Raw genomic sequence first — 43,435 nt, 5'->3', positions numbered from 1 at the left:
TTCATCGCTGGTAATTCTGTCTTATCTGTTGGCTCATTCGTTGTTGGATCCACAAACTTCACTGGGTTTGAAGCATTCACAACCATTGGAATTTTTTCTTCAGCTCCATCTTGTTGTTTAAACGTAATCGTTTCAGATTGAACTTGACCTTGTTTTCCTGTTGTCGTTTTATCTTCAGCGACTGGTTGAACAGGTAATACGGTTGGAATGTACTTCACTCCAGCAAGGACTCTACCTGTATTTGCTTCAACTACTTGGACTACAATTGGTTCTGGTGTCCCTCTAAAATCTTTATTTGGCGTAAACTTCACTTTTCCAGTTGTAGGTTCAATTTCGTATGTTCCAACTACTTGTCCATCTTTCATCGCAGGTGCACTATTTCCAATAGGGTTTCCTGTCTTAGGATCTACAATTTGCATTGGTTTTTCACTAGAAGGAGTAACTGGACCAGCTGCATTCGTAAATTTCAAGGTTTTATCATGTTCTAACCCTTGCAACTCTTCTGAAGTGGCAGCGTCTGAAAGTGGAATCACCTTAGGAATGTAGCGACCATCCATTGTATTCGCTTGGTCACTAATCGTTGCAGCGGAATTATCTTTCGTATTCCAGCCTGAATCAACTCCATTATTGTCATGACGACGAATCGTAATTCCTTTACCAACTCCAACAAATCCAGCTTCAGGCACAAATTCAACTACAACATCTTTCCCTGTACCTGTAACTTTATATTTACCTTCACCAGAAACTGCATAATAACCTTCTGAATCAAGCGTCACTTTATTTCCATTTTCATCTACGATATATGGAGCAACGGTTTCATCGATAACAGCATCTTCTGTTTTTGAATATCTTTGTTTTCCTTGGGCAGTGAATTCAACGGTTCCTTTTTGAGTAACCCCTTGAACTCCTTCTGTCTCTGTCTTACTACCTTTTGGTGGGAAAATAACTTGTGTTTCAAAATCTTCAACTTCTCCGGACATAGACATTCCAGTTGGACTTTCAATATCTGGCGCATGTGTTGAAATACGAACACGTACCCCAAGTTTATGCAATTCTAAATCATTTAAAACGGGTCCGTTATTAAACGTTAAAACTGCATTTCCATCTGAAGTAATCGTTGTTTTTTCAGAGCGTTCATTTTCATCAAATTTACCATTGCGGTTGAAATCAATCCATCCATAAAGATAGGCTTCTGGACTTCCACCCGTATGTGCTTGAACAGTTAACGTATAGTTTCCAGGACGAGTACGTTCAATCGAAATCATTTCATTCGTTTTGCCTTTTAATTCTGCTGGCAAGATTTGATTAATGCCTTCGTCTCCAGAACCGTCTTTATCGTCCCCTTTCCAATCAGAACGATCTAGATTTTCATCCATATCCGGACGAGTATCCCCTAAGTATGGTTGATTTACTTTTGCTCCAGTAACTCCATTCACTTGGTTAACTGCGTGTGTCGCAAGACCATATGATTCCGGAGCATCACTTTCATCAAACGGTAAGAATCCAATCATCGCTGCTTGTTTCCCTGCAGCCATGACATAAATTCCAACTTCTGAAGCTCCTCGAGTCATTACAAGCGGTACTGAAAACGGACCTGCAGAATAGTTTGAACCAAACACTCCTGTTCCTAAACCACCTGTCTTCAAATCAGGACTTCCAAAGTACTTCCAGGCAACTGTTTTACCTTTTGACCCTACGCCCTCAGCATTTAAGATTTGACTTGCATTTTGACCAGGTAAATTTACCCCATCCACATTTACAGGCTTTCTGCCATTATAATTTTTAGCTGGATCAAAAGTATCCTTTGTATTTTGTGGGACGTAAGTACGAGTATTTGGAACTCCTTTTTTAGTCCATTCACCAATATGTTGCCACCCTGTTCCGTTTGTAGTAAACATTACTAATTCACCAGGGTTTGCTGATTCTGCATCGGCCATAACGATAGATGGTTTTACTGGTTTACCATTGTATGTCCCAGTAACTTCAAATTGAATACCGAAATTCCCACCATCAAATTCGGAAGTGATAACTGTTTTCTTTTTCCCAGTATCAATCCCTTCTTTACGAATCTCTGTCCACTCATTTTGTGCTTCAGCGATAACTTTTGCTTCTTCACCTGCTTGATAAGCTGCTCTTCCTTTTGGATTTCCAGAAGAACTAATATACCCATTTTTGGCATTTGGATCATAAGTAGCTTTTTCTTCAGGAGTAGCTCCTTGACTCTCCATACGTTTTCTATAGATTTCTGTTGCTTGGAAAGGTCTTAAAGACTTAATTGTTAATTTAACCTTATAACCCGGCATTACCTCTTTCGTATAGCTTGCTCCGACTTGAAGTGCTAATTTACCATCAGCTGTTCTGGTTGTGCCAGTCCAGTTTGCAGTATCCCCAAAATCCAACCAAGAAACTTGTTTTAAAACTTGATCCGCTAAGATTTGTGGAGTTAAACCTGGTTTTTCTACTTTGGGTTCAGATGTAGCATCGACAACGTCATCACCGATTTTATCGCTTGAAGTCGCTGGAGTTTCACGTTTTGAACGCGTACGAGGTTTATTTTCTGGTGCTACTGTTGTTTCTTCTTTTACTTCAGCAGCAGCCGTTGTTTCTTCAGCTTTGTCAGGTAATGCTGCTTCTTTTTCAGAAGTTTCTTTCGTTGTTTTCTCATTTTCCTCTTTTGGTTGAGAAGTTGTTGTTGTCGTCTCAGCAGTCGGTTCTACTTTTTGTGTAGCTTCTTTTACAGCCTTTTCTGCTTCAGTAGAGTCTTTTTTCGGACTTTCTTTAGTAGCTTCTTGTGTCGAAACCGCTGTACTTTCTACAGTATCAGCATGTACTGTTGTTTGACCTTGTACGAACATAAATCCTAAGGCAACAACAACAGAAGCCGTCCCTACGGATAATTTTTTAATAGCATATCGTGTTACTTTTGAACGTTTCTTGCGTTCATTCATTTGAACATTCTTTGAACTAAACATATCCTCCCTCTTTCTTTTCTCTATCTTTTTTATATTGTGAAATTTATTGATAACATCCCTTTTTTCACCACTACCTAACCACAGATTTTATCATACATTACATCATTTTCCAACTATGAAAACTCATAATTTGTTTGTGAATTATGATCTTTTCTCATTCATTTTTCCTATCTAAAAATTTATGATTGAAAATATGAATAAAATAAAACAGCATTATATAAAACAGCATTATTTATTTTCAGAAAATAAATAATGCTGTTTTATGCTTGATTTTATTTGATTTTTCTATCTACGACGGTCTCTTTTGGAACTTGTTTTCAAAAATTTTCTAAGGACGTAAAACACAAGTACAATCCCAAAAAAGAATACCCAAAACAGAAGTGGAAGTTTCTTTATAAAATGAACAGTCTTATTCCAAATAATTTTAGGAATCCATTGACTAGCCTCAGTTGTTGTTTCTTCATAAGTAGATTCAACAGCTTCATCTGGCTCTTTCTCAACAGAAAAAGTTAATTCCTGTTCATAAATTGTTCCTTGAGGTGTTGCAACTTTTAACTGATTCCCCTCAATTTGATAGGTTGCAGTCTTTCCTTTTTCAGTAAAAACCTTCACTGCATGATCTAATTTCACTTTTTGGCCTTGAATGGTTTGAATCCCAGGATTGAATAAAGTTTGTGCCTCATATTGCTTTAAGACATAACTCAACAAAGCATTTCCGATTTTATGACGATTATACTCTCCAGCAGCACTAGTCCACTCACTCACCCCTAAAACGATATCTAATAGTTCCACCCCGTCTTTTTGATAAATCCCAATATAGTTAAATCCATCTCTTTCACTAGTTCCCGTTTTTAAACCAATAATACCAGGATACGCTAATAAATCCCCTTGGACCGAATGATTGGTGTTTTTAATCGTTTGTGCATACGGTGTTCCACTCATAACCGTAAGTGTGCTATTTCTCGTATACTGAGTGATTTCTGGGTGTGATTTATATAATGCTATCACCATTTTGGCTAGGTCTCTAGCAGTCGTTTGGTTGGGTTGATTCATTGAATGTCTTTTAACTGTATAATGACCTTGGAAATCTTCCGCCACCGCACCAGTAGCACCTTCGAATTTAGTATTCGTCATTCCTAATTCTTTGGCCTTTTGATTCATTAAGTCTACAAATTCATCCGAATTATCATTCACCAGATGTGACAAAAGAATCGTAGCCGCGTTAGAAGAAGGAAGGAGTGCCATTTTTACAAGTTCCTCCACTGGATACTCGACTCCAGCAGTTAGCGGAACATTACTTAAGGCTGTAATTTTAGAAATAGCTTCATCTGTTGCGGTTGGGACTACTTTATCACTTAAGCTTATTTTCCCTTCTTTAATCGCATCATAAACGATAAAAATCGTCATTAATTTACTTAAGCTAGCAGGATCTACCGCCCTATCAGGATTTTCTTGCCATAGTATTTCACCATTCGCTATACTCACAACTAGTGAAGCTTTCGGTGTATCTGAAGAGCTAATCTCATACCCTTCATCTTTAACTACTTTTAAAATAGATTCTTGTGCGTTCACTGTGGATATTGTACCGATAACTCCCATCATCAATAAAAACAAGACGCAAACTAATTTGATTATTTTTTTCATTATTTTTCCCCTTAAAACATCTCCTCTCATTTTATTGAATTCTCCCTCTTTTTGCAATAAAACTTAATACAAATCTAAATCATTTTTCTAAACTTAAGAACTCCTCTTAAAATGATACAGTTATTCTTATAATTATTGAACGTAGCCGAGGACTCAATGTATTTTAACAATTCAGTAAGGAGCAGATACTTTCTCACAGCACTTCTCCCTTTACGAGGTGTTGAAGTTTGAATATGAACACACTAATCATTTTATTTCACCAAACAGATTCCTAAAATTCCTTAATTTGATGTCCAAAAACACGAAGCTCAGTAGGCTTGAGACCCGAGACTCAATCCTGTGAGTAGCACACTCTCTGTCATAGCACCTCTCCATTGACGAGGGTGTTGAAACGATGGATGTATCCAATCAAATAAGCTAACTTCACTAAACCAGTTTCCAAAGCACGCTGCTTTTAAGGTAAAACATAAAGAGCCTCGGATACCAATAATCATAAGAATAACGTGCGTAACCAATTTGAATTACACTCTCTTGAAAATTTATTTTCTAGAGAGTGTTTGAATCTTGGTAGCCTCAAGACCTTGGCTTGAGGCGATACAGTTATTCTTATAATTATTAAGTGTAGCCGAAAGCTCAATATGTTTTAAAAACTCTATAAGAAGCAGATAATTTATCCCTGCACTTCTCCATTTACAAGAGTGTTGAAGTTTGGATATGAATACACCAATAAACTTATTTCACAAAACTGATTCCTAAATTACCATATTTGGTAATCAAAAATACGCAGTGATTTCGGAGTCTATAGTGGTAACAATAGCGACCACAACTGATGTGAATTAGGGAATCTTCGAAATTGATTTCGTAGAGTCCCTTTGAAGCTCAGTAGGATTGAGACCTTAGACTCAATACGGTGTAGCTATTGTCACCACTATGAAGATCTCCGAAATAACACGTAGTGTTTTTGAATGGTACCTCACCATATACACAAAAAAACAGGCTCCTTTTCAGGAACCTGTTTGGATAGAAATTACATCCATTTTGAATAGTCTTCATCATCCATCGCTTCAACACTACCGAGTAAGTACCCATTCCCAACTTGCGAGAAGAAGTCATGGTTACTTGTACCTGTTGAAATTCCGTTCATCACGATTGGATCCACATCTTCAGCAGTATCCGGGAATAATGGATCGAACCCTAAGTTTTGAAGTGCTTTATTCGCGTTATAACGAATAAACACTTTAACCTTTTCAGTCCAACCAACTTGGTCATAGATTGATTGTGTATACTTCACTTCGTTTTGGTAAAGTTCCAAGCATAAGTTGTATACCCACATCTTCATTTCTTCTTGTTCTTGTTCTGACAATTCGTTGTAGCCTTGTTGGAACTTGTAACCAGTGTAAGTTCCGTGAACCGACTCGTCACGAATGATTAACTTGATGATTTCAGCCACGTTAGCAAGTTTGTTGTTTCCTAAGTAGTAAAGTGGTGTAAAGAATCCACTGTAGAATAGGAAAGTTTCAAGCATAGTAGAAGCCACTTTCATCTTCAAAGCATCTTTACTTTGATAGATTTCATTAATCTTTTTCGCTTTGAATTGTAAGTATTCATTATTATTTGTCCATTCGAAAATATCTTCGATTTCTGCTTTTGTATGCAAAGTACTGAAGATAGTTGAGTAACTTTTCGCGTGAACAGATTCCATAAATTGAATGTTATTCCATACGGCTTCTTCGTGTTGCGTGCGCACGTAATCTTTCATTAAGCTTGCACCTTCTTCTGATTGAAGCGTATCTAATAATGTTAATCCACCGAACACTTTACCCACAACATCTTTTTCTGCAGGTGATAAAGTTCTCCAGTCGTCTAAGTCGTTTGATACTGGAATACGTGTATCTAACCAGAATTGCTCTGTTAGTTTTTCCCAAGTTAATTTATCGATCATGTCTTCCACTTGGTTCCAGTCAATCGCTTTATAGTACTCTACTGGTTGTGTAGATTTTTGAGAAAGAATCTCATTAAAATATCGTTTTGTACTCATGAGCTTTTGTCCTTTCTTTCGTATTCCCATTAAATGCTGCAGCTTTCGCAAGCATTGCTTCCGATTTCATCGTTGTTTTCTGTAAATGTACGTACATAGTAGATTGACTTGATGCCTTTATTCCACGCATAGTTACGTAAAATGTTTAAGTCACGGGTTGTCATCTTGTTTGTACGTCCTTCTTTCCATTCATATAATCCTTCAGGAAGTTCTGAACGCATGAATAATGTCAAACTCATCCCTTGGTCGATATGTTTTTGAGCTGCTGCGTATACGTCGATTACTTTACGCATATCGATATCGTATGCTGATTTGTAGAATGGTAAAGTATCGTTTGATAAGAATGGAGCTGGATAATAAGTCTTACCAGTCTTCTTCTCTTGACGTTCTTCAATTAAACGAGTGATTGGGTGTAATGAAGCACTTGTTTCGTTTACGTAGCTGATTGAACCAGTTGGTGCAATTGCTAAACGGTTTTGGTGATATAATCCACCGCTCATTACTTCTTCTTTTAATTGTTTCCAATCTTCTACAGTTGGAATTGGAAGTTTCGCAAAGATTTTCTTCACTTTGTCAGATTGAATTTGTACCTCTTCAGCAATGTAGCTGTCGAAGTATTCACCTGTTGCGTATTTAGAACGTTCGAAACCTTCGAACGATTTACCGCGTTCTTTGGCAATCTTGTTACTTGCTTTCAATGTGTAGAAGTTCAACATTCTGAAGTATAAATCAGTTGCTTCAATAGACTCAGGTGAGCCGTATTCCATTTGGTTTAGTGCAAAGAATGTGTGTAATCCCATCGCTCCAAGACCGATAGTATGTGCTTTGCTGTTTCCGTTTTTAACAGTCGGTACAGCATCAATACTTGAGTGGTCTGTTACGAATGTTAACGCACGAACGGCTACATCTACAGAGCGTTCGAAGTCAGGTGATTTCATTAAGTTCACGATGTTTGTTGAACCTAAATTACAGCTGATATCTGTTCCTAAGTGTTCATACTCTTGAGCATTATTGATTACTGAAGGTTCTTGAACTTGTAGGATTTCAGAACACAGATTACTCATGATAATCTTTCCATCGATTGGGTTTACACGATTTGCTGTATCGATGTTCACTACATATGGATATCCAGATTCTTGTTGTAATTTACTAATTTCGTTTTCTAAGTCACGCGCACGTAATTTAGATTTACGGATTTCAGGGTTGTTCACCATGTTGTCATATTCTTTAGTAATGTCCACATATGAGAATGGTACGCCATAAATACGTTCCACATCGTATGGGCTGAATAAGTACATAATGTCGTCGTTTTTGATTAATTCGTAGAATTTATCTGGAACAACTAATCCAAGTGATAATGTCTTCACGCGCACTTTTTCGTCCGCGTTTTCTTTTTTCGTAGATAAGAACGATACGATATCTGGATGGAATACGTTTAAGTAAACCGCACCGGCACCGTTACGTTGACCTAATTGGTTTGAGTAGCTGAAACTATCTTCTAATAATTTCATAATTGGAACAACACCGCTTGATGCATTCTCAATTTTCTTGATTGGGTCACCCGCTGCACGAACGTTAGACAAGCTTACCCCTACTCCTCCCCCAATTCTTGATAATTGAAGTGCTGAGTTAATTGTACGACCGATACTGTTCATATCGTCTGTTGTTTGAATTAAGAAGCATGAAACGAGTTCTCCACGACGTTTTCTTCCGGCATTCAAGAATGTTGGTGTTGCTGGTTGGTAACGTTGTGTAATCATTTCTTCTGCTAAATCATGCGCTAATTGCTCATCGCCATCCGCTAAGAAAAGAGCGTTAAATACAATACGATCTTCAAAACGTTCTAAGTAACGTTGACCGTCATTTGTCTTCATTGCATATTGTTTGTAGAACTTAAATGCGGACATAAATGAACGGAAACGGAATTTTTTCTTGTACGTTTCTTTCATTAATTTCTTAACGAATTTACGGTTGTATTTTCCTAAAAATTCTGCTTCTAAATAATCGTGTTCGATTAAGTAATCTAGTTTTTCATCTAATGTATAGAAGAAAACTGTATTTGGGTTTACGTGTTCTAAGAAGAACGCACGAACCGCTTCACGATCTTTATGCAATGGAATTTTCCCATCAACTGGACGGTTTAACTCATTGTTTAATGCGAAGTATGTAACTTCTTGAGTCTTGTTCATTAATTTTGGACTATCCAATCTCTCTCACCTTTTCTATTAGTATTTGTACATCTTTATCTGTACCTTGGTTTTCAAAACAATGAAGTAAAGGAACATCATATCTTCTCGCTAACTCTTTAGAATTCGAACAAAAACTCGTGTTAAAATTGCGATTCCCTGAACCAGCAACTCCCATTAACAGCTCTCTGTTTTCTTCAAAATCAATAAATTCGTAAAAAAAATTCGCCACTTGCTCTCCATAAGTTGGTGTAATGACGATATAAGGCTCTTTCATTTGTACTGTAGGATTTTTCTTAGAAATTTCAACAAAATCCCAACCCAATTTTTTTACAAATTGTCTTGTTTTTCCAGTTAGTGATAAATAAACGACTTTCACAATATCTCCATTCCGAAATAGAAATACAAGAAAATGCATTCCAATCTCACTTGAAACTCACGAAGTTAATTATATCTAGTCTAGTTCCTTTTTGCAATTTTTTTACAACATTTTGTATCATTCTTTGTAGACAACACAAAATATAGTTAGTGAAATCAGTGTTTTTCGATATTTAGTATTATTCTTATTCGAAATATTGACAGAATCAGTCGACGATTGTAGACTAAAAATGAAAGGAGTTCTACACTATGACTGAATTTCAACCAATGAGCCCTTCGGAACGCCAAGTCATGCGCGTATTATGGGCAAACCCAAGTAGTACAAGTGGATTTATCATCGAACAACTGCAGAAATCATTCCCTTGGAGTGAATCAACTGTAAAAACACTGATTATTCGCCTCACAAAGAAAGGCTATATTCAAATCGATAATCGAAAGAAACCCTTCCACTATTCTGCTACGATTTTGGAAAAAGAGCAACTCGACCAAGAGACGGATGCCCTTCTTGAACAAGTGTGCCACAAACAAAATGGGAATTTACTACACACTCTAATCAATAAAGCAACCTTAAGCCAAGAGGACATTAAAGTATTAGTGAATGCCTTAAAAGAAAAAGCGGCCACCGCCCCTACTTCTGTTTCGTGCAACTGCCTGCCTGGGCAATGTAATTGCCATCACCATCACTAACATAAAAACCTATTGCTTAAAGCCATAATGACTTTAAACAATAGGTTATTTTTATTTTCAATTTATTCCAATTTGCACTATTTAAAATTCTCGCTAAATGACTATGAATCTTACGGATTTAATAGTAACAGTAATGGGAAGGATATTAAAACGAATAAGAGGGAGTTAGGAATTTATTCCTTACTCCCTCTTTGAGGCTTTAAAGGTGCAAGACCAAGGCTTGCACCGGTATCCCATTACAGCTACTATTCCTATATCCGTCATAGATTCATAGTCATTGCCAACTACGATTTCAAATAGTCCTTCGCATCTTTAAAGAAGCTTGCAATAATCATAATGATAATAATCCCAATTGGGAAGGCTGCAATAATGGCTACCGACTGAAGATTATACATTGAATTTTCAGAGAAAATCAATGCGATTGGGAATAAAATCAGTACTAATGACCAAAACATACGAACACGCTTATCACTATCATGCGTATGCGTTAATTCTTTATAAGAATAAGCAGAAACTACGAGTGTTAATGCATCGAACGTCGTCGCGTAGAAAGCAATCATTGTAACAGCCAGAAGTAGCAATCCAATATTCGCTAATGGCATTGTCTCAAAAATTTTAAGAATTGCTGCAGCATAATCCGCATTTGTATTTAAAATTCCTGTAATATCTAAGCCATGCTTTAATTGTTGCGCAAGTCCGTAGTTCCCAAGAATAATAAATGCTGTAAATGTTCCTGCGATTCCCCATGCATATCCACCAAGAACCGTATTTTTAACAGTACGGCCTTTTGAAATACTACCGATAAAGAATGGCGTCGCTACACACCATACCATCCAATAAGACCAGTAGTAAATCGTCCATTTTTGAGGGAAACTTGTCTCGCGAAGTGGATCTAACCATGTGGACATTCCGATAAAGTTTTGAACAAGATTTCCAATTGCGCTAAATCCTGTTTCTAAAATATAAACGGTCTCTCCTCCTAGGAATAGGAAATAAGCGAGAAGTGCAAAGAATAAGTACGTACAAATGGCTGCTAATTTTGAGACAGCCTCCATTCCTAACATAACAGTGCTAGTATAAACTACTGCAATTAACAATAATACAACAATCGTAATTAGTTTCGAATTTTGAATTCCAAACACTTGGCTCATAGCCGCTGAAAGAAGTGGGGTCGCTAGTGAGAACGTTGTTGCTGTTCCTGCAATTAATGCAAAGATAGCGATTAAGTCAATGACTTTTCCCATCCATCCGTCTACTTTATCTCCCAAAAGAGGACGACAAGCTTCAGAGAATTTTTGTTTTTCTACTTTTCGATTATGTAACATAAATCCAAAAGCGACGGCTAACATAATGTAGAATCCCCAGGCAATAGGTCCCCAGTGGAATAATGGGAATGTCGAAGCCCATTTTTGAATGCTACCAAGCTCTCCAAGATAAGACTCTTGCGCATAGAGTGCCCATTCAATCATGGCATAGAACACAATATCTGCTGCCATCGTAGAAGTAAAAATCATCACTCCCCATTGGAAATTTGAGTATTCTACTTTAGATTTATTCCCACCTAATACAATACGTCCATATTTAGAGAAAGCTACATACATACTACACAGGAATACACCAACTCCTAACATGGCATAATAAATACTGAATTGGTCTCCTAGAAAACCTCGAACTCCTTCAAGTACTGCAGAACTAGAATCCGGGAATATCAAAAATAATAGTCCTAGAAATAATACTCCAAATAATGGTACTAGTGTAGCAATCCAGTCAATTTCATCTCTTAACGATTTTTTCTCCAATTCATTATTCATAATGAGCCTCCTCTAATAAAGTTTGATACGATGCATCCATTGTTACCAATTCTTCCAAGCTATCGATTTCTACGATATCTCCCTGTTGCATTGGGTAGATGCCCATTTCATATTCTGTGGGGTAACAAAACATCGCTACATCATCCCAATAAATGTCATGATGTTTCTTTTCTTCAAACTCGATTTCCAAATGATGTTTTAACTTTTGTCCGTCTTCTTTCGTCCAACGAGAAATGCTATATAATTGCCATCCCTTTTCTCCACCAGTACGACTACAGCTGGTAACTACTCCATCTGTATTCACTTGCATGAGCCACTCTTGCGTCCCGTTTTCTACTGGAATACATGCGTAACCTGAGCGAGTGAACTCTGGATGTAAAATCTCACTGTTAAAAATTAACTGATCTCCATCTAAAATAATGGCTTCTTCTAGATGACCTCTGACAACATAAAGAGAAGAAATATTGTTGGCAATATCAAAATAAGGATTTTCTACAATGGTAATATTTGGATAATCTGCTTTTAACTCAGAAAATTTTTCCTTTAAATAACCGACAACCACGTAAATCTCTTGAATTCCTTGTTCATATAAGGCATCGATTACCGTATCAATCATTCTTTTCCCATTTACTTTTACTAATGGTTTTGGGATTTCATTAGTTATTGGACGCATTCGTGTCCCTTTTCCCGCAGCCATTATAATTGCTCGTTTAATCGTATGTGTCATTATTTTTCCTCTTTTGCTAATTCTTCTTGCACAATGCGATAGAAGTCTTTGGCATAACGATATTGCATGAGTGAATATTCACCAAAATCAACACCTAGTGTGCGTTTATATTCGCACCAGTTGCTCCAAAGCATTCCGCTAACGGCCATATACGCATAAATTTTAATACGCGTCATCTTTTCGCATTTTCCTTCAAAATAAAGGTCCATTAATTCGTCTGCTTGTTTACGGTCATATCCCGCATAAATACAAAACATTGCAATATCGATATGTGGATCTTGCATTCCTGCATATTCCCAGTCAATCAGTCGAATATCTCCTTCTTTCGTGAAAAGAAAATTATCGTAGACTGAATCTATATGGCTTAGAACTGGCTCCTTTTTATATTTTTCTACAAAACTCTTTAAGCTTAATATTTCATTTTGCGTTTTTTCATGATCTTTATAGTAAGACGCTTGACCGTTCCATAAACTTTGATAAAACACGATTTGTTTAAATGGATCAAATGTATGAGCGACTTTCAGTTTAGACGCATGGAACTCACGAAGTTTTGCCATACAACGTTTCAAATCTTCTTTATTTTCACTATCACAAGAGCGTGCTCCATCTAGATAGGCTGTAATCTTATATCCATTCTCAGGATTCATATATACAACATCGTCACAGATTTTTTTGCCTTCTAACACGCGGTATACATCAGCTTCTTCCTTACGATTGATGAGATGATCCGTTCCTTCTCCTGGAATACGCATAATGTATTTTTGTTCTTTACAAGTAAATAAGAAACTACGATTCGTCATTCCTTTTTTTAATACTTCAATATTTACAATTTCCTCTAAAGGTACTCCTAATGCTTTTGAAATGTTGATTAAAGCATCTGTTTCTAAATGACTGGAGGAATGGTCGATTTCACGTAACTGCTCGTAAGTATTAATTTCAGCAATCTTTTTATCATCAATCATTTTTGGATATACAATGTACTTTTTATCTTTATCCTCTAAAGTAACTTCCCAGAAAGATTTTTCATGCCTTTTTTCTTCAGCAGCTATATTTAATTGTTTGGTCACCACTTTAGCTTCTTTTTCAGCAAGATAGCAAATTCCGTAAGGACGATTTCCTTTTCTTCTTTTCTCGCTCGTGATAATTTCTTGCTTTTTATTCACTCTAAAATAGCTTTGTTCCACTTCCTCATGTCCCATTAAATACCAAGAGTATAATTCATCCTCTTCAAAGGGATTCTCCTCAGACCACAAGTCACAAGGGACAATATACGTGTTTCCTAAAATTCCAGCAACTCGTTGTAATGAATAAAAATTATTTTTCGTAGCATAATCTGGATTCACTGCTAATTTTACTTGAAAATCATCGATTAAATACTCGTACTGTTCTTTCATAAAGCCTACGACCACAGTGATATCTGATACTCCCACTTCTTGTAATTGTTTAATCAATCGCTCAATAAGTGGTTCATTTTTGACTTCTAGAAGTCCTTTTGGCGTTTCTGTATTGATGGGAACCATTCGCATCCCAAAGCCAGCTGCCAAGATTACTGCATTTTTAGGTTTATTTTTTTTGAATAACGTTTTTGCCTTACTAGAAATTCGAAATTCTTCATCGACTAGCTTTAATTCTCTTAATTTTTTAATTTCACGATTCACCAGTCCCAGAGAATAACCTGATAAATCTGCCAATTCTCGTTGATTATGAATAGCGTTCTTTTTGATTAATTTCAACAAATCTAAATTAACTTTGTTCATAAAATTCACCTCTTTTGTTTTCGTGAACAAAAATAGTATACTATGTATTCAATGAAGGTACAAGCTTTTTAAAGTAAAGAAATCCTTAAATACAAAAAAAGATGAGCACATGCTCATCTTTTTACGCTATAAAATCAATATTGAGTCTCATGGATAAGATTCCTGCCTCACTCTTTAAGTAAAACCCATATTTATCCACACTATAATCGACTACATTTTTCTGGTCAAACATCATTTCATAGCGACTAGAGACATAAACTTTTCCCAAATTAGTCTCTAATAACTTGTCGAACTTTCGATGTAAAGTAGACTCCTCTTCTTTCTTTAAAATGACTAAATGATACTTCTCATTAACTTGGCAATGACATCCTCCGCCTTCGTCGTAGAAAGGACTATCTCCATCAGCATAATCCATAACGAAAAAAACATCTGTTAATCCTTTTTCATTCATTAATTTTAATAGTTTATCTTTAGCTGTTTCACTAAACCAAATTTCCATCGTTTTCTCTCTTTCTATCGAAAAAGGAGACCTCCTTTTGGTCCCCTTCTAAATTGATTATTGTTGTTCTTCTTCAGTAAGGTGCTCAGTTCTTTTAGCACGTTTTTCGATAATTGAATCAATTGTCGGTGGTGTCACTTCAATTTGTGAAGGTGTATTTAACACCATATCCCACTCTTCATTTTTAATCATTTCTAATTGTGTTTGACTTAAGATTTGAAGACGTTGACGGAAAATACGCGTTTCCTTCTTAATTGCGTCTGTTTCACGATTAATTTGAGTCGCTTTTTCAGCTGCCTCTTTTAATAATTCCTCAGCTGTTTTTTCTGCTTCAAAAATAATGATTTCCGCATCTTTACGCGCATTTTCACGTAATCTGTCTGCTGCTTCTTGAGCTACAATAATAGATTTATTCAAAGTTTCTTGAATAGAAGTAAAGTATTCTACTTTTTCTTCATTAAATTTCACGCGTTTTTCTAAATCTTTATTTTCACGAATTAAATGTTCTAATTCTTTTTTTACTTCATCCAAAAACTCATTAACTTCTTCTGGATCGAAGCCTTTGAATTTTGTTGAAAAATCTTTATTATGAATATCGTTTGGTGTAATTGACATAAATAACTCCCCTTTATTTTTTATTTTTTTCTAAAAGACCAAGTTCGATTTTAATTTTATCTTTTTTGGTTCGCCCTTCGATTTTTTGAATTTGAAGGCGTCCATATCCGCGAATGGATACAATATCTAAAATTTCCAGCATAAAGTCCGGGCGATTCTCTTCGGTCCAATTCACCTTTACTTTACCACTTTCTATCATTTCTTTTGAACGCTGTCTTGACACATTAAATACGGAAGCAATCACTGTATCTAAACGAAGAGAACTTACAACTGTTTGAATATTTGTCCAATGATCCACTGGTACAATTAATTTCGTATAGTCGACTTCTTCAAGCCTTACAGCAACTTTCCCAATTTTTTCTAGCTGTTGTTTGATATATTCTTTCATATTTTGAGCACAGAATAATTGCCAGTCTTCTCCGTTAGAAATAATATCGCCAATCAGACTACGGTCAAACCCAAGGCTCATCAGTGACCCAAGAATCTTACCATGCCCCAGTGTTGCGAATTTCTTCGGATATTGAATATGAAAAAGAGCATTTTCGAAATCCTCTAAAGTTGGCTCATAATAATCCGGGCTAATCATACAACGTTTTCGTTCAGCATCAATATACCCGCCATCAAAGTAGTAACGAACATCATCATACTGACCCACGATTGCCTCCACAATAAACTGTTGGCGTGGATCAAGATAATTTGTCAATACGGGCGCATACTGTAAACGTACTTCTTCTACCCATTCTTCAACTTGCTTTAGAAAAGGGATTTCCTCTTTTCTAAAATGTTGTTCAATTCCAGTCTCCATAGTCCTTCACCTTGTTAAAAAATCAAACGTATTAAACTAACAATTAATAAATTACCGAAAAATACAACAACGATTGAAGTCAATAATGCTAAACTATAATTTCCAATTCTTACATTCTTAAATAGACTTACAAAAGGTCTACACACTTTATCAAGAAAATCCTCAACAAACGTTGGAAGATAGAGATTCCAATAAATATTCAATCCATATAATATTAAAAATAATGTATAATAAGTTGCTATAAGTGTAATCCCTGAAATAAATTCATTTGCCATAATATTCCTCCTTTAAAACTCAGGACGTCGAAAAACATCTCCTGCTTCCTCGTCAAAGTTTCCTTGTACTTGAAAATTCGCTGGTGAGCAGATAAAAATTTCATCTCTTACCTTTTGAACATCGCCGTTAATAGCATACGCCACTCCAACTACAAAATCAATGACACGTTTTGCATCTTTTGGCTCCATCCGTTTAAAGTTGATTAGTACTGCTTCCCCTTTTAAGAGAGCATCTGCTATACGTTCCGCTTCAGAATAAACGCTAGGTTCCACCACATAAATTTTAGATGTTTTCTTTACTCCTGGGCTTTGGAAAGGCACGACATTCGAAGGATTCGATCTAGAACGAAGTGGAGTCTGAGTATTATCCTCAGTCTCTTCAACATATTCAAACTGATCATCCTCTTCATAATAATCATCTTCAGGACTTAAAAAGTTTTTGACACGATTCATGAATCCCATTATTCTTCCTCCGTTTCAAACCAGCTTGTGCCAATTCGAATATATGTTGCGCCACACTGGATAGCGATTGGAAAATCACTACTCATTCCCATACTTAACAGGAGTGGTTGTGATAGGTTTTCCTTTTCTTCAATCTTTTTAGCTAATTGTGCTAAACGCGAAAAAAAGAAGCGAATTTCTTCATCGCTTGCTTTATAAGGCGCCATCGTCATTAGCCCAACAATATGAATTTTTTCATACTGCTTACTCTCCTTATAAGCGCCAAAAGCCTCTTCAGGTGAAAAACCATGTTTCGTTTCCTCACCAGAGACATTTATTTCTAACAGACAGTCCAAAGGTTGCTCGAGTCGTTTATCAATCTCACTCATAATGGAGAGTCTATCAAGAGCATGAAATAAATCAATTCGATTAATAACTTGTTTTACTTTACGCTTTTGCAAAGGACCGATTAAATGCCAGAAAATATCCTCTTCGGGAAATTGTTCCTGCCGTTCAAGTAGTTTTTCAACACGATTCTCCGCAAAATGTCGAAAACCCAAGTCATACATCTCTTGAACTTCTTCCTGAGAGCGATTTTTCGTCACAACAATAGGACAAACTTCCTCAGATAGTCTATGAACTTGGTTACAAGAAGATGCAACCAAGTTCATAATACGACTTACATTCTGTTTAATGATACTCATTAATTTCTGTTTCTTTTTCTGAAGAACGGCGGAGTATCTAATCCATCATTTTCAGCTTGTTTTGGCTCAGAAGGAGCTTCTACAAAATTGCTTTGCGCAAATGGTGAATCTGCATCAGTTGATGAAGAAGTATCACGCACTGTAGTTTCACGACGAATATCCCAGTCACCAAACAAGTCTTTTTCTGCTTTCTTTTCTTCAACAACTTGTGGTTTTGAAGGTACTTGTTTCTCTTGGAAAGTTTGAGGGTTATTCCCTAAATCTTTACGAGTTGAAGTACTGCTTGTAAATGGAGAACGGTTAGCGCGAGTTACTGACTTTTTTTCGTGTTTACGCTCCTCGTCAATTCCTGTTGCGATAACAGTAACAATGACTTCATCTCCTAGGTTTTCATTGATTGAAGTACCGAAGATAATGTTTACTTCACTTGTTGAAGCTGCTGCAACGATATCAGAAGCGTCTTGTGCTTCAAATAATGTTAAGTCTGCGCCACCAGTGATATTTAATAAGATTTGTTCTGCTCCATCGATCGATACTTCTAATAATGGCGAAGAAATAGCTTTCTTCGTAGCTTCTGCTGTACGGTTTTCACCACTAGCAACACCAATCCCCATTAATGCTGATCCTTGATCTTTCATCACTGTCTTCACGTCTGCAAAGTCCAAGTTAACATAACCTGGTGCAGTAATTAAATCAGAGATTCCTTGTACCCCTTGACGTAATACATTATCAGCTTCACGGAAAGCTTCTAACATAGGAGTCTTTTTATCAACGATTTCTAATAAGCGGTTATTTGAAATCGTTACTAATGTATCTACGTTTGCTTTTAATTGTGCAACACCTTCTGCAGCGAAACGACCACGTTTTGGTCCTTCGAAGCTAAATGGACGTGTAACAACCCCCACTGTTAATGCGCCTAACTCTTTTGCAATACGAGCAACAACTGGTGCAGCACCTGTACCAGTACCTCCACCCATACCAGCAGTAACGAAGATTAAGTCCGCGCCAACTAAAGCTTCGCGAATTTGTTCTTCACTTTCTTCTGCAGCTTTTAGACCAATATCAGGTAATGATCCAGCCCCTAAACCTTTTGTTAATTTTGGTCCTAATTGAATTTTAGTTTCAGCTTCTGAGTTTCTTAAAGCTTGAGTATCAGTGTTTGCTACGATGAACTCTACACCTTGTACTCCTTCTGCAATCATACGGTTAACAGCGTTGTTACCAGCACCACCAACACCAATGACTTTAATAACTGCGCCATCTAAATTTGTATCGAATTCGAAATCCATTATATTTCCTCCTTGGTTCTCTTCTTAATTTTCGTCAATAAACATTTTAAAGAAGTTCTTCACTTTTGCTCCAAACCCTTGTTCTTCACCACTTGCTTCTTGTTCAACATCTTGTGGTTGCTGAACTGGAGCTGTTGGTTGAACTTGTACAGGTGCACTTTTTGGAGTGCTTTGTACTGGACGTTGTTCTACACCAGGTTTCCCTTTTTGTGCGATACGGTGAACATCGTCTAAGCTTGCAGCATATTGAATTAACCCCATACTTGTTGCATAAATAGGATTTCTCATTCCCATTTGCTCAGGAATATAAGTTTTCACTTGTACTCCAAAAATTTCTTGTGCTAACTCTTGAACTCCTGCAAGTGAAGAAGCTCCACCCGTTAACACGATTCCTCCTGGAAGTTTTAATGCTTCCACTTGGTCTAGAGCACGTTTTACCGTTTCAAAAGTTTGAACGACACGAGCTTCAATAATTTCTGATAAGTAATGTTCATCTACTTTTATTGGATCTTTCTTTCCAATTGTTTCAACTGGGAAGAATTCATCTGCACTCGTTTCTGATGAGATTGCATATCCATATTCACGTTTAATGCGTTCAGCATTTTCAAAGCTTGCATTCAAGATGATTGAGATATCTTTTGATACAAAATCTCCACCCTCTTGATCCACAAATGAGAATTTCAACTGATTGTCATGCATAACGGAAGCACTTGTTTGGCCACCACCCATATCAATTAAAATTGTTCCAAATTCTCTTTCACCTGGAGTTAATGCTACTTGACTAATCGCTAATGGTTGAATCACCATTTCTTCAATATTTAATCCAGCTTTGTCAATACAACGTTTAATATTATGAACAATCGTCTTAGGCCCTGTAATCATGCTCGCAAATAATTCTAAACGAACACCAATCATTCCACGAGGATCTTTAATTCCGTCAAATCCATCCACGATGAACTCTTCTGGAATAACAGAAATAATTTCGCGTTCAGGTGCAACTGAACGAACTTTTGCAGCAGAAATCACATTGTATACATCCACATCTGTAATTTCTCTATTTTCACTTGATACGGCAATCATTCCATGACAAGGTTCGATTGAAATTTGATTACTTGGAATTCCAACGATAACGTCCTTGATTTGAATATTTGATTTTTGTTCTGCTTGTCGTACTGCTTTTCGAATAGATTCAACTGTTTCATCAATATCTACGATGACTCCACGGCTCAATCCTTCTGATTTTTCATTGCCGACTCCAATAATATTTAATTGTCCTCTGACATACTCAGCTACTACAACTTTTATTGAAGTGGTTCCAATATCTAAACTCACATAAATTCCCTGATTTTTCACGTTTATTGAAACCTCCTATACGATTATTCATAATTCATTTTTAATGTTAATTTTGTTAGTGATACTCCTTATATTTTAACACAATTACGTTCACTACAAAAAACATATGAGCGAGTTTTAAGACTTTTTTATCGAATCGTTGTATCCGGTGTAAAGTATATTCCCACTTCCATATCAACGGTTCCCTTTTTACCATTCAACTGTTTTGCAATTGATGGATAATACACTAATTTATCCCCAATATCCTTCAAATTTCCGATGACTCGATTTCCATCTTTCATCTTCAAATAAATTTTTTGGTGATTTTTAATATCGTTTGGATATTGAATTTCTTTTATCTCTCGAATAATACTACTAGAAACTTTTTCTAATTGTTTCGCTAGAGTTTTATATTGAGTTTCTTCAGTAAAATCTACTAATTCTGGATATTCTTCAGTAGAAAGATTTGCTTCCACTTCGATTGTTTGACCATCAGCAAGAAGTTCAAATGTTTTCTCTTCCGTTTTAAAATAACCAATAGCAGGATTTTCTTCAATATTCAAACGTATTTTATTCCATGCTACTAATTCAATAGAAGCATCTTTAATTTTTGGACTGGCAGCTTTTAAAAGTGTTGCGGTACGTGTACGATTGGCTAAAATCGTCCAAATACTTTGCCCTTTGACAATTCCATCTTTCTCTTGAACTAGTTCAGCAGGAACTTGGCTTAATCCTACTACCTCAATCTCAGAAACTTTTGATAGTGGAGAAATAAAATAAATACTCCAAGCTAAACACACAATAAAAATTCCTTTTAACAGTGTTGCATTCGTAATTCCTTTTGATTCAGGCTTTTTCTTTTTAGGTTTGGGTTCTTTTTTGGGAGGATGAACCTCCTCTTTTGGAACGTCCTCTTCTCCTCTAGAAAAAGACGAATTTTGCTGCGCTAACTCCCAAGGTGTTAATTCACGCGGAGGAGCTTTTTTTGGTGCCTTTCGATTAAACATATTCTCCTCCTTCTATCTTTATTTCACTAGAGAATGAATAATTGTTTCAAGTCTCGTTGAAGCATCGGTAATTCCCAAAGCTTTGGAATTGCTGGCCATTTGTAGACGTTTTGGTTCATCTTCCATTATACGATCAATTTCTGCAACTAAACTTTGTCCATTTAAATCTTTCTCTAAAATCATAGTCGCTGCATCTTTTTCAACTAATGACATTGCATTGGCTTCTTGGTGATTTTCAGTCACATACGGACTTGGAATTAAAACACTTGGTAATCCTAAAGCTGTTAATTCAATCAATGTTGTTGCTCCACTACGACAAACTACTAAATCTGTGTTTTGGAACATTTGCACCATATTATTAATATATGGTAAAACTGTGACATTTTGCAATGGTTTTTTCAAACTTGTAATATGATTGTTGATTTTGTCATAATGCACTTGCCCGGTCACCATAACCACTTGATAATCTTTTGCTTCTAATTCCTCTAAAGCTTCTAAGAATGATTCGTTCATTCGTAATGAGCCTCGGCTTCCCCCAAAGATTAATACAATCGGTTTTTCTTTTTTGATTCCAAGTGAATCTAGATAAGCATCATCACGAACAGCATTTGCTAGCTCTTGTCCACGAGGATTTCCTGTCATGACCACTTTATCTTCGTATTTTGCAAAATCTTTACGAACCGCATCGAAGCAAATTGCAATCTTAGACACTTTTCTTGCTAAGAATTTATTGGTGATTCCTGCTAAACTGTTTTGCTCATGAATAATCGTTGGAATTCCCATGTTTGCTGCTGCGTATAATACCGGCGCGCATACATATCCTCCAGTACCGATTACAATATCTGGTTTGAACTCTTTTACGATTTCTTTTGCTTTAAAATAGCTTGTACAGAAATACCATAATGTCTTAAAGTTTTCTAACGATAATGAACGAACGATTCCTTGAATCTTAATCGTTTTAAAATCATATCCCGCTTTTGGAACGATGGTACTTTCTAATCCGCGTTCAGTTCCTACATAGAGAAACTCTGTTGAAGGGTCTTTTTCTTTCAAATAATTCATTAAGGAAAGAGCTGGGTAAATATGTCCACCCGTTCCTCCTCCTGAAACTAATACTCTCATCTTTTTTCTCCTATAAATTACAGTTTCTCTACTGCTTCAATGAAACAATCGCCACGTACTTCAAAGTTAGCGAATTGATCCCAACTTGCACACGCTGGTGAAAGCAATACAATTTCTCCCTCACGACTAGCTGCATACGCTTTTGGCACTGCTTCTTCTAATGTTTCTACTACAGTTACTGGAATCGATAGTTTTTCAGCAGTCGCTTTCAACTTCTCTTTTGTTTCTCCGTAAACGACCATTTCACGGACATTTCCAAGAGAGGGTTCTAATTCCTCAAAACTATTTCCTCGATCTAATCCACCCGCAATCAATACAACAGATTGATTTGTAAAACTACGTAACGCTGTTTGTGTTGCAATGATATTTGTTGCTTTTGAGTCGTTGTAGAATTTACGACCTTCAATTGTCTTCACATATTGTGTACGGTGTTTTACTCCATGGAATGAACGAACTGCTTTTTCAATTCCTTCATTGGTTGCTCCTTGTAATTTACTAATCGCGACTGCGGCTAACACGTTTTCCACATTTTGAACGCCAGGTACTTGAATGGCTTCGATTGGCATTACGGCTTCCCTATTAAAGTAAATCGTAGTTTCATCCACATAAGCACCGTGTTCTAAGACCGATTTGCGGCTGAAAGGTACTAAGGTTGCTTTTGTATGGCCTTTAATAAACTCATATAATTCTGGGAAATCCGCATTGTAAACAAGGAAATCCTCTTCTGTTTGATTTTTAGTGATTTGTAATTTCGCTTTTACATACTCTTCGCGAGATCCATGATAGTCCAAATGCGCACTAAAGATATTCACGATACACGCTACTTTAGGACGAAAATCTTTAATTCCCATTAATTGAAAACTTGATAATTCAGTGACATAAATATCTGTTTCTTTTGAATCTTCTGCTAGTTGCGATAAAGGTACTCCGATATTTCCGCAAGCAAAAGTTCTTCTTTCAGGAAATGATTCTTGTAGCATTAAGTTTGTTAGTGTAGTTGTCGTGGTTTTTCCATTAGAACCTGTAATACCAAGAACCGTTCCTTCCATGACACGTTGTGCAATTTCAATTTCAGTATAAACTGGTAACCCTTTATCAACAGCTTTGGCTACTAAAGGATTTGAATAAGGAATCCCTGGGTTTTTAACAACGAAATCCACGTCTCCATCAAGTAACTCTAGTGGATGCCCCCCAGAAACCACTTTAACCCCTTCAGCAACTAACCCTTGTGCGTCAACACTTTCTTCAAGTGGTGTTCGGTCGTTCACCGTCACATCTGCTCCTAAATGGTATAGCAATTTCGCTACATTCACTCCACTTTTAGCAAGTCCAATGACTAGTACTTTTTTATTTTCAAATGCATGTGTATTCCGCACAATGATTCCTCCAATTTTCTCTTTTTAATATGTATATGGAGAAAGGCTGGACAAAAATGGCCAGCTCTCCGTTAAAATATGTTAATTCTCTTAGAAAATAATTGCAACAATTAGCCCCGCAACGAAACCGACAGCACTAAAGACTGAAACGATTTTCACTTCTTTCCATCCACTCATTTCAAAATGATGATGAATAGGACTCATTTTAAAAATTCGTTTTCCTGTTAATTTAAACGACCCTACTTGCAGGATAACGCTAAGAGTTTCAAAAACGAAAATAATCCCAACAAGAAGTAAGGTCCATTCTTTATGAAGCATAATAGAAATAATTGCAAGTCCTGCTCCAAGAGCTAATGAACCAACATCACCCATGAAGACTTTCGCCGGTTTCCAGTTGAATAATAAGAAGCCTGCTAATCCCCCTACTACACAGAAACAAAATACAGCAATTGAATTTTGACCTGCATGAGTTGCGATAATTCCGTAAGTTGCATATGCAATAATATTTGTTGAAGTGGCTAATCCATCTAAACCATCTGTTAAATTCACTGCATTTGAAAAACCTGCAATCCAAATAATTGTGAATAACGCAAAAACAATAATACTATTTACTTCTCCAAACAACGGAAGGTAAATAAGAGGTTGGTTTCCACTTAAAAGATACAGTGCCACAAAAATTGCAGCTCCGAATAATTGAAGAGCAAATTTTTCGTGACTCTTTAATCCTTCATTTTGTTTCTTAAACACTTTAATATAATCGTCAAGAAATCCGATAGAACCAAAGAAAGCAAAGCCGATAACTCCACTTAATAAAACAAAATTGAAATGACCAAAAACTGCCCCCATAATTAAACTAGATAAACTAATCATACAAAGAAAAACTAGTCCACCCATCGTTGGTGTTCCGCTTTTAGCTTTATGCCAAGATGGCCCTTCATCTAAAGTCGTTTGTCCTAACTGTTTCATTTTCATAAATTGAATAAAATGTGGTTCGGCAATTACCGTTGCTAGAAACGATAACCCGACTGCTAAAATGATTTCAATCATAATACTCTCCTTTTTCTACCCTAGTTCTTGTACCCTAATTTTTCAAGCGCTTGAACCACCATCTCAACTTCATTGTAAGGAATATATTCTTCGCCAATCACTTGGTAAGGTTCAACACCTTTACCCGCAAATAACAAGATATCTCCTTCTTGTGCGAGTTCTAGGGCTCGTTCTATTGCTTGTTTTCTATCATCTACACATTCATATGGAGTATTTTCGTTTTTTCTACCTGATACGATTTCAGAGTAAATTTTTTCTAAAGACTCTTGTCTAGGATTGTCTGCCGTTAAAATCACATAATCCGATTTTTCAAAAGCAATCTCTCCAAGTTCTGGCCTCATACTTGAATCCCGATTTCCTCCACTATGTCCCATAATTGTGATTACACGATTTATTTTTACTTCTTCGAGCGTTGACAACACATTTTCTAACCCATCTGGGGTGTGAGCGAAGTCAATAATGACTTGGAATGGCTGGCCTTTTTGGATTAATTGCATTCGTCCACCTACACCAGGGAACTTGGCAATTTTTTCAATCGCCTTTCGTAAAGGAATTCCATTAACCATCGCTACTCCAAACGCCGCCAACACATTGTAAACATTAAATAATCCAATCATTGGAATCATTACTGGAAGTTTTTCACCATTCACGGTTACTACAAAAGTTGTCATCGCTCCATTGCTCTCAATTTCAGTAGCTCGAATATCTGCTTCTTCAGTAAAGCCATAGGAAATAATTTCCGCTGATGTAGAATATGCAAATTGCTCAAAATATTCCTGGTCACGATTTAGGATAGCTACCCGTGGCTTCTCGTTTTTAGAATGATTTCCTAATTGTGAGAATAGTAAGCTCTTAGCATGCGCATAATTTTCCATTGTTTTATGCAAATCTAAATGTTCATGCGTAAGGTTTGTAAATACTGCCACATTATAGTCAATCCCCCACACGCGCCCCAATTGAAGAGCATGAGAAGAAACTTCCATAATACAGGTATTTCCACCAATTTCCTTAACCTTTTGCAATGTTTCATGCACGGTTAATATTTCTGGTGTTGTATTTCTTGTTTCAATACGTTCCTCACCGATTTTACGATACATCGTTCCAATCAATGCTGTTGGTTTTCCTAATTCTTCTAATAAATAGTCCACCATATGGGTTACAGTCGTTTTTCCATTTGTTCCTGTAACCCCAATCATATTTAGATTCTCTGAAGGATAACCATAGAAATGATTCGCAAATAACGTCATTACTCGAGTCACATCTTTTACATAAATCACAGGGGAATCTCCAACTTGTTCTTTAATTGGTTTAGAAGCAACAAATACATTGGCTCCTAACTCCTTTGCTTTTCCCGCAAAAAGATGACCATCTACTGTTACACCTTCGATACAGAAAAACATTGTATTGGGCACAACTTTACGCGAATCTTGAGCTAATTTATCTACAAAGATATTTTCTAAAGAGCCTTCCACTCGTTTAATGACTAATAAATCCGCTAGTTCTTTCGCAAACATGTCTTCCTCCTTCTTTTACTCAGAGAGTCTTGAATATTCTAAGCTTCTCTTCATTATTGGATTGAAAATTTCTTTAAGAATTGTATTTCCAGTTACAGCCACCCGAGGTTGTTTAACGGTAACATATAAAATATATTTTGGATCATTATAAGGTGCAAAACCAACTACAGAGAAAATATAATTGTTTCCACTGGAGTAGTATTTACCTGTCTCTGGATTAATAATTTCAGCAGTCCCTGTCTTAGCTGCTATTTCTTCTCCGTCGATATTAAATTCATAAGCCGTCCCATTTTTCATTCGAGTTGCTTGATATAAATATTCGAGTGTTTTTTTAGCCGCCTCTGGTGAAATGACTTTTCCTAATGAGTTTACTGGATTTGGTGTTTCTTTATCGGTATTAGAGTCTGTAAAATGATCCACTAAACGTAATTTTTGCATTTGTCCACCATTAGCAATCGCAGTAAAAGCTTGCATCATTTGATACACCGTAACCGTAATCCCTTGTCCAAAACCAGTAGATAATTGTTGTAAGTAGGAATTAAATGGATTTGAACCAGATATTTCATTTGCAAATCCTGAATTAGTAGATTTACTAAATCCAAATGCTTCTAAATATTGTTTCCATTTTTCGACACCTATCTTTTGAATAACATGAACAAAGGCAACGTTACTAGAATGGGCTAAACCTTCTAAATAAGTGATATTTCCCCACCCTACTTTATTATAATCCCTAACTAAGTCCGTATAAATCTTTACACTTCCTGATTGATATCTTTCATTTGGATCAAAGACCCCTTCATTAATTGCCGCAGCTAAAGCTAAAACTTTCATGGTTGATCCAGGCTCATAAGCTTGATCTGTTAGAAGGTTGTTCCACTGAACATCAATTCCCTCTTTCGTCGTAGAGTTATAAGTTGGGCGTTGTGTAGCCGCTACAATATTTCCACTTTTTGGATCCACTAGCATTGCAGTCATCTGAACAGGTTGATACTGCTTATCTGCCGCGCTGACTAAAGATTCTAGGTAAGTTTGAAGTCTCTTATCCAATGTTAAAGTAATATCTTTTCCGTCTTTTGGTTGTTTGGTCACTTTTTCAGTATCCGAAATCACATAGCCATTCCCATCAACCGTATATTCTACTTCTCCTGCCGTTCCGGTTAATTGTTCATTATAAAGGCCTTCTAAACCAGTCTTTCCAACTAAAGAAATAGTCGTTTTATGATCTACCGTTTCCTCAACAGAATCTGTATATCCAATTAAATGAGAAGCAAAAATCCCATTTGGATAATATCTCGCTGGACTCTCTGAAAACTTAATTCCGGGAAGCTTCTCCGCTTCAATCTTATCTTTCACTTGAACCGAAAGATTTTTTCCAGCATTTCCAAATTCGACTTGAGAAACATCCTTCTGACTTAAAATCTTTACAATCTCCTCTTTAGAAAGAGAAATATGTTTCGACAACGCCTCGGCTGTTTTATTAATATCCGTTACATAATCTGGGGTTTCTGCATTTTTACTCCATTGATCGGTCAAGACTGCATAAATAGAATAATTTGTTGCATCTACCGCAATTGGACTTCCACTGGCATCATAGATGGTTCCACGTTTAGCCGCTAAAGTCCTTTTTTGATGAATTTTATCATTAATTTCTGCTCGTAAATCTACATTATGAATATTCCCTAAAACCATAATTCTAAAGAAACGTACAGAAAAAATGAGAAATAAGACACTAGCGAGTCCCATTAAAATAAAGCTCGCTCGACGCCTATTTCTCGCAATGTTATTGTTATTCGTTTTTTTCATCGTCCAACATTCCTAACATTATCTTCATTCATCTTCAAGCCTTGTTCATTTGCGATACGATTGACACGGTCGTATTGAGACAATTCTTGTGTTGATTGAAGTAAAGTATTATTTTCACGTTGAATAAGTGTTGTTTGTGATTCAATGTCCTGTAATTGTCTATTTTTATTAGCAACAATCATGCTAGCGACAATTGTCATTGTTGCTAAGAACGCTAAAACCACTCCTGAAAGAATTAAAACTTGCATTAAGTTTGCTTTTTGTTTTTCTTCAGGAATTGAAGTAACCTCTTGACCCTTACGAACTAGAGGCGTTTGCTTAGGTACGCTCACATTCAACGTGTCCACATATTTTTCTGCTAATGCCACTAGTAATCCCTTCTTTCTAAATTATCCTTTAATTTTCTCAATGACTCTTAACTTCGCACTTTGCGAACGAGAGTTTTCTGTTATTTCTTCTAAACTTGGTAAAATTGGTTTTTTATTCACCAATTGAAACGGAGCTTTTTCTTCTTCCGTTGGTAAAATCGGTAAGTTCTTCGGAGCTTTTTCAACCGTACTTTGTTGTTTAAACATCGTTTTCACGATTCTATCTTCCAATGAGTGAAAAGAGATAACGCTAATTCTTCCGCCAACTGAAACTACTTCGAAGGCTTGCTCCAAGGAATCTTCTATCGCTGCTAATTCATCATTCACCGCGATACGAATCGCTTGGAAAATTCTTTTTGCAGGATGTCCGCCTTTTCTTCTTGCAGCAGCAGGAATACTATCTCGAATGATATCCACTAATTCTCCGGTTGTTTCAATTCTGTGTTGAGCACGAATACGTTCAATATTACGAGCAATTTGTTTCGAGAACTTTTCTTCTCCATAACGATAGAAGATACGAACTAATTCGTCATAGCTCCATTCATTTACAATCTCTTCTGCCGTTAACGGAGCACTTTGGTCCATTCGCATATCGAGCTTTGCATTTTGATGATAACTAAATCCTCGTTCAATCTGATCAAGTTGTGGTGAAGACACTCCTAAATCGTATAAGATTCCGTCTACTTTAGAAACACCTAGTTTCCCAAGTTCTTTCTTTAATTGACGGAAGTTTGCGTGAATAAAAGTTGCTTTTCCTTCAGAAACTTCTTTAGCAAGACGAGCCTTTGCATGTTGAATGGCTTGCATATCTTGATCAAAGCAATAAAGATGCCCTGTCGTTAATTGGCTAAGTAAGTATTGACTATGTCCCGCACCACCCAGTGTACAGTCTACGTAGATTCCGTCTGGCTTAATGGATAATGCATCTACCGTTTCATGTAGCAATACAGTGATATGTTTAAACATGGTCCCTTCCCTTTCTAAAAGCCAAAATCAATCATATTTTCGGCTAATTCCTCAAAATTCTCTTCTGTTTCAGCAATATATTCTTGCCAACGTTCTTCATTCCAAATCTCAATACGATCATTGTTTCCGATAACACGACAATTCTTTTCTAATCCCGCATACGCGCGTAACGTTTGAGAGATATTCACACGACCTTGCTTGTCAAATTCTACTTCAATCGCAGCAGAGTTCATAAAACGTGTAAAAGCACGTGCATCTTTTTTAGACTGTGGTAAGTCTCTCAATTTATTTTGAATGAGCTCCCATTGTTCGAGAGGATAACCGTATAAACAGCCATCAAGTCCACGTGTGACGATAAAGGTGAATCCTAAATCTTCACGAAATTTAGCAGGCACGATCATACGTCCTTTTGCATCAATTGTATGTTGATATTCACCGATTAACATGCAGACTCCTCCATTCCAATAATATAGTAACCATAGTTTACCACAATCCACCACTTTTCACCACTTTTTTACTAAAAAAGTTTAAAAAAGTTTTCTCTCCCCATATAGAATGTTTTAGTGCACAAAAAAAGCTCTTTACACTTTCCGCGTAAAGAGCTTAGAACTATTGATTTTATACAATTATTTGAAGAATCTTCCAACTTGTACTAATAGGACAAGCAATCCAAAAAATAAAAACGAAATAGAAAATAATTGGTGGAGGAAAGGTCTAAGAACTAGTTTCCCTCTTTTTAATTTGAAATATAGTAATGCTAACCCAATAAGAGCAAAACCTAATGTAGCATAACTAAACCAAGAATAACCATAGACATTCACACTAGTGGTATGTAACACCAACAACAGCATTGGTGTCATAATTTCACGAATAGTTATGAAGCGAGTCTCATTATAGAAGATTCGATTTCCAAAAACGACCGTGAAGCCCACGAAACTTAAAATAAATACTAACCATAGTACGATTTCAAAAAATAACATTGACTCACCTCCATTACTACTAGTTTACAATAGATTTCTTAAAACTCATAATATTTTTAAATTTATCAAAAATGATACAGATCATTTTTGATAAATCTTGCTTCTTAACTATAAAAAGAAAAAACCTTAGACAACTGTCTAAGGTTTTGTAACGTTTATGATTATGCTTCTTTAGAAACAACTTCTTTTCCGTCGTATGAACCACACTCAGGACAAACGTGATGGCTCTTTCTTAATGCTCCACATGATGGGCATGCGCTCAATCCTGGAACTTCTAATTTGAAGTGAGTACGACGTTTTGCTTTTCTCGCTTTTGATGTTTTACGTTTTGGTACTGCCATTTTTGTACACCTCCTAATCAATCTTCTTTACATAATGCTTTTTACTTCTCAGTCTCATCCTTTTCGAAGAAAGACTGTAAAGACGCTAGCCTTGGATCAACCGATTGTTCTTTTTGTTGTTTGCGTCGCTCTTCAAGAGCTTCTTGCGTTACAACCTCCCAATCATTTCCTGAAGGCATTTTATCTTCACTCAATTCCTCTTGCGATAAGACTTGTAAAGGAATTGAAAGTAAAATATGATCTTCCACAGCGGGTTCAAGGTCAACCCAATCACCATCAAGAGGCATCACAATTTCTGTTAGCTCTTTCTCATCAACCGAGAGATGGGACGGAATGTATCTTTCCACAATATCTATGTGGAGTGGAACTACCACTGGCTCTAAAGACCTGGATGAAGGAAGTGTGATATCAACATCGCAAGTAAATTGCGCTACAACTGATTGACTTTGATAAACAAGAAATCCTTTTATGTATGCTGGCGAAACAGCAACAATGGAATCATCTCGTTGTTTTAAAGCCTCTTCCACATTAATTTCTGTATCAAAGTAAGTTGGAGTCCCTTGAGAATCCTGAAGTTGTTTAACTGATATTTTCACAATTTTCACCCCTAAAGCAACATACTGAATTATACTAGTTTATTGAAAGTTTGTCAAAGCTTTTTACTTTACAAGCTTGAAAATACAGAGATTAAAATCCTATCTCCTTATTCACTTGAATCGGCTTAAAGACCGTAGCAGAAATTTGCTTGGATGGATTCCAAAAATCATACAATAAATCCCAACTTTCTTGGCGTTCATCTTTATAGGCTGCGTAATTAGTTATTAAATTGAACGACTCTACTTCCCTCATATTCTTCAACCACTTTTGGCCATTTAAAGTAAACCCCAGGACTTTACCTTGATGAAACGGTGTATTCCAATAGTCTTCCATTTCCATTTTAGTTACTCCAAGTAAAACATAAACGAGGAGTCGTTGCAACCTTGCCCAGCTCCACCGTTTGTTTTTGAGATGTTGGAGACACTCCTCAATAGTCGAAGTTGTTCGAACAGCTTCCTTCAAGCGATTCTCGATACCTTCTTCCATTTGATAAATGGCGCATAACTCTTCGTCAGTACTTCTTAAGACGATACTCTTCAAGAGTGGCCAATAAGAACTCCAATCGTTTTCGTACTCTTCTTCATCAAACTGTACATAAGACAATTGTTCTCGTAATACTTTCTCAACGCGATTCCCCTTCAACGCTTTTCGTAAGGCTGTTCCACTGGCAAAAGCAGTTTTGTCTAACTCATCATCCAAATGTCCACTTCCTACTCTTGTAATTGGAACGATCTGCATTGGATGTTCACTCTTAGCATTTTCAACGGCGTAAGCTAGTCCCAACTGTTGATTTGGAGACTGTAAGGCTTCTGCGAGTGCACTGGCTTCTCCAAACTCTTTCACAGCGAGCTGTGTTAATTGGCTAGCAAAAGTTAGTGAACGGTTCTCTTCTACAAAACGACTAATTTCTTTTTCAATGGTATTTCGTTGAGATACCGCTACTTCAAAAAAAGCCGCATCTCCACTTTCACAACCAAAAGCTAAGAAGTGGCACCCTACCTTTTGCAAGATTTCTACTGCGCCTCTTGCGAAGAGGTCTGTTGCTTGGCAGCTGACCGCAGTCGGCATCTCAATCACAACATCCGCTCCGTTTTGAAGCGCGACTTCTGCACGACTCCATTTCTGTTCGATAGCAGGTTCACCACGTTGCACCCAGTTACCGCTCATCACGACAACAATAACATCCGCACCCGTTTTTTCGCGTGCTTGTTCTAACAGATAAGCATGGCCTTGATGAAATGGATTAAATTCAGCAATTACTCCACATACTTTCATACATAAGCCTCATTTCACCGCTTGGAAGAACCAACGCGGACTCGTTTCTTGGACTTGGCTTCTTCCAAAGTCAGCCGTCACCATAATATCGGTAAAACCCACCATCTCTAGTGCGGCTTTAACCATTTCAATAGGGAAAGTTTGCTCTTCATGCACTTCTTGGAAATGCTCATACAAGTTGCCATCTTCTTGTTTAATATACATATCGATGACGTGTTCCACGCTACCTGGCTCGTCTAACTCATAGCTTTGCCATAGAAACGCAAAATCATCTTCCACAAAATGATATTGGTATCCTGGGAAAACTTCTTGCATTTGATGCAGTGAATGAACATCGAAGAGGAAAATTCCACCCTCTTCTAAGTGGTCGTATACCGCTTCAAATACCGAAACGACATCTTCAAAGTCTGTTAAATAACAGAGTGAATCTGAAAACAGCGTTACTGCATCGGTTGTCGGTACCTCTTCCAATACTCGCATATCCGCTTGAAGCCATTTGATATGTCTACCTTGCGCTTTCTTTTCAGCAATCTCTAACATATTTTTGGATAAATCAACGCCAATGACTTCGTATCCTTTATCGTCAAGACGCATAGATACTTCTCCTGTCCCGCAAGCAAGTTCCATCACTTTACGAACCGGTCTTTTGGCACTATGCGAAAAAGAACGAACTGCATAGTCCGTCCATTCATCGTAGAGTTGTTGATCCATCACTTGGTCATATACATGAGCAAATTTTTGATAGTTCATTAGTTTTCACTCACAATATTCACGATTGGTGCATCGCTCCATAATTTTTCTAAATTATAGAATTCGCGATCAGCATAATAGAATACATGGACAATGACATCATTCAAGTCCATCAAGATCCATTTACCACCATCTTTACCTTCGATACTTCTTACTTCGAAGCCTTCTTTTTCAACCGCTTCTTCTACAGCATCGACAATCGCTTGTACTTGTTTTTCGTTTTTACCGTGTGTAATCACGAAATATTCTGCAACTGGTGTAAGACTTGCTACATCTAGTGCAACCACTTCTTGTGCTAACTTGTCTTCACAAGCATCTAAAACAACTTGTAATAATTTTTTACTGGTATGTTCCATTCTATTCTCCTTTTCTTTGTTTCAAATAATGATTATAAACTTCTATTGTTTTTGGAAAAATACTTACTTCTTTTTCCAATAAAAATTCCAATGTATGCTTCAATAAATAAAAGACCGCATCATCAATATTCTTCGCAGCGATTTCTCTTGCAACATCCACACCTGGATAATCTCTTCCGTCTTCGATTGCATCTGCCACAAAGAGACACTTAGAAAGAAGACTCATTTGAAGCCCTCCAATTGTATGCTCACGAATGGCATCAAGTAATTCTTCAGCCTTTACTCCGCATAGGTTTGAAATCAAATACGCTCCAATCGGCCCGTGTAGAATTTCAGAACCTTCATGATGATACATTTCAGGAAGTCCAATTTCTTTGGCAAGAGCTTGCTGTTTTTCCACTGGGATTTCTTTAGCATAATCATGCGCTAATCCCACAAACGCAGCAGCCTTCTCATCGACGCCGTAAAGCTTTGCTAATTCCAATATTTTTCGTTCGACACGCAGGCAGTGTTGATATCTCTTATCGCTCATATTTGACTGGACATGTGATAATAACTCTTCTCTTGTCATTGTTGTATAAGGTTCAAAGCTCTTTACTTCGCTCATTCTAAATACAACCCCTTTTCGGCAATATAGGCTTCCACTAATTCTGGCACCAAATATTTAATGCTTTGTTGGAATAAGACATTTTTTCGAATTTGTGTTGAACTAATATCCATCTTCGGTGCTGTAATCCATAGGACTGGATATGGCGTTTCTTTTTCATATCCTGGACGTTCAACCCCGACAAATTGTACTTCATGAACTAATTCATCCACTCTATGCCATGTCGGTAAATAATCCACCATATCTCCACCAATAATAAAGTAATATTCCGTATTCGGATTTTGTCTCTTTAAGAGTTGAATCGTGTCATACGTATAACTCTTCTCATTACGCTCGAGTTCAATCGTCTCAATATCAAAATAAATATTATCTTGAATTGCAAGGCGTGTCATTTCCACACGGGTATTCGCATCAATGGTCTTTTTCTCATCCACATGTGGCGGAATATGACTTGGTAAAAAGTACACCTTGTCTAAGCCTAATTGCACACGTGCTTGTTCAGCCATAATTAAATGTGCAATATGTGGCGGATTGAAACTACCTCCGATAAGCCCTACGCGTTCTACCGGCATTTCTTCACCGAATTTTTCAGTTTTGTTTAATGTCTCAGAAAAAATATTGAGTTCAGCAACCATCGTCTATCGACCTCTTTTTTTGAATTCTGCAAATCGTACTGAAAGATCTCTATGTTTTGGATTTCGAGCTTCTTTATATAACACAATCGTATGGCCAATCACTTGAATGATGGTACTTCCAGTTGCCTCAGCAATTGTTTCAGCAGCTTCTTGGGGCTCCTCTAATGTGTTTTGCAATAAAGTCACTTTAATCAATTCGCGTTTCTCAACAGCGTTTTGAATTTGATGAATCATCTCTTCGCTAAGTCCGCCTTTCCCGATTTGGAAAATTGGCTTCAACGAATGTGCTTCTTTTTTGAAGAACTGTCTTTCTTTCCCTTTTAATTCCATGAAAGCTCTCCTTTCTCTAAATAATAGATTGACGTTGAATCACGTCGACTTCTTTTGGACTCCATACAGATACCGTACCTGGTTTTTGAATCGTTACCCAGCCAAGCCCTGCAATCACTAAGTCCGTTTTCTCTTTAATCGTAAATGTCTTCTTCACTAGTTTTGGATACAATTTCATATTGTCTCCTGTTGGCGGCGTTAGAAGTGTTCCTGCATGTTTGGCATAAAACTCAGTCGCCTTCTCCAACTTCGTGCGATGCAAGTCGATTGTTTGCGGTGTATAGAATGTAAATGAATTTCGTTCTCCTTGTTCGTAATCAACACGAATCAAGCCGCCGATAAAAATCGTTTGCTCACTATTTAATTGGAATGTCTTTGGTTGTAACTCTTTTTGCGGTAAGACTTTCTTCATTTCTTTTTCCGCTAAGTAGTGAGTAATTTGATGACGGTGAATAATCCCCGGTGTATCCACTAATGAAGAATGTTCATCAAATGGAATATCAATTTGTCCAAGCGTTGTTCCTGGATATTGAGATGTTGTAATCACTTCGCCTGTTTCACCAATACTTTGAATCAACTTATTAATGAGTGTTGATTTTCCTACGTTTGTGACCCCTACGACATATGCATCTTTCCCTTTTCGGTACTCGTTAATCTTCTCAAGTAACTCATCAATTTGAATCCGTTTATGACCACTCACAAGAAGTGTATCGACCGGTTTAATACCGTACTCTTTTGCATGACGTTCAATCCATGCTTTAAGGCGATTACGGTTGACTGATTTTGGATATAAATCTACTTTGTTGGCTACAAATAAAATTGGGTTATCCCCCACGAAACGTTTTAAGCCTGAAATCATACTTCCATATAAATCAAATAAGTCAACCACAAATACGACAAGCGCATCTTCATCGGCGATACTACTTAACATCTTTAAGAAGTCATCGTCTGTTAGAGAGGCCGGTTGTAACTCATTATAATTACGAAGTCTAAAACAACGTTGGCAATAGAGAGGGCCTTCACTTTCCAGCATTTTATTTAATGCACTTTGCGGTGTGTACCCCGTTCCTTTTGGATCTTCCGTTTGGATTGTTGCTCCACATCCAATACATACATACTGTTCCATGATTAATCCTCCTCCCATTTCTTATGATAAGACACACCTTGTGTCACTACAAAAATTCCTTTTTCAAAGAAACGATTGATTTTTGTTTTCCAAGCATCGCTCTCTTTTCTAGGTTTTACGATAATGGTTCTAACTCCAAATGTATTCGCTCCTAGAATATCTGTCAATAATTGGTCGCCCACCATTACCGTCTTCGATTTATCAAAATCCAGTAATTGTTGTGCTGCTTTGAATCCCTTGTGCAGTGGCTTCAACCCAGGATACACATATGGGACATCCAACTTTTCAGCAGCATCTTTGATACGATGTTCATTATTATTCGATACAAGAACAATCTTGATGCCTGCTTCTTTTAATGAACGTACCCAAGCAAGTAAATTTCCATCGATTTCTTTTTCGTCCCAGCCAATTAGTGTATTATCTAAATCGGTTAAGACAACTTCGATTCCATTCTCTTGTAAGAAAGGAACGGTAATCTCTTGAAAGGTCTTTTTAAACCACGTTGGTTTGAATAGTGCCATAGTTCTCCTTCTACTTTACGTAAACGCCCTGCGCATCAATTTCAAGCACACGAATCGCGCAATCCTTTAGCGTTGTTTCTAAATACTTTTCTAATGTTTGTACAAAACGATCTACTTCTTTTTTATGAACGAATGTCATCACCGTTGGACCTGCTCCACTTAAGTAAGTTCCGCATGTATCTAGGCCTTCATTTTTTGTAATCGTACGAACCTCTTCCATCCAAGGAACAAGCGTTGAACGATATGTTTCATGGAATAAATCTTTTTCAACAATTGATGAAATGACTTTCCAATCTTCCACCATTAATCCAGCTACTAAGACATTACTACGGCTACTTGCTTCGACCGCTTCGCCGTATGCAAGCGAACTTGGCAGTACGCCACGACTCTTCTTCGTTGATAGTTGAACGTTTGGAATCACAGCGACCATTGCAATCGATGCTTCTACATTTTTATGAACCGTCAACACTTCTTGCGTGTAGTGATCATAAGTAGCGACAACGACACCTCCTAAGATTGCTGGTGCCACATTGTCAGGGTGTCCCTCGAAAAGGGTTGCCCATTTGACTTTTTCGTCGTTGGTTAACTGTAAGTTGCCTAAAACATTGGCTAATTCGATTCCGGCAACAATCGCGCTCGAACTACTTCCAAGTCCTCTTGTTAAAGGAATCTCACTTTCGCATACAAGTTTATGCGGTGCTAATGTTGGGCAAACTTTTAAAGCAGTCTCAATAATTAAGTTTTCTTCATTTGTCGGAATCTCTTCTCCAAACGGATGCGAAATCACCCATTCGCTAGAAGGTTCTCCTACGTGAAGTGTTAAATATAAATTCACTGCAATCCCAAGTGAATCGAATCCTAGTCCGATATTGGCTGAAGTTGCTGGAACTTTAATTGTTAATGCCATTATGCTTCCTCCAAGATTGGATAAATAGCGACTTCATTTAGATGAGCGAAAGCTTCTTTTACTTTAGCTAACTCACTTGCAGTTAAAGCTGTATAACGAACACCGAATTCACCTTGGCTGTTTGATACAATTTCTCCATTGAACGGAGCTTCTTTCAAGTTTCCTTTTCCATATACGAAATAAGAACTTGTCGCAGCCTCTGGACTGAATTCCACAAGTGGGCTTTCTACACGGCCAAATGTTTCCACCGCACTTCCATTTCCTTTGCGGCGAAGGACTTCCACTACGTCTGCTAAGACACTTGTTGCTGTTGGAAGTGAGCCTGCTCCTTTTCCGTAGAATAAAACTTCATCCACGGCATTTCCTGTTACAGAAATCGCATTGTTTTCATAATGAACTTGCGCTAACAAATGATTTGCTGGTACAAAAGTTGGTGCCACTTCAAGCGAAACTTTTTCGCCATCGCTAAGAGCTTTCGCTAGAAGTTTGATTGCATACCCATTCTCAGAAGCCATCTTCATATGAGAAGTTGTGACTCCAGAAATTCCGGTTTTAGCTACTTCATCAAAAGTAACATTTACGCCAAAAGCTAAACGAGTCAAAATCATTAATTTATAAGCTGCATCATGTCCTTCCACATCACTTGTTGGATCCGCTTCAGCAAAGCCTTTTTCTTGAGCAATCTTTAATGCTTCTTCGTAGCTGAGTCCTTCTTTTTCCATAGAACTTAAAATGAAGTTTGTTGTCCCGTTGACGATACCAACAATGGATTCCACATCATTCGTTTCAAAGTGTTGCACCATCGGACGAAGAACTGGAATTCCACCGCCAACACTTGCTTCATAGTACAAGTACACATCTTCTAATTTAGCGAGTGTTGTCAATTCAACTCCATGAACAGCAATTAAATTTTTATTGGCTGTTACAACTGATTTTTTCGCTAATAAGCAGGCTTTTACATAATCATATGCGGTTGTGATTCCGCCCATCACTTCAACTACTAATTCGATTTCTGGGTCCTTAGTGATATCGTTAATATTGTTTGTAAATACAACATCTGTTTGTTGCATCAACTCTGGTTCACGAACTAAAGCCGTCTTAATCTCGATTTCTTCTGGAAGTACTCTCTGTAATTTTGCTACATTTGTTTTCAAAATATTATAAACACCGCTACCAACAGTGCCAAATCCTAATAACGCAATTTCCATTTGTTCATCCTTACCTTTTATATTGAAAAGCCACAGCACAGACACTCTGCGCCGTGGCTTTACTCACAGTTAATTTTTAATCTTGTAACATTTCAAAGATTTCAATTGTCACTAAATCAATATCATCAAATTGGAATGTTTGATTTGTTTCTACGTCTTCTAATTCAAAACTATTTGCTTCATGATTAAAAGTAACGATAGCTTTCTCAACGCCATCCTTTTCAAAACGACGCACCTCAATCTCAGAATCTTGTGCTGCCATTGTTTGCAGACGTTGAACAATTGCCACCAATTGTGAAGGTTTCATATAATTACTACCCCTTTCAAACTTTCTTCCATTATTCTACCATAAAACCCATCTTTGATAGTAAGAATAACCATTCTTTTAAGAGAATTTTATTCAGTTGGTAAATTCCAATATAATTTGATTAAAGCTTGGGTACCATCATCTGCAAAACCATCGTCACAGAGCGTTTCGTATAGTTTCTTCGCTTGTAAAGTTGCTGGTAAAAATAGACGCATTCTCTCTGCTTCATCAAGTGCAATTCCTAAATCTTTAAGGAAATGTTTTGCAAAGAATCCTGGAGAATAATCTTCTTTTAAAATGCGAGGTCCATAATTTGAGAGTGACCAGTTGGCCGCACTTCCTGCACCAACTGTTTGTAATACCTTATCCAAATCAAGTCCTGCAGCTTTTGCATAAACGAGCATCTCTGTTAAACCTGTCATCGTTCCTGCAATCATAATTTGATTAGCCATTTTTGTATGTTGCCCAGCACCTGCAGTTCCTTGCAACGTAATCGTCTTAGAGAAGCAATCCAATACTGGATATACTTTTTCTAATGTTTCCTCTGTCCCACCAACCATTGTAGAAAGAGTTCCGTTTTTTGCACCAAGATCTCCACCTGAAACAGGTGCGTCTAGAGCCTCCCACGAACGACTAGTAGCTTCTTCTGCGATGCGTTTAGCAAGAGTTGGGGTACTTGTTGTAAGATCTACTACAACAAGATGCTCCTTCGTAGACTTGAAGATTCCTTGTTCACCGAAGTACACTTCTTCTACATCTTTTGGATAGCCTACAATTGTTAAAACCACATCCGATTGATTAGCAACTTCAGTAGGTGTATCCGCCCAAATCGCTCCTTCTTCAAGAAGGTCTAATGCTCTTTCTTTCGTACGATTGTACACTACAACATTATATTTTTTTAGCAAATGGCGAATCATGGATTTCCCCATCACGCCAGTGCCAACAAAGCCTACTGTATTAATTTTCATTTTCTTCATCCTTTAACTCACTTGTTGATAAACGTAAAAATTTCATCAGATTCATAATGTTATGCGAATGTTCTTGATTCCATTGATAGCCGTTAATCGCAGCTTCGTAGAAATCTACAATTCTTTCTCCAAATGTTTCAGAAGAAATTTCCAATAATAATTGGTCTTGTAATACTGATACTTCCGCTTCGTTTTCTAGTTGATTTTCAATATAACCTAAGACACAGTTGGCAATATCTGCGTCTGTTTCAAATAACATTCCTAAAGCATCTGCTGTAATCAGGCCGCTTAAGTAATCATTCTTCTTAGCTATTACCGGAACGCGGTTAACAAGTGCCTCTAGGTAGGTTAATCCTTGACTTTCTGATTCAGAAGCATTCACGTAAAGATCTGCCATTTGATAATACTTATAGACCATTTCATTTTTGATTTCGCCCACAAATTGAACAAAATCGTTCATGCCAAGTTCTGCCACTTGCGCTTCGAGCTTCTCTCTTTCAGGTCCGCCACCAGCAATACATAAGCGTACATTTGGCTTACTTGCTACGATAGCTGGTAACGCAGCAATCACTGCAGCGATATTCTTCTCTTGAGACAAACGACTGAGTGATAGTAACACCACTTCATCATCTGAATACCCCAGCTCACTTCTTAAAGTTTTCGCTATATCTGGTTCTTGCGGAGGAACAACGACTCCAGTTGGAATCACTCGAACTTCCTGAAGCACTCCATATTCAAGTAGCTTATCTTTTGTCATTTGACTAGGAGCAACTACTCCACTTGTTTGATTACAAAACGCTTTAGAGATATACGCCACATGACTTGGACGTAGCACTTTACCTTTTGCAATGTAGTGTAAATATTTTTCATACATTGTATGGTACGTATGAATCGTTGGAATCTTCAACATAGCAGCAATTAGTTTGCCTGCTAATCCAAGGCTAAACTCAGTTTGCGTATGAATGATATCCAATTCATTTTCTTTCGCAATTCGATAAGCTTTCCCCAGCCCTTGAATCGCAACTCGACGATCTTTGAACGCAAAAAAAGGAACACTACCTAATCGTACAATATTTTCTTCTGGCTCAGTCACTTTTGGATCAGTAGTTGTAAAAATAATGACCTTATGTCCTTGTCTTTCTAAATCTTCTTTTAGTACTCGAATTGAAGTAGCAACCCCACTCACTTGTGGAAAGTACGTATCTGTAAATATACCTACTCGCATACTTACCTCCTTAAATTTGAAATATAAATATTTCTACTATCTCTTCTATTATAAACGAAACAAACAATAGTGTCACTAATAGCTGATAAATTAACCATTTTAACCATAAGAAAGTGTCAATATTTCATCGCAGTTTCCTTTTCTTGGTATAATATTCAATATAAAACTTTTAATAAAGAAGGTTCACATTATGAATTCAATCGCGTTCTATTTACTTTTTCCTAGCTTATTTATGATTCACGAAATGGAAGAGATTCTTCTTATGCCCTCTTTTATGCCCTCTATGGTTGAAAATTCGAAATTAAAAAATTTCAAGGAACTCTATTCTCCTTTTAAGTTTAACCTAATCGTCTTCGAGGAATTTCTAATTCTTTTAGCTTTTCTAGCCTATAGTTTTTATGTGGGTGATTTTACAATTTATCAAACAATCATCATCGCATATAACTATCACATTGTAATCCATGTATTTCAAAGTATTTATCTAAAAAGATATGTACCTGGTCTTTTAAGCGGAATCGTAACAGGGGTATGTTGTTCAATATGGATTCATCAACTATTACAAAACCCTTTCCAACTCTACTTTTCTTCCATCCTCACACTACTTATTATTCTTCTCAATCTAGCCCTCTGCTTTAAGTTACTAAATGTCTTTTATAAAAAATAGTTAAGTTTAAAAAGCCCAACGATACATTTTCATTGGGCTTTCGTGTTTCGTAAATCAAAAAATTCTAATAAAATTATTTTCTATAAATAATGGTTAGATTCATCATCATATGAAGAAGAATAGAATTTAGAACTGAACCAGATTGTTCCCTTAAAAGGAAAAGTAAACTCGACATACATAGAAAATAAATGATGCTCTTAAAGTCAAAAGCAAAATGGAAAAAGATAAAGATCATCGTTCCCAGTACATAAGAAACCAAAACATAATCAGAATTATAAGCAATTTCTCTACAAATCACTTCTTCAATAATAGGTGATAGAAGAATCGCTGAAACTTTTGTATGTAAAGGATAATGACTATTATCCTTTTTAGTAAATAAAAAGATAAATAAAATAGTACACGACCCGAAAAAGAAAAGAGATACAAAGTTTACTGATAAAGACAATTCATTCAAAATATGTGCATATATTAGTAGCACTATGAAAACAATTGTTTTAAAAAGATCTCTTATAATCTTTAAAAGTTCTAATGAAGTCTTCTTTCTTTTCAAAACAGAATATAGCACTTGCGAGAAAAAAAGGATTATAAAATAAAGAAGTAAAGATACAAATGTATAGTATATTGTTTCGAACATGGAACTGATGAACTACCCTTCTAAAAATTAGAATATCTGATTTAATAGTAAGACAAAGCAGAATTCACATCAACTTATGCCACTATGCAAAATGAATTTAAATGGTTATACTCATCATTAAAACAAAAAAGACAAGGTCTTAAAAACCTTGTCTTTACATATATACCGGCGGCCGGGGTCGAACCGGCACGCCCTCGCGGGCACTGGATTTTGAGTCCAGCGCGTCTGCCAATTCCGCCACGCCGGCATATCAGGAAGGCGGTAACCGGATTTGAACCGGTGATGAAGGTTTTGCAGACCTCTGCCTTACCACTTGGCTATACCGCCATCAAACTATAAAAAAACTGGGGTAGCTGGATTCGAACCAACGAATGACGGAGTCAAAGTCCGTTGCCTTACCGCTTGGCTATACCCCAAGATAGGCGACCGAGGGGAATCGAACCCCCGAATGTCGGTGCCACAAACCGATGCGTTAACCACTTCGCCACGGTCGCCATAATATTAAAGTAACAGGGGTAGCAGGAATCGAACCCACACTAACGGTTTTGGAGACCGCTGTTCTACCTTTAAACTATACCCCTAAATAGTTTGAAATTCAACTCCAAAAAATGGAGGGGGGCAGATTCGAACTGCCGAACCCG

General features: G+C 37.0%; 44 protein-coding genes and 5 tRNA genes. 2 read left to right on the top strand and 47 right to left on the bottom strand.

Features of this window, described 5'->3' with window-relative positions; all coding sequences use genetic code 11:
* From HMPREF3103_RS03135 to nrdI, 5 genes are all read right to left on the bottom strand, one after another.
* The coding region (locus HMPREF3103_RS03135) for a CshA/CshB family fibrillar adhesin-related protein (protein ID WP_148128796.1) at positions 1-2,972 on the bottom strand (2,972 nt) is incomplete at its 3' end.
* Between the two features lie 285 nt (positions 2,973-3,257).
* Positions 3,258-4,616: a serine hydrolase gene (locus tag HMPREF3103_RS03130; RefSeq protein ID WP_070437174.1), complete on the bottom strand. Its 1,359-nt coding sequence runs from the start codon at positions 4,614-4,616 to the stop codon at positions 3,258-3,260.
* 1,027 nt (positions 4,617-5,643) lie between these two features.
* Positions 5,644-6,654 carry a class 1b ribonucleoside-diphosphate reductase subunit beta gene (nrdF, locus tag HMPREF3103_RS03125; RefSeq protein ID WP_070437176.1) on the bottom strand — a complete coding sequence of 337 codons (1,011 nt, stop codon included), beginning with the start codon at positions 6,652-6,654 and terminating at the stop codon, positions 5,644-5,646.
* A gap of 29 nt (positions 6,655-6,683) precedes the next feature.
* Positions 6,684-8,843: a class 1b ribonucleoside-diphosphate reductase subunit alpha gene (gene nrdE, locus HMPREF3103_RS03120; protein ID WP_070437175.1), complete on the bottom strand. Its 2,160-nt coding sequence runs from the start codon at positions 8,841-8,843 to the stop codon at positions 6,684-6,686.
* 10 nt (positions 8,844-8,853) lie between these two features.
* Positions 8,854-9,219 (bottom strand): class Ib ribonucleoside-diphosphate reductase assembly flavoprotein NrdI, encoded by a 366-nt coding sequence (gene nrdI, locus HMPREF3103_RS03115; protein ID WP_049555054.1) that lies wholly within the window; start codon positions 9,217-9,219, stop codon positions 8,854-8,856.
* Between the two features lie 248 nt (positions 9,220-9,467).
* Here nrdI and HMPREF3103_RS03110 point away from each other — a divergent pair, with 248 nt between their 5' ends.
* On the top strand, positions 9,468-9,905 hold the full coding sequence (locus HMPREF3103_RS03110; protein WP_049555029.1) for a CopY/TcrY family copper transport repressor: 438 nt from the start codon (positions 9,468-9,470) through the stop codon (positions 9,903-9,905).
* Positions 9,906-10,189: 284 nt separating this feature from the next.
* Here HMPREF3103_RS03110 and HMPREF3103_RS03105 read toward each other — a convergent pair whose 3' ends face one another.
* The 36 genes from HMPREF3103_RS03105 to HMPREF3103_RS02930 all read right to left on the bottom strand — a co-directional run bounded on the left by HMPREF3103_RS03105 (position 10,190) and on the right by HMPREF3103_RS02930 (position 41,496).
* Entirely contained in the window at positions 10,190-11,716 is a 1,527-nt protein-coding gene (locus tag HMPREF3103_RS03105) for a BCCT family transporter (protein ID WP_049555030.1), read from the bottom strand.
* The gene (locus tag HMPREF3103_RS03100) at positions 11,709-12,443 is read right to left on the bottom strand and encodes a sugar phosphate nucleotidyltransferase (RefSeq protein WP_070437173.1); all 735 of its coding nucleotides are present in this window, start codon (positions 12,441-12,443) and stop codon (positions 11,709-11,711) included. The genes HMPREF3103_RS03105 and HMPREF3103_RS03100 overlap by 8 nt, the downstream gene beginning before the upstream one ends.
* Complete coding sequence (locus HMPREF3103_RS03095) at positions 12,443-14,200, bottom strand: phosphotransferase (RefSeq protein ID WP_070437172.1); 1,758 nt, start codon at positions 14,198-14,200, stop codon at positions 12,443-12,445. The genes HMPREF3103_RS03100 and HMPREF3103_RS03095 overlap by 1 nt, the downstream gene beginning before the upstream one ends.
* A 121-nt stretch (positions 14,201-14,321) precedes the next feature.
* Positions 14,322-14,699, bottom strand: coding sequence for an iron-sulfur cluster biosynthesis family protein (locus tag HMPREF3103_RS03090; protein WP_005605961.1), 378 nt, complete (start codon positions 14,697-14,699; stop codon positions 14,322-14,324).
* Between the two features lie 57 nt (positions 14,700-14,756).
* Entirely contained in the window at positions 14,757-15,314 is a 558-nt protein-coding gene (locus HMPREF3103_RS03085) for a DivIVA domain-containing protein (RefSeq protein ID WP_005605962.1), read from the bottom strand.
* Positions 15,315-15,327: 13 nt separating this feature from the next.
* On the bottom strand, positions 15,328-16,119 hold the full coding sequence (locus HMPREF3103_RS03080; RefSeq protein WP_049555033.1) for a YlmH family RNA-binding protein: 792 nt from the start codon (positions 16,117-16,119) through the stop codon (positions 15,328-15,330).
* A 14-nt stretch (positions 16,120-16,133) separates the two neighbouring features.
* Entirely contained in the window at positions 16,134-16,394 is a 261-nt protein-coding gene (locus tag HMPREF3103_RS03075) for a hypothetical protein (protein ID WP_049555034.1), read from the bottom strand.
* A gap of 12 nt (positions 16,395-16,406) precedes the next feature.
* Positions 16,407-16,856, bottom strand: a complete 450-nt coding sequence (locus HMPREF3103_RS03070) for a cell division protein SepF (RefSeq protein ID WP_049555035.1) — start codon at positions 16,854-16,856, stop codon at positions 16,407-16,409.
* Positions 16,856-17,539, bottom strand: coding sequence for a YggS family pyridoxal phosphate-dependent enzyme (locus HMPREF3103_RS03065; protein ID WP_053091350.1), 684 nt, complete (start codon positions 17,537-17,539; stop codon positions 16,856-16,858). The genes HMPREF3103_RS03070 and HMPREF3103_RS03065 overlap by 1 nt, the downstream gene beginning before the upstream one ends.
* Positions 17,539-18,828, bottom strand: a complete 1,290-nt coding sequence (gene ftsZ, locus HMPREF3103_RS03060; protein ID WP_005605971.1) for a cell division protein FtsZ — start codon at positions 18,826-18,828, stop codon at positions 17,539-17,541. Before ftsZ ends, HMPREF3103_RS03065 begins: the two co-directional genes overlap by 1 nt.
* 24 nt (positions 18,829-18,852) lie before the next feature.
* Positions 18,853-20,181: a cell division protein FtsA gene (ftsA, locus tag HMPREF3103_RS03055; protein WP_005605973.1), complete on the bottom strand. Its 1,329-nt coding sequence runs from the start codon at positions 20,179-20,181 to the stop codon at positions 18,853-18,855.
* 128 nt (positions 20,182-20,309) lie between these two features.
* On the bottom strand, positions 20,310-21,167 hold the full coding sequence (locus HMPREF3103_RS03050; protein WP_070437171.1) for a cell division protein FtsQ/DivIB: 858 nt from the start codon (positions 21,165-21,167) through the stop codon (positions 20,310-20,312).
* Positions 21,168-21,185: 18 nt separating this feature from the next.
* The gene (gene murG / locus HMPREF3103_RS03045) at positions 21,186-22,289 is read right to left on the bottom strand and encodes an undecaprenyldiphospho-muramoylpentapeptide beta-N-acetylglucosaminyltransferase (protein WP_070437170.1); all 1,104 of its coding nucleotides are present in this window, start codon (positions 22,287-22,289) and stop codon (positions 21,186-21,188) included.
* 17 nt (positions 22,290-22,306) lie between these two features.
* Positions 22,307-23,665: a UDP-N-acetylmuramoyl-L-alanine--D-glutamate ligase gene (murD, locus tag HMPREF3103_RS03040; protein WP_070437169.1), complete on the bottom strand. Its 1,359-nt coding sequence runs from the start codon at positions 23,663-23,665 to the stop codon at positions 22,307-22,309.
* 90 nt (positions 23,666-23,755) lie between these two features.
* On the bottom strand, positions 23,756-24,712 hold the full coding sequence (gene mraY / locus HMPREF3103_RS03035; protein ID WP_070437168.1) for a phospho-N-acetylmuramoyl-pentapeptide-transferase: 957 nt from the start codon (positions 24,710-24,712) through the stop codon (positions 23,756-23,758).
* A gap of 20 nt (positions 24,713-24,732) precedes the next feature.
* On the bottom strand, positions 24,733-26,226 hold the full coding sequence (locus tag HMPREF3103_RS03030) for a UDP-N-acetylmuramoyl-L-alanyl-D-glutamate--2,6-diaminopimelate ligase (protein ID WP_070437167.1): 1,494 nt from the start codon (positions 26,224-26,226) through the stop codon (positions 24,733-24,735).
* A gap of 15 nt (positions 26,227-26,241) precedes the next feature.
* A complete protein-coding gene (locus HMPREF3103_RS03025) occupies positions 26,242-28,029 on the bottom strand; it encodes a peptidoglycan D,D-transpeptidase FtsI family protein (protein WP_070437166.1) in 1,788 nt (595 codons plus the stop codon).
* Positions 28,026-28,397 carry a cell division protein FtsL gene (gene ftsL, locus HMPREF3103_RS03020; protein ID WP_005605986.1) on the bottom strand — a complete coding sequence of 124 codons (372 nt, stop codon included), beginning with the start codon at positions 28,395-28,397 and terminating at the stop codon, positions 28,026-28,028. Before ftsL ends, HMPREF3103_RS03025 begins: the two co-directional genes overlap by 4 nt.
* A gap of 21 nt (positions 28,398-28,418) precedes the next feature.
* A complete protein-coding gene (gene rsmH / locus HMPREF3103_RS03015; RefSeq protein WP_070437165.1) occupies positions 28,419-29,363 on the bottom strand; it encodes a 16S rRNA (cytosine(1402)-N(4))-methyltransferase RsmH in 945 nt (314 codons plus the stop codon).
* Positions 29,364-29,377: 14 nt separating this feature from the next.
* Positions 29,378-29,809 (bottom strand): division/cell wall cluster transcriptional repressor MraZ, encoded by a 432-nt coding sequence (mraZ, locus tag HMPREF3103_RS03010; RefSeq protein WP_039848828.1) that lies wholly within the window; start codon positions 29,807-29,809, stop codon positions 29,378-29,380.
* A 180-nt stretch (positions 29,810-29,989) separates the two neighbouring features.
* On the bottom strand, positions 29,990-30,343 hold the full coding sequence (locus tag HMPREF3103_RS03005) for a hypothetical protein (RefSeq protein ID WP_005605989.1): 354 nt from the start codon (positions 30,341-30,343) through the stop codon (positions 29,990-29,992).
* Positions 30,344-30,504: 161 nt separating this feature from the next.
* Positions 30,505-30,684: a 50S ribosomal protein L32 gene (gene rpmF, locus HMPREF3103_RS03000; RefSeq protein ID WP_005605990.1), complete on the bottom strand. Its 180-nt coding sequence runs from the start codon at positions 30,682-30,684 to the stop codon at positions 30,505-30,507.
* Between the two features lie 41 nt (positions 30,685-30,725).
* Complete coding sequence (locus HMPREF3103_RS02995) at positions 30,726-31,280, bottom strand: YceD family protein (protein ID WP_070437164.1); 555 nt, start codon at positions 31,278-31,280, stop codon at positions 30,726-30,728.
* A gap of 91 nt (positions 31,281-31,371) precedes the next feature.
* Positions 31,372-32,556 carry a nucleotidyltransferase gene (locus HMPREF3103_RS02990; RefSeq protein WP_070437163.1) on the bottom strand — a complete coding sequence of 395 codons (1,185 nt, stop codon included), beginning with the start codon at positions 32,554-32,556 and terminating at the stop codon, positions 31,372-31,374.
* A gap of 9 nt (positions 32,557-32,565) precedes the next feature.
* Entirely contained in the window at positions 32,566-33,306 is a 741-nt protein-coding gene (locus HMPREF3103_RS02985) for a class I SAM-dependent DNA methyltransferase (protein ID WP_005605993.1), read from the bottom strand.
* Positions 33,306-33,662 (bottom strand): ribosome silencing factor, encoded by a 357-nt coding sequence (rsfS, locus tag HMPREF3103_RS02980; protein WP_005605994.1) that lies wholly within the window; start codon positions 33,660-33,662, stop codon positions 33,306-33,308. Before rsfS ends, HMPREF3103_RS02985 begins: the two co-directional genes overlap by 1 nt.
* A gap of 1 nt (position 33,663) precedes the next feature.
* Positions 33,664-34,269: a bis(5'-nucleosyl)-tetraphosphatase (symmetrical) YqeK gene (yqeK, locus tag HMPREF3103_RS02975; RefSeq protein ID WP_005605995.1), complete on the bottom strand. Its 606-nt coding sequence runs from the start codon at positions 34,267-34,269 to the stop codon at positions 33,664-33,666.
* Positions 34,266-34,904, bottom strand: a complete 639-nt coding sequence (locus tag HMPREF3103_RS02970) for a nicotinate-nucleotide adenylyltransferase (RefSeq protein WP_070437162.1) — start codon at positions 34,902-34,904, stop codon at positions 34,266-34,268. The genes yqeK and HMPREF3103_RS02970 overlap by 4 nt, the downstream gene beginning before the upstream one ends.
* A gap of 3 nt (positions 34,905-34,907) precedes the next feature.
* Entirely contained in the window at positions 34,908-35,234 is a 327-nt protein-coding gene (gene yhbY, locus HMPREF3103_RS02965) for a ribosome assembly RNA-binding protein YhbY (protein ID WP_005605998.1), read from the bottom strand.
* A gap of 16 nt (positions 35,235-35,250) precedes the next feature.
* The gene (yqeH, locus tag HMPREF3103_RS02960) at positions 35,251-36,360 is read right to left on the bottom strand and encodes a ribosome biogenesis GTPase YqeH (RefSeq protein WP_371327441.1); all 1,110 of its coding nucleotides are present in this window, start codon (positions 36,358-36,360) and stop codon (positions 35,251-35,253) included.
* 2 nt (positions 36,361-36,362) lie between these two features.
* Positions 36,363-36,881, bottom strand: coding sequence for a YqeG family HAD IIIA-type phosphatase (locus HMPREF3103_RS02955; RefSeq protein WP_070437161.1), 519 nt, complete (start codon positions 36,879-36,881; stop codon positions 36,363-36,365).
* Between the two features lie 10 nt (positions 36,882-36,891).
* Positions 36,892-37,788, bottom strand: coding sequence for a homoserine kinase (gene thrB, locus HMPREF3103_RS02950; RefSeq protein ID WP_070437160.1), 897 nt, complete (start codon positions 37,786-37,788; stop codon positions 36,892-36,894).
* On the bottom strand, positions 37,788-38,996 hold the full coding sequence (locus HMPREF3103_RS02945) for a homoserine dehydrogenase (protein WP_246826947.1): 1,209 nt from the start codon (positions 38,994-38,996) through the stop codon (positions 37,788-37,790). The genes thrB and HMPREF3103_RS02945 overlap by 1 nt, the downstream gene beginning before the upstream one ends.
* 76 nt (positions 38,997-39,072) lie before the next feature.
* Positions 39,073-39,303 carry a YkuJ family protein gene (locus HMPREF3103_RS02940; RefSeq protein ID WP_005606007.1) on the bottom strand — a complete coding sequence of 77 codons (231 nt, stop codon included), beginning with the start codon at positions 39,301-39,303 and terminating at the stop codon, positions 39,073-39,075.
* 89 nt (positions 39,304-39,392) lie between these two features.
* Positions 39,393-40,280 (bottom strand): NAD(P)-dependent oxidoreductase, encoded by an 888-nt coding sequence (locus tag HMPREF3103_RS02935; RefSeq protein ID WP_148128795.1) that lies wholly within the window; start codon positions 40,278-40,280, stop codon positions 39,393-39,395.
* The gene (locus HMPREF3103_RS02930; protein WP_070437157.1) at positions 40,261-41,496 is read right to left on the bottom strand and encodes a glycosyltransferase family 4 protein; all 1,236 of its coding nucleotides are present in this window, start codon (positions 41,494-41,496) and stop codon (positions 40,261-40,263) included. Before HMPREF3103_RS02930 ends, HMPREF3103_RS02935 begins: the two co-directional genes overlap by 20 nt.
* A gap of 190 nt (positions 41,497-41,686) precedes the next feature.
* On the opposite strand from HMPREF3103_RS02930, the gene HMPREF3103_RS02925 reads away from it, so the two are divergent.
* A complete protein-coding gene (locus tag HMPREF3103_RS02925; protein WP_070437156.1) occupies positions 41,687-42,160 on the top strand; it encodes an HXXEE domain-containing protein in 474 nt (157 codons plus the stop codon).
* 73 nt (positions 42,161-42,233) lie between these two features.
* Here HMPREF3103_RS02925 and HMPREF3103_RS09730 read toward each other — a convergent pair whose 3' ends face one another.
* From HMPREF3103_RS09730 to HMPREF3103_RS02895, 6 genes are all read right to left on the bottom strand, one after another.
* Positions 42,234-42,794, bottom strand: coding sequence for a CPBP family glutamic-type intramembrane protease (locus HMPREF3103_RS09730; RefSeq protein WP_070437155.1), 561 nt, complete (start codon positions 42,792-42,794; stop codon positions 42,234-42,236).
* Between the two features lie 163 nt (positions 42,795-42,957).
* A tRNA-Leu gene (locus HMPREF3103_RS02915) sits at positions 42,958-43,041 on the bottom strand.
* 9 nt (positions 43,042-43,050) lie between these two features.
* Positions 43,051-43,121: transfer RNA gene (locus tag HMPREF3103_RS02910), tRNA-Cys, on the bottom strand.
* Positions 43,122-43,138: 17 nt separating this feature from the next.
* Positions 43,139-43,210 (bottom strand) — tRNA-Gln (locus tag HMPREF3103_RS02905).
* A 5-nt stretch (positions 43,211-43,215) separates the two neighbouring features.
* A tRNA-His gene (locus tag HMPREF3103_RS02900) sits at positions 43,216-43,288 on the bottom strand.
* A gap of 16 nt (positions 43,289-43,304) precedes the next feature.
* Positions 43,305-43,375, bottom strand: a tRNA-Trp gene (locus tag HMPREF3103_RS02895).
* Between the last annotated feature and the right edge of the window lie 60 nt (positions 43,376-43,435).

The sequence above is a fragment of the Granulicatella sp. HMSC30F09 genome (assembly GCF_001806915.1).
Taxonomy (GTDB): Bacteria; Bacillota; Bacilli; order Lactobacillales; family Aerococcaceae; genus Granulicatella; species Granulicatella adiacens.
The sequence above is the reverse complement of the archived record's forward strand: the minus strand, read 5'-3'. Positions and strand labels throughout refer to the sequence as shown.

Bases quoted from the DNA above. Each gene is read 5' to 3' on its own strand.
- HMPREF3103_RS03030 (WP_070437167.1), bottom strand. From the start codon at position 26,226: ATGTTTGCGAAAGAACTAGCGGATTTATTAGTCATTAAACGAGTGGAA.
- nrdF (WP_070437176.1), bottom strand. From the start codon at position 6,654: ATGAGTACAAAACGATATTTTAATGAGATTCTTTCTCAAAAATCTACA.
- HMPREF3103_RS02985 (WP_005605993.1), bottom strand. From the start codon at position 33,306: ATGAACTATCAAAAATTTGCTCATGTATATGACCAAGTGATGGATCAA.
- HMPREF3103_RS02930 (WP_070437157.1), bottom strand. From the start codon at position 41,496: ATGCGAGTAGGTATATTTACAGATACGTACTTTCCACAAGTGAGTGGG.
- HMPREF3103_RS02970 (WP_070437162.1), bottom strand. From the start codon at position 34,904: ATGGTTGCTGAACTCAATATTTTTTCTGAGACATTAAACAAAACTGAA.
- HMPREF3103_RS03050 (WP_070437171.1), bottom strand. From the start codon at position 21,167: ATGTTTAATCGAAAGGCACCAAAAAAAGCTCCTCCGCGTGAATTAACA.
- HMPREF3103_RS02990 (WP_070437163.1), bottom strand. From the start codon at position 32,556: ATGAAAGTATGTGGAGTAATTGCTGAATTTAATCCATTTCATCAAGGC.
- HMPREF3103_RS03105 (WP_049555030.1), bottom strand. From the start codon at position 11,716: ATGAATAATGAATTGGAGAAAAAATCGTTAAGAGATGAAATTGACTGG.
- mraY (WP_070437168.1), bottom strand. From the start codon at position 24,712: ATGATTGAAATCATTTTAGCAGTCGGGTTATCGTTTCTAGCAACGGTA.
- HMPREF3103_RS03085 (WP_005605962.1), bottom strand. From the start codon at position 15,314: ATGTCAATTACACCAAACGATATTCATAATAAAGATTTTTCAACAAAA.
- yqeK (WP_005605995.1), bottom strand. From the start codon at position 34,269: ATGAGCGAAGTAAAGAGCTTTGAACCTTATACAACAATGACAAGAGAA.
- ftsZ (WP_005605971.1), bottom strand. From the start codon at position 18,828: ATGGATTTCGAATTCGATACAAATTTAGATGGCGCAGTTATTAAAGTC.
- HMPREF3103_RS02935 (WP_148128795.1), bottom strand. From the start codon at position 40,280: ATGAAGAAAATGAAAATTAATACAGTAGGCTTTGTTGGCACTGGCGTG.
- rpmF (WP_005605990.1), bottom strand. From the start codon at position 30,684: ATGGCAGTACCAAAACGTAAAACATCAAAAGCGAGAAAAGCAAAACGT.
- HMPREF3103_RS02925 (WP_070437156.1), top strand. From the start codon at position 41,687: ATGAATTCAATCGCGTTCTATTTACTTTTTCCTAGCTTATTTATGATT.
- rsmH (WP_070437165.1), bottom strand. From the start codon at position 29,363: ATGTTTAAACATATCACTGTATTGCTACATGAAACGGTAGATGCATTA.
- HMPREF3103_RS03130 (WP_070437174.1), bottom strand. From the start codon at position 4,616: ATGAAAAAAATAATCAAATTAGTTTGCGTCTTGTTTTTATTGATGATG.
- murG (WP_070437170.1), bottom strand. From the start codon at position 22,289: ATGAGAGTATTAGTTTCAGGAGGAGGAACGGGTGGACATATTTACCCA.
- HMPREF3103_RS03080 (WP_049555033.1), bottom strand. From the start codon at position 16,119: ATGGAGACTGGAATTGAACAACATTTTAGAAAAGAGGAAATCCCTTTT.
- nrdE (WP_070437175.1), bottom strand. From the start codon at position 8,843: ATGAACAAGACTCAAGAAGTTACATACTTCGCATTAAACAATGAGTTA.
- thrB (WP_070437160.1), bottom strand. From the start codon at position 37,788: ATGGCATTAACAATTAAAGTTCCAGCAACTTCAGCCAATATCGGACTA.
- HMPREF3103_RS03095 (WP_070437172.1), bottom strand. From the start codon at position 14,200: ATGAACAAAGTTAATTTAGATTTGTTGAAATTAATCAAAAAGAACGCT.
- HMPREF3103_RS03075 (WP_049555034.1), bottom strand. From the start codon at position 16,394: ATGGCAAATGAATTTATTTCAGGGATTACACTTATAGCAACTTATTAT.
- yhbY (WP_005605998.1), bottom strand. From the start codon at position 35,234: ATGGAATTAAAAGGGAAAGAAAGACAGTTCTTCAAAAAAGAAGCACAT.
- HMPREF3103_RS03070 (WP_049555035.1), bottom strand. From the start codon at position 16,856: ATGGGATTCATGAATCGTGTCAAAAACTTTTTAAGTCCTGAAGATGAT.
- HMPREF3103_RS02940 (WP_005606007.1), bottom strand. From the start codon at position 39,303: ATGAAACCTTCACAATTGGTGGCAATTGTTCAACGTCTGCAAACAATG.
- yqeH (WP_371327441.1), bottom strand. From the start codon at position 36,360: ATGGAACAGTATGTATGTATTGGATGTGGAGCAACAATCCAAACGGAA.
- HMPREF3103_RS03100 (WP_070437173.1), bottom strand. From the start codon at position 12,443: ATGACACATACGATTAAACGAGCAATTATAATGGCTGCGGGAAAAGGG.
- HMPREF3103_RS03110 (WP_049555029.1), top strand. From the start codon at position 9,468: ATGACTGAATTTCAACCAATGAGCCCTTCGGAACGCCAAGTCATGCGC.
- HMPREF3103_RS02945 (WP_246826947.1), bottom strand. From the start codon at position 38,996: ATGGAAATTGCGTTATTAGGATTTGGCACTGTTGGTAGCGGTGTTTAT.
- HMPREF3103_RS03025 (WP_070437166.1), bottom strand. From the start codon at position 28,029: ATGAAAAAAACGAATAACAATAACATTGCGAGAAATAGGCGTCGAGCG.
- HMPREF3103_RS03090 (WP_005605961.1), bottom strand. From the start codon at position 14,699: ATGGAAATTTGGTTTAGTGAAACAGCTAAAGATAAACTATTAAAATTA.
- HMPREF3103_RS02955 (WP_070437161.1), bottom strand. From the start codon at position 36,881: ATGGCACTATTCAAACCAACGTGGTTTAAAAAGACCTTTCAAGAGATT.
- mraZ (WP_039848828.1), bottom strand. From the start codon at position 29,809: ATGTTAATCGGTGAATATCAACATACAATTGATGCAAAAGGACGTATG.
- HMPREF3103_RS09730 (WP_070437155.1), bottom strand. From the start codon at position 42,794: ATGTTCGAAACAATATACTATACATTTGTATCTTTACTTCTTTATTTT.
- rsfS (WP_005605994.1), bottom strand. From the start codon at position 33,662: ATGGAACATACCAGTAAAAAATTATTACAAGTTGTTTTAGATGCTTGT.
- HMPREF3103_RS03065 (WP_053091350.1), bottom strand. From the start codon at position 17,539: ATGAGTATCATTAAACAGAATGTAAGTCGTATTATGAACTTGGTTGCA.
- HMPREF3103_RS03005 (WP_005605989.1), bottom strand. From the start codon at position 30,343: ATGTTATTTTTTGAAATCGTACTATGGTTAGTATTTATTTTAAGTTTC.